Origin of the sequence: Stutzerimonas stutzeri (assembly GCF_019090095.1) — a bacterium.
GTDB classification, from domain to species: Bacteria; Pseudomonadota; Gammaproteobacteria; order Pseudomonadales; family Pseudomonadaceae; genus Stutzerimonas; species Stutzerimonas stutzeri_AN.
This window is the reverse complement of the sequence record NZ_JAGQFP010000001.1, coordinates 1,088,884-1,146,554: the sequence shown is the minus strand read 5'-3', so window position 1 is coordinate 1,146,554 and position 57,671 is coordinate 1,088,884. Positions and strand designations below refer to the sequence as shown.

Annotated in this window: 46 protein-coding genes and 1 tRNA gene (2 of these 47 only partly in view); 20 read left to right on the top strand and 27 right to left on the bottom strand. The window is 63.3% G+C overall.

Annotated elements, in window-relative coordinates:
• Together purF and KVO92_RS04875 are read left to right on the top strand one after the other, a co-directional pair.
• Positions 1-886, top strand: partial view of an amidophosphoribosyltransferase gene (gene purF, locus KVO92_RS04880; protein WP_217474515.1) — the 3' portion only. Its footprint begins 620 nt before the window's first position; 886 of the gene's 1,506 nt are visible here — the last part of the coding sequence; its start codon lies beyond the left edge, outside the window; its stop codon occupies positions 884-886.
• 49 nt (positions 887-935) lie between these two features.
• Positions 936-2,147 (top strand): O-succinylhomoserine sulfhydrylase, encoded by a 1,212-nt coding sequence (locus tag KVO92_RS04875; RefSeq protein ID WP_217474514.1) that lies wholly within the window; start codon positions 936-938, stop codon positions 2,145-2,147.
• Positions 2,148-2,310: 163 nt separating this feature from the next.
• Here the strand turns inward: KVO92_RS04875 and gspD are convergent, their stop codons facing one another.
• Positions 2,311-4,581 (bottom strand): type II secretion system secretin GspD, encoded by a 2,271-nt coding sequence (gspD, locus tag KVO92_RS04870; RefSeq protein ID WP_217474513.1) that lies wholly within the window; start codon positions 4,579-4,581, stop codon positions 2,311-2,313.
• Positions 4,582-4,584: 3 nt separating this feature from the next.
• Positions 4,585-5,256: a type II secretion system protein N gene (locus KVO92_RS04865; RefSeq protein ID WP_217474512.1), complete on the bottom strand. Its 672-nt coding sequence runs from the start codon at positions 5,254-5,256 to the stop codon at positions 4,585-4,587.
• A 319-nt stretch (positions 5,257-5,575) separates the two neighbouring features.
• Between KVO92_RS04865 and KVO92_RS04860 the strand changes: the two genes are divergently transcribed.
• The 4 genes from KVO92_RS04860 to KVO92_RS04845 all read left to right on the top strand — a co-directional run bounded on the left by KVO92_RS04860 (position 5,576) and on the right by KVO92_RS04845 (position 8,602).
• Positions 5,576-5,652, top strand: a tRNA-Asp gene (locus KVO92_RS04860).
• A gap of 317 nt (positions 5,653-5,969) precedes the next feature.
• Positions 5,970-7,409: a cytochrome ubiquinol oxidase subunit I gene (locus KVO92_RS04855; protein ID WP_217474511.1), complete on the top strand. Its 1,440-nt coding sequence runs from the start codon at positions 5,970-5,972 to the stop codon at positions 7,407-7,409.
• Positions 7,410-7,411: 2 nt separating this feature from the next.
• Positions 7,412-8,419 carry a cytochrome d ubiquinol oxidase subunit II gene (gene cydB, locus KVO92_RS04850; RefSeq protein WP_217474510.1) on the top strand — a complete coding sequence of 336 codons (1,008 nt, stop codon included), beginning with the start codon at positions 7,412-7,414 and terminating at the stop codon, positions 8,417-8,419.
• A gap of 24 nt (positions 8,420-8,443) precedes the next feature.
• On the top strand, positions 8,444-8,602 hold the full coding sequence (locus KVO92_RS04845; RefSeq protein ID WP_217474509.1) for a DUF2474 domain-containing protein: 159 nt from the start codon (positions 8,444-8,446) through the stop codon (positions 8,600-8,602).
• 364 nt (positions 8,603-8,966) lie between these two features.
• On the opposite strand, the gene KVO92_RS04840 is transcribed toward KVO92_RS04845, so the two are convergent.
• Positions 8,967-10,004: an AraC family transcriptional regulator gene (locus KVO92_RS04840; protein WP_217474508.1), complete on the bottom strand. Its 1,038-nt coding sequence runs from the start codon at positions 10,002-10,004 to the stop codon at positions 8,967-8,969.
• Positions 10,001-11,008: a carbon-nitrogen hydrolase gene (locus KVO92_RS04835; protein WP_217474507.1), complete on the bottom strand. Its 1,008-nt coding sequence runs from the start codon at positions 11,006-11,008 to the stop codon at positions 10,001-10,003. Before KVO92_RS04835 ends, KVO92_RS04840 begins: the two co-directional genes overlap by 4 nt.
• A gap of 219 nt (positions 11,009-11,227) precedes the next feature.
• Here KVO92_RS04835 and KVO92_RS04830 point away from each other — a divergent pair, with 219 nt between their 5' ends.
• From KVO92_RS04830 to KVO92_RS04810, 5 genes are all read left to right on the top strand, one after another.
• A complete protein-coding gene (locus KVO92_RS04830) occupies positions 11,228-13,258 on the top strand; it encodes an NADPH-dependent 2,4-dienoyl-CoA reductase (RefSeq protein ID WP_217474506.1) in 2,031 nt (676 codons plus the stop codon).
• Positions 13,259-13,417: 159 nt separating this feature from the next.
• Positions 13,418-13,849: a nuclear transport factor 2 family protein gene (locus KVO92_RS04825; RefSeq protein WP_217474505.1), complete on the top strand. Its 432-nt coding sequence runs from the start codon at positions 13,418-13,420 to the stop codon at positions 13,847-13,849.
• A gap of 173 nt (positions 13,850-14,022) precedes the next feature.
• Positions 14,023-15,384, top strand: coding sequence for a chromosome partitioning protein ParA (locus KVO92_RS04820; RefSeq protein WP_217474504.1), 1,362 nt, complete (start codon positions 14,023-14,025; stop codon positions 15,382-15,384).
• A 5-nt stretch (positions 15,385-15,389) separates the two neighbouring features.
• Positions 15,390-16,343, top strand: coding sequence for a 1-aminocyclopropane-1-carboxylate deaminase/D-cysteine desulfhydrase (locus KVO92_RS04815; RefSeq protein WP_254621283.1), 954 nt, complete (start codon positions 15,390-15,392; stop codon positions 16,341-16,343).
• A 21-nt stretch (positions 16,344-16,364) separates the two neighbouring features.
• Entirely contained in the window at positions 16,365-17,471 is a 1,107-nt protein-coding gene (locus KVO92_RS04810; RefSeq protein ID WP_217474502.1) for a cyclic nucleotide-binding domain-containing protein, read from the top strand.
• Between the two features lie 18 nt (positions 17,472-17,489).
• Here the strand turns inward: KVO92_RS04810 and chrA are convergent, their stop codons facing one another.
• Both chrA and KVO92_RS04800 read right to left on the bottom strand, forming a co-directional pair.
• A complete protein-coding gene (chrA, locus tag KVO92_RS04805) occupies positions 17,490-18,710 on the bottom strand; it encodes a chromate efflux transporter (RefSeq protein WP_217474501.1) in 1,221 nt (406 codons plus the stop codon).
• A gap of 91 nt (positions 18,711-18,801) precedes the next feature.
• Positions 18,802-19,731 carry a DUF1853 family protein gene (locus tag KVO92_RS04800; protein WP_217474500.1) on the bottom strand — a complete coding sequence of 310 codons (930 nt, stop codon included), beginning with the start codon at positions 19,729-19,731 and terminating at the stop codon, positions 18,802-18,804.
• Between the two features lie 203 nt (positions 19,732-19,934).
• Between KVO92_RS04800 and KVO92_RS04795 the strand changes: the two genes are divergently transcribed.
• The 8 genes from KVO92_RS04795 to KVO92_RS04760 all read left to right on the top strand — a co-directional run bounded on the left by KVO92_RS04795 (position 19,935) and on the right by KVO92_RS04760 (position 30,456).
• Positions 19,935-20,822 (top strand): NAD(+) kinase, encoded by an 888-nt coding sequence (locus KVO92_RS04795; protein WP_217474499.1) that lies wholly within the window; start codon positions 19,935-19,937, stop codon positions 20,820-20,822.
• Entirely contained in the window at positions 20,822-21,781 is a 960-nt protein-coding gene (locus KVO92_RS04790; protein WP_217474498.1) for a metallophosphoesterase, read from the top strand. The genes KVO92_RS04795 and KVO92_RS04790 overlap by 1 nt, the downstream gene beginning before the upstream one ends.
• Complete coding sequence (locus tag KVO92_RS04785) at positions 21,782-22,660, top strand: rhomboid family intramembrane serine protease (protein ID WP_217474497.1); 879 nt, start codon at positions 21,782-21,784, stop codon at positions 22,658-22,660.
• 67 nt (positions 22,661-22,727) lie between these two features.
• Positions 22,728-23,003, top strand: coding sequence for a YeaC family protein (locus KVO92_RS04780; RefSeq protein WP_217474496.1), 276 nt, complete (start codon positions 22,728-22,730; stop codon positions 23,001-23,003).
• Entirely contained in the window at positions 23,003-23,836 is an 834-nt protein-coding gene (locus KVO92_RS04775; protein WP_217474495.1) for a DUF2797 domain-containing protein, read from the top strand. The genes KVO92_RS04780 and KVO92_RS04775 overlap by 1 nt, the downstream gene beginning before the upstream one ends.
• Before the next feature lie 222 nt (positions 23,837-24,058).
• Positions 24,059-26,716 (top strand): aminopeptidase N, encoded by a 2,658-nt coding sequence (gene pepN / locus KVO92_RS04770; protein ID WP_217474494.1) that lies wholly within the window; start codon positions 24,059-24,061, stop codon positions 26,714-26,716.
• 278 nt (positions 26,717-26,994) lie between these two features.
• Positions 26,995-28,089 (top strand): YCF48-related protein, encoded by a 1,095-nt coding sequence (locus KVO92_RS04765; protein WP_217474493.1) that lies wholly within the window; start codon positions 26,995-26,997, stop codon positions 28,087-28,089.
• 12 nt (positions 28,090-28,101) lie between these two features.
• Positions 28,102-30,456 carry an efflux RND transporter permease subunit gene (locus tag KVO92_RS04760; protein ID WP_217474492.1) on the top strand — a complete coding sequence of 785 codons (2,355 nt, stop codon included), beginning with the start codon at positions 28,102-28,104 and terminating at the stop codon, positions 30,454-30,456.
• 438 nt (positions 30,457-30,894) lie between these two features.
• Here KVO92_RS04760 and nuoN read toward each other — a convergent pair whose 3' ends face one another.
• The 17 genes from nuoN to nirB form a co-directional block, all read right to left on the bottom strand.
• Positions 30,895-32,361 carry an NADH-quinone oxidoreductase subunit NuoN gene (gene nuoN / locus KVO92_RS04755; protein ID WP_217474491.1) on the bottom strand — a complete coding sequence of 489 codons (1,467 nt, stop codon included), beginning with the start codon at positions 32,359-32,361 and terminating at the stop codon, positions 30,895-30,897.
• 8 nt (positions 32,362-32,369) lie between these two features.
• Positions 32,370-33,899, bottom strand: coding sequence for an NADH-quinone oxidoreductase subunit M (gene nuoM / locus KVO92_RS04750; RefSeq protein ID WP_217474490.1), 1,530 nt, complete (start codon positions 33,897-33,899; stop codon positions 32,370-32,372).
• A gap of 22 nt (positions 33,900-33,921) precedes the next feature.
• Entirely contained in the window at positions 33,922-35,766 is a 1,845-nt protein-coding gene (gene nuoL / locus KVO92_RS04745) for an NADH-quinone oxidoreductase subunit L (protein ID WP_217474489.1), read from the bottom strand.
• Positions 35,763-36,071 carry an NADH-quinone oxidoreductase subunit NuoK gene (gene nuoK, locus KVO92_RS04740; RefSeq protein ID WP_217474488.1) on the bottom strand — a complete coding sequence of 103 codons (309 nt, stop codon included), beginning with the start codon at positions 36,069-36,071 and terminating at the stop codon, positions 35,763-35,765. The genes nuoL and nuoK overlap by 4 nt, the downstream gene beginning before the upstream one ends.
• Positions 36,072-36,075: 4 nt before the next feature.
• Complete coding sequence (gene nuoJ / locus KVO92_RS04735; RefSeq protein WP_217474487.1) at positions 36,076-36,576, bottom strand: NADH-quinone oxidoreductase subunit J; 501 nt, start codon at positions 36,574-36,576, stop codon at positions 36,076-36,078.
• Between the two features lie 169 nt (positions 36,577-36,745).
• Positions 36,746-37,294 carry an NADH-quinone oxidoreductase subunit NuoI gene (nuoI, locus tag KVO92_RS04730; protein ID WP_217474486.1) on the bottom strand — a complete coding sequence of 183 codons (549 nt, stop codon included), beginning with the start codon at positions 37,292-37,294 and terminating at the stop codon, positions 36,746-36,748.
• Between the two features lie 11 nt (positions 37,295-37,305).
• The gene (nuoH, locus tag KVO92_RS04725; protein WP_217474485.1) at positions 37,306-38,301 is read right to left on the bottom strand and encodes an NADH-quinone oxidoreductase subunit NuoH; all 996 of its coding nucleotides are present in this window, start codon (positions 38,299-38,301) and stop codon (positions 37,306-37,308) included.
• A complete protein-coding gene (nuoG, locus tag KVO92_RS04720; protein ID WP_217474484.1) occupies positions 38,298-41,003 on the bottom strand; it encodes an NADH-quinone oxidoreductase subunit NuoG in 2,706 nt (901 codons plus the stop codon). The genes nuoH and nuoG overlap by 4 nt, the downstream gene beginning before the upstream one ends.
• 123 nt (positions 41,004-41,126) lie before the next feature.
• Complete coding sequence (gene nuoF, locus KVO92_RS04715) at positions 41,127-42,473, bottom strand: NADH-quinone oxidoreductase subunit NuoF (RefSeq protein WP_336512621.1); 1,347 nt, start codon at positions 42,471-42,473, stop codon at positions 41,127-41,129.
• A gap of 5 nt (positions 42,474-42,478) precedes the next feature.
• Positions 42,479-42,973: an NADH-quinone oxidoreductase subunit NuoE gene (gene nuoE, locus KVO92_RS04710; protein ID WP_217474482.1), complete on the bottom strand. Its 495-nt coding sequence runs from the start codon at positions 42,971-42,973 to the stop codon at positions 42,479-42,481.
• A gap of 1 nt (position 42,974) precedes the next feature.
• Positions 42,975-44,756 carry an NADH-quinone oxidoreductase subunit C/D gene (nuoC, locus tag KVO92_RS04705; RefSeq protein ID WP_217474481.1) on the bottom strand — a complete coding sequence of 594 codons (1,782 nt, stop codon included), beginning with the start codon at positions 44,754-44,756 and terminating at the stop codon, positions 42,975-42,977.
• A 62-nt stretch (positions 44,757-44,818) separates the two neighbouring features.
• A complete protein-coding gene (locus KVO92_RS04700; protein ID WP_217474480.1) occupies positions 44,819-45,493 on the bottom strand; it encodes a NuoB/complex I 20 kDa subunit family protein in 675 nt (224 codons plus the stop codon).
• Positions 45,494-45,503: 10 nt separating this feature from the next.
• Entirely contained in the window at positions 45,504-45,911 is a 408-nt protein-coding gene (locus KVO92_RS04695; RefSeq protein WP_102846063.1) for an NADH-quinone oxidoreductase subunit A, read from the bottom strand.
• Between the two features lie 256 nt (positions 45,912-46,167).
• A complete protein-coding gene (cobA, locus tag KVO92_RS04690; RefSeq protein ID WP_217474479.1) occupies positions 46,168-46,926 on the bottom strand; it encodes a uroporphyrinogen-III C-methyltransferase in 759 nt (252 codons plus the stop codon).
• 74 nt (positions 46,927-47,000) lie between these two features.
• Positions 47,001-49,697, bottom strand: coding sequence for a nitrate reductase (locus tag KVO92_RS04685; RefSeq protein ID WP_217474478.1), 2,697 nt, complete (start codon positions 49,695-49,697; stop codon positions 47,001-47,003).
• A gap of 50 nt (positions 49,698-49,747) precedes the next feature.
• On the bottom strand, positions 49,748-50,074 hold the full coding sequence (nirD, locus tag KVO92_RS04680) for a nitrite reductase small subunit NirD (RefSeq protein WP_217474477.1): 327 nt from the start codon (positions 50,072-50,074) through the stop codon (positions 49,748-49,750).
• Positions 50,075-50,118: 44 nt separating this feature from the next.
• Positions 50,119-52,569, bottom strand: a complete 2,451-nt coding sequence (gene nirB, locus KVO92_RS04675; RefSeq protein ID WP_217474476.1) for a nitrite reductase large subunit NirB — start codon at positions 52,567-52,569, stop codon at positions 50,119-50,121.
• 484 nt (positions 52,570-53,053) lie between these two features.
• Between nirB and KVO92_RS04670 the strand changes: the two genes are divergently transcribed.
• On the top strand, positions 53,054-53,365 hold the full coding sequence (locus KVO92_RS04670; RefSeq protein WP_217474475.1) for a class I SAM-dependent methyltransferase: 312 nt from the start codon (positions 53,054-53,056) through the stop codon (positions 53,363-53,365).
• 25 nt (positions 53,366-53,390) lie between these two features.
• Here KVO92_RS04670 and KVO92_RS04665 read toward each other — a convergent pair whose 3' ends face one another.
• The 4 genes from KVO92_RS04665 to KVO92_RS04650 all read right to left on the bottom strand — a co-directional run.
• On the bottom strand, positions 53,391-55,064 hold the full coding sequence (locus tag KVO92_RS04665; RefSeq protein WP_217474474.1) for a bifunctional protein-serine/threonine kinase/phosphatase: 1,674 nt from the start codon (positions 55,062-55,064) through the stop codon (positions 53,391-53,393).
• An 85-nt stretch (positions 55,065-55,149) separates the two neighbouring features.
• Positions 55,150-56,361: a nitrate/nitrite transporter gene (locus tag KVO92_RS04660; RefSeq protein WP_217474473.1), complete on the bottom strand. Its 1,212-nt coding sequence runs from the start codon at positions 56,359-56,361 to the stop codon at positions 55,150-55,152.
• 351 nt (positions 56,362-56,712) lie between these two features.
• Positions 56,713-57,156: a thioesterase family protein gene (locus KVO92_RS04655; protein WP_102850898.1), complete on the bottom strand. Its 444-nt coding sequence runs from the start codon at positions 57,154-57,156 to the stop codon at positions 56,713-56,715.
• A 137-nt stretch (positions 57,157-57,293) separates the two neighbouring features.
• Positions 57,294-57,671: the 3' portion of a hypothetical protein gene (locus KVO92_RS04650; RefSeq protein WP_217474472.1), read on the bottom strand. 318 nt of this gene lie beyond the right edge of the window; 378 of the gene's 696 nt are visible here — the last part of the coding sequence; the start codon falls outside the window, past its right edge; the stop codon is at positions 57,294-57,296.

Here is a 57,671-nt window from a genome sequence, read left to right as displayed (position 1 = left end):
GGAAAGCGTGGCGCTGGACGTGCTGGGCTTTTCGCTGATCCGTGACCTTGCGCCAGGCGAGGCGGTGTACATCACAGCCGAGGGCAAGCTGCACACCCGTCAGTGCGCACCGAATCCCCACTATGCGCCTTGCATCTTCGAGCATGTCTATCTGGCGCGCTCCGATTCATTGATGGACGGTGTTTCGGTGTACAAGGCGCGCTTGCGCATGGGCGAGAAGCTCGCGGACAAGATTCTGCGCGAGCGTCCGGATCATGACATCGACGTCGTCATTCCGATTCCGGATACCAGCCGTACCGCGGCCCTGGAGCTGGCCAACCGCCTGGGCGTGAAGTTCCGCGAAGGTTTCGTCAAGAATCGCTACATCGGTCGGACATTCATCATGCCGGGGCAGGCCGCACGCAAGAAATCCGTGCGACAGAAGCTCAACGCCATCGACCTGGAGTTCCGCGGCAAGAACGTCATGCTGGTGGACGACTCCATCGTTCGCGGTACGACCTGCAAGCAGATTATCCAGATGGCCCGTGAAGCCGGTGCCAAGAATGTGTATTTCTGCTCCGCCGCGCCTGCTGTTCGGTACCCGAACGTCTATGGCATCGACATGCCCAGCGCCCACGAGCTCATCGCGCACAACCGCAGCACCGAAGAAGTCGCAGAGCTGATCGGGGCCGACTGGCTGATCTATCAGGATCTCCCTGATCTGATCGAAGCCGTCGGCGGTGGCAAGGTCAAGATAGAAAACTTCGACTGCGCGGTATTCGACGGCAAATACGTGACCGGCGATATCGACGATGCCTATCTGCACAAGATCGAGCAGGCGCGCAACGACGTGAGCAAGCACAAGAGCGTTGCTGGTAGCGCCATTATCGATTTGTATAACAACTGATCGCCCAATCCGGTGGCTTTGCCGCCTCGAACAAGGTGGAAAAACGACTATGACAACCGACTGGGATGCGGGGCGATTGGACAGCGACCTGACCGGCGCAAGCATGGACACGTTGGCGGTTCGTGCTGGCCAGCACCGCTCGCCAGAGGGTGAGCACGGCGAGCCGCTGTTCTTCACCTCCAGTTATGTGTTCCGCAGCGCGGCCGACGCCGCGGCGCGTTTCGCCGGGGAAGTGCCGGGCAACGTCTATTCGCGCTATACCAATCCTACGGTGCGTGCGTTCGAAGAGCGCATCGCCGCAATGGAGGGCGCCGAGCAGGCTGTTGCCACCGCCTCGGGAATGGCCGCCATCCTGGCGACGGTGATGAGTCTGTGCTCGGCTGGCGATCATGTGCTGGTGTCGCGTAGTGTCTTCGGTGCGACGGTTTCGTTGTTCGAGAAGTACCTCAAGCGATTCGGGCTCGAAGTCGATTACGTGCCGCTCACCAACGTGGACGACTGGGTCCCGGCATTCAAGCCCAACACCCGGCTCGTCTTCGTCGAGTCGCCGTCCAACCCCCTGGCCGAGCTGGTCGATATCGAAGCCCTGGCCTCGCTCTGCCATGCCAAGGGCGCGATGCTTGCGGTGGACAATTGTTTCTGCACGCCGGTGCTTCAGCAGCCGTTGGCGCTCGGCGCGGACATCGTCATTCATTCGGCGACCAAGTACATCGACGGGCAGGGCCGCTGTCTGGGCGGGGTGGTGGCCGGCCGAGCTGAGCAGATGAAGGAAGTGGTGGGCTTCCTGCGTACTGCAGGCCCCACGCTGAGCCCGTTCAACGCCTGGGTGTTCCTCAAGGGGCTTGAAACCTTGCGGCTGCGTATGCAGGCCCATTGCGCCAGCGCACAGGTGCTGGCCGAGTGGCTCGAGCAGCAGCCAGGCGTTGAGAAGGTGTATTACGCGGGGTTGGCCAGCCATCCGCAGCATGAGCTGGCCAAGCGTCAACAGCGCGGCTTTGGTGCTGTTCTCAGCTTCGAGGTGGCAGGCGGAAAAGAGGCTGCCTGGCGTTTCATCGATGCGACGCGCCTGATATCCATCACCGCTAACCTCGGCGACAGCAAGACGACCATTACCCATCCAGGGTCGACCACGCACGGCCGGCTTTCGCCGGAAGATCGGGCGACGGCCGGGATCCGCGACAGCTTGATCCGCGTGGCAGTGGGCCTGGAAGACGTGGCGGATATCAAGGCGGATCTGGCGCGTGGACTGGCTGCGCTATAAACCCGACCTAGCGGCGACTGCGATCCTCAACGAACCCCGCGATGTGCGGGGTTTCGTTTTTCAGCTCGGAGCGTTTGCCGGCAAGAAGCTCGACGGCATCGACCGGCGAATCCGATCGAGGCCAGCGGCGGAATTGTCGTTCGGCCGCCGGCAAGCGGTCTCGTCAGTCGCGACCGCTTTCAAATTTGACGACGAACCCGTCCAGGCGCTGTTCGTCGGAGAGCTGGTCGCGAAGCTGGCTGGCTTCCTGGCGCTCGCGCACCGGGCCGACGAACACACGGTGGGTGCGGCCTGTGGTTCTCAGGTAGGCATCGAATCCTTCGGCCTGCAATTTCTGTTGCAGTGCGGTGGCGCTTTCACGGTTCTGAAAGCTGCCTAGCTGGACGGCCCATCCTGACAGTAGCGAAGGCTGCGCTTGAGGCGGCCGTTGCGGCGTGAACGCCGCTGGCGCTCGTTGCGTGGCGGGTGCCTTGGGTATTGCCTGTCGTTGAGCTGGCTCATTGGAGCGCAAATCAATAGCCGGTGCCGGCTGGCCCTGTCCATCGAACAGCCGCTCCGGTGTGGCGGGGAGGATGCTCGGGCTATCCGACCCGGTTTCGATGACCCGGATATCGCTGTACTTCTTGCCCGAAAGCGCCGCCAGACCGGCACGGTCGCGAATCACGGTCGGTCGCAGAAAGACCATCAGGTTGCGCTTGACGTGCGTCTCCTGCGTGGAGCGGAACAGCGCGCCGAGCAGCGGGATATCGCCAAGCAACGGGACTTTGGAGTTGGTCTGGGTCACGTCATCCTGGATCAGGCCACCCAGGACGATGACCTGGCCGTCTTCGGCGAGGATGGTGCTCTTGATGGAGCGCTTGTTCGTCACCAGGTCGACTGCCTGTGCCGACAGGCTGGCAGACGGCGCGATCGACGAGATTTCTTGCTCGATTTCCAGGCGCAGCGTGGCGCCATCGTTGATGTGCGGCACGACCTTGAGCGTGACCCCGATATCCTGTCGCTCGATGGTGGTGAAGGGGTTGTTGGCGCCGGACGAGTCGGTGGTGTAGCTACCGGTCTGGAACGGGACGTTCTGGCCCACCAGAATTTCCGCTTCTTGGTTGTCCAGGGTGAGCAGGCTCGGTGTCGACAGCAGGTTGCTCTTGCTGTTGGCGGAGAGCGCCGTGATCAAGGCACCGAAGCTGCGGGTACCGACGCCGATGATGGCGCCGTCGGGCAGTTCACTAGGAATCTCGTCGTCACGGATCGCATTGAGCACGCTCCCCACCGAAATTCCCGTGTTGCCGAAGCTAACGCCGCCGGCCCCACCGGTGCCGCCCCGTGCGTCCACCGCCCACTGGACGCCGAGCGCATCGGTGATGTCGCCCGAAACCTCGACGATCGCAGCCTCGACCATCACTTGCGCGCGTGGAACATCCAGTTGGCGAACAATCGATTCGAGGGTGCTGATCAGCTCGGGTTCGGCGAGCATGACCAGCGCGTTGAGGCTCTCGTCGGCACGGATCAGGATGTTCTGTTGCCGCCCGCTCTGCACCTCGCCTTCCGCAGGCGCTGCAAGCTGCTCGGAGATATCGCCGAGGGTTTCGGCCAGCGACTTGGCATCGTTATGGCGTAGCCGGATGACCCGTGTATTGGCCGAGCGAGTGCCGGGGGTATCGAGCGTGTTGGCGAGGCTGGCAAGCTTCTGTCGAGCCTGCTCAGGGCCGGTAAAGATCAGTCGATTGGTGCGCGAGTCGGCGATGATCTGGGTGCCCGCGGTATCTTTGGCCTCCCCACGCGAGAGGGTGTTTCGCAGCACTTCGGCGATATCCACCGCCCAGCCATACTTGAGGTCCACCACACTGTAATCGCCGGTCTGGGCTCGATCCAGTTGACGCACCAGATCTTCGATGCGGGCGATGTTGGCGCTGCGATCGCTGATGATCAGGGCGTTGGCGGAGCCGACCGCGGCAAGATGGCCATATTGTGGGACCAGTGGCCTGATCAGCGGGATCAGCTCGGTGGCGGAGGTGTGCTGGACCTGGATGACGCGGGTTTCCAGCTGGTCGCCACCGGTTGGGCCTCCACCGGCCTCCGATTTGGCCTCGGCGTTGGGCAGGATACGCGCCACGTCGCCTTGGGTAAGCACGCTATAACCGTGGGTGGCCATGACCGACAGGAACAGCTGATAAACCTCGGAGAGCGACAGCGTAGTCGACGACACCACGCTCACCTGTCCCTTGACCCGTGGGTCGACGATGAAGGTCTGGCCGGTCAGCTGGCTGATCTGATCGATGAACGCGCGGATGTCGGCGTCCTTGAGATTGATCGTCCAGCCATCCTGCTGGGTTTCACTTGGCTCGATACCGGGGTCGGCCGCGATCGAGGGCAGCGGAGCGGCGAGCAGGCCTGCAGCGAGCAAGGCGATGAGCGGGCGTGAGGGAAAAAGCGGCATCGGTCAATTGTCTTCCGTGGGTTGTTCATCGGAGGGCAGGGCGTCGGGCGAATTATTGACTCCTTCCATCTGCTGGCGGAGCGCTTCCATTTGTTGTTGAAGCATCTCGGCCTGCGGGTCCGGCTGGTCCGTGGCCGCCGGTTCACTGTAGTCCGGCAGTGAATCGGGTATGGCGGTGGCGCTGCGAGTGCTTGGGAAATACAGGCTTTCGACACGCCCGTTGCGTGATATCTCGACGCGGTCAGGGTGGACGCTGTACAGCCGCACGCCAGGCTCAAGTTCCTGCTCGATCCCGTAGAGTTGGGGCGGCTGGCCGCTCATCTGGATGATGGCGCTAGACCGCGCCGGGTCGGCATGAACGAAGCTGCCAAGCAAGGTCAGGTCGGTGTTCGCCGTATTCGGGGCGTAGACCGGGTCGTTGGTGGTGGATGTGCCGAACAGGCGCTCCATTCGCTGCAGGTCTGGCGCGACGCCGGCAGGCTGGTCGGCTTCCACGGTATCTGCCGTGGGCGCCTGGGTGAGTTGCAGCCACGCTCTGATCTGGCCTGCCAGATAGAGGCCGAAGAGCACCACGATGAGTACGCTGACGATCAGAGGCGCGCGCTGATGGATATTTTGCAGTGCTGCGGGGGAAGCCAAGCTAGGCACTCCGTGAAGCCGAATGATGACGGGCATATTGCAAGGTCGTGACAGCGCGTTACCGATGACTGCGAGCGGCAGGGCGCGCTGGCAGCTTAGACCGGACCATGCAAAGAAGCACGTGAGTATGCCAGTCCAACTGACTGTTTTGCCGGCTAAAGGTGCCCGATAGCCGGTTATTCCCAGCGGTGATTGCAAGTGGCCGTCATTTTTGAAGAAAAAACGTAGCGCGCTGTTGACTTGGTTTCGGCGGATGCGTAAATTGCGCGCCTCGCAGGGCGATCAGCCGGTTGCTACTTCGGTAGAAGCTGCTTGAATCCAGGCCTTGCGAATCGGGCGAAAGTCCGGCCGACGCGCAGCGGTAGTTCAGTCGGTTAGAATACCGGCCTGTCACGCCGGGGGTCGCGGGTTCGAGTCCCGTCCGCTGCGCCATATCTGCTCCAAGCCAACTGAACGGCTGGAGCCTCGCTAAAAGCGGCCTTCGGGCCGCTTTTTTCGTTTCAGCGGCCGTCCAGGGCGACTGTTCAGGCCCACGTGCCGGCGGCTCGCTCGATCGCAACCGTCCCCGTCTGAACCCCCAAATACGCGGTATCCAGCCGCTGTCATTGACCGTTGTCAATCCTGCGCCTTGTTCCACTGTGACGTCTGGTCACGCCTATTGGAACGCACCCTTGGGCATTACCGATGTCATTATGCGAGATGACATGAACGGGCCAGGGGCAAGCGGCCAACTGACGAGGGGTTTGTAAATGTTCGGTTTGGAAGCGCTCGAGCTTGCGCGGATTCAGTTCGCGTTCACCATCTCCTTCCATATTATCTTTCCCGCAATCACCATCGGCCTGGCCAGTTTCCTGGCGGTCCTGGAAGGGTTGTGGCTGAAGACCAAGCGTCAGGTCTATCGCGATCTCTACCATTTCTGGCTGAAAATCTTTGCCGTCAATTTCGGTATGGGCGTGGTGTCGGGAATCGTCATGGCCTACCAGTTCGGCACCAACTGGAGTGCCTACTCCGAGTTCGCGGGTGGCGTGACGGGCCCCTTGCTCGCATATGAGGTTCTGACCGCGTTCTTCCTCGAGGCTGGGTTCCTCGGGGTGATGTTGTTCGGCTGGAACCGTGTCGGTGCCGGGCTGCACTTCTTCTCCACGCTGATGGTTGCGGTCGGCACGCTGATCTCGACGTTCTGGATCCTCGCCTCGAACAGCTGGATGCACACGCCGCAGGGGCACGAAATCATCGATGGCATCGTGGTGCCGGTCGATTGGCTCGCAATCATCTTCAACCCTTCCTTTCCCTACCGTCTGACGCACATGGCAATCGCTGCGTTCCTGGCGACGGCCTTCATGGTGGGGGCTTCCGCAGCCTGGCACCTGTTGCGTGGCAATGACAATCCGGCGATACGCAAGATGTTCTCCATGGCGATGTGGATGGCGCTGATCGTGGCGCCGATCCAGGCGGTGGTAGGGGATTTCCACGGCCTGAACACGCTGGAGCATCAACCGGCCAAGATTGCCGCGATGGAGGGGCACTGGGACAACTCATCGGGTGAACCGACCCCGCTGCTGATCTTCGGCTGGCCGGACATGGAGCGCGAAGAAACGCGCTACAAGCTCGAGATTCCCTATCTGGGCAGCCTGATTCTCAAGCACAGCCTTTCCGAACAGATTCCGGCACTCAAGGACTTCCCTCGTGAAGACCGGCCCAATTCGACCATCGTGTTCTGGACGTTCAGGATCATGGTCGCGCTGGGTGTGCTGATGATCGTCACCGGTGTCTGGAGCCTCTGGCTGCGACGGGACGGCAGGATGTTCCATACCAGACCCTTCCTGCGGCTGGCCTTGTGCATGGGCCCTTCGGGTGTTCTTGCCATCCTGGCAGGGTGGATCACCACCGAAGTGGGTCGCCAGCCCTGGGTGGTCTATGGCGTCATGCGCACCGCCGATGCGGTCTCGAACCATGGTGCCGATCAGCTGGGCTTGACCCTTGCGATGTTCGTAGTGATCTATTTCGCCGTGTTCGGCATCGGCCTGCTCTATGTGCTGCGGTTGATCGCCAAGGGACCGATCCTCAATGAAGGGGACGAAAAAGGGGCCGGCGGACCGGGCGAGAAACGTACGCCGATGCGGCCATTGTCGGCGGCCGACGAGGCGATCCCCCACGATCATGGCGACCAACTGGGCGAGAGGAATTGAATATGGGTGTCGATCTTTCGCTGATCTGGGCCATCATCATCATCTTCGGGATCATGATGTACGTCGTGATGGACGGCTTCGATCTGGGTATTGGAATTCTGTTTCCGTTCCTCAACGACAGCTCCGAGCGCGATGTGGCCATGAATACCGTCGCGCCTATCTGGGATGGTAACGAAACCTGGTTGGTGCTTGGCGGGGCCGGGCTTTTCGCCGCGTTTCCGCTGGCCTACTCGGTGATTCTCTCGGCGCTCTATCTGCCGATCATCTTTATGTTGATGGGGCTGATCTTCCGCGGTGTCGCCTTCGAGTTTCGCTTCAAGGCCAGCCCCGCGCGCCAGCACATCTGGGACAAGGCATTCGTGGGTGGCTCGTTGGCCGCGACCTTCTTTCAAGGGGTCGCGCTGGGCGCGTTCATTCACGGTTTTCCGGTGGAAGGCCGCGCCTATGCCGGTGGGGCGCTGGACTGGCTCAGTCCTTTTTCGGTCTTTTGTGGCCTGGCCCTGATCGTCGCTTATGCCTTGCTTGGTTGCACCTGGCTGATCATGAAGACCGCCGGCGAGCTGCAGCAACGCATGCATGACATCGGTATTCCGTTGGTGTGGGCGGTGTTGGCGGTCACCGGCGTCGTGAGCATCTGGACACCTCTGACCCATCCGGATATCGCCGAGCGCTGGTTCAGCATGCCGAACCTGATCCTGTTCATGCCGGTGCCTATCCTGGTGTTGCTGTGCACCTTCGGCCTGCTGCGGTCGATTGCCCGATACGCACACTATTCACCCTTCCTGTTCACCCTGGCGTTGATTTTCCTGGGTTACAGCGGCCTGGGTATCAGCCTCTGGCCGAACATCATTCCTCCCTCGGTCAGCATCTGGGAAGCGGCGGCGCCGCCGCAGAGCCAGGGCTTTACCCTGGTCGGGGCGTTGCTGATCATCCCGCTGATCCTCATGTATACCGCCTGGAGCTACTACGTATTCCGCGGCAAGGTCAGCGCCGAGGACGGCTATCACTGACGTAGCCTCACCAGGGAGCCCTTTATGCAGCACAAGCACGAAACTGGTGCATCAGAACCCAAGCCGCTCTGGAAGCGGATGACCTGGCTCGTGGTGATCTGGTCGGGCAGCGTCCTCGCGCTTGGCATAGTGGCCTGGCTGCTTCGGCAGTTCATGACCGCGGCTGGCCTGGTAACGCCCTGATCCGTTGGGTGCGACCTGGCCCTCTGCGGCGATTGGGCGCGTTGTGGTGGTCCCAGGCTTGGGTTATTCAGTCAAGCAATGGTTGCGTGACTGGGTTCATGTCTCTGACATGTTCCCGCGGTACGTTGCGTGGCATGAACATTGTTAGCACTGATGCAGGCTGACGAGCCGGTCGAGCAGGTTCTGTCGACACCGTTCGTTTCGCGCACTGCAGACTCAGCAAGAGGACCCTTGCTATGGACGAATATCAAGACGAAATTCTCGAATGGCATGCGGCGGAGCAGGACGGCCCTGAGCCCGCCGAGGACGCCTTCGAACTCTAGACCTTGGCGGCAGCTTCGTTGGGCTTGGTCGGTTTGGCCGGTCATTCGGTTCGGCGCTGTGCCCGCCGGTAATCGCCGGGTGTCTGCCCGCTCCAGCGTTTGAAGGCGCGTTGAAAGGCCTCCGGCGAAGCAAAGCCCAGCAGCCAGGCGATCTCACCGAAGGCGGACTCGGTGTCACGGATATAAGCCATCGCCAGGTCGCGTCGGGTGTCGTTGAGAATCCCGCGGTAGCTTGTGCCTTCTTCTTCCAGCTTGCGACGAAGCGTCCAGGGCGGCAGCTGCAGCCGGCTGGCGATCTGTTGCAAGCTCGGTTCCTGGCCTTTGAGCATCGGCCCCAGCAGTTGCGTGACGCGCTCGCGCAGGCTGCGGGTTCGAGTACGCTGCTCCAGCTCCGCCTCGCAGAGCTCGAGCAGGTGGCGCCAGGTGCCCGGGCAGTGCTCGGGGTTGCGTAGCGCAAGGCTGGTCTTGTCCAGGCGCAGCTGGTTATGTGCAGCGGCAAACTCCACGGGCTTGCCGAACAGCGCTTCGTAGCGCTCGACATAGGCCGGTTGAGGGAATTCGACCTGCACCGCCGAAGCCGTCAGCGGGCGTGCCGCCACCGTGCTGAGTTGAGTGATCCAGCTGGCCAATACCGTGTCGACGACGAACTGGTTGTAGCCGTTGTATGGGCTGATCGAATAGAAGCGTAACCAGGCGCCTTCGGCATCCTCATGGAAGCTGGAGGCGCCGCGGTAATTGGAGGCATACAGCGGTTCGTAGCGGATCAGCGCGCGCGCCGCTTCGCGAACGGTCGGTGCCTGCGTAGCCGTGACGCCGACCAGGCCAAGATGACCGGGTTTGCGCAGCCGTCCCATCTCGAGACCCAGCCCGGGATTTCCGGTCAGTTGAATGGCCGCGTGACCAAGCCGCATATAGCGTGGGATCGACAGGCGCGCACGTGGTTCGCTGAGCCGCGCCGAATCCAGTCCGTAGGCCTCGAGCAGGGGCTGAGGATCGATCTGTCGCTCCTGCAGCGCGCTGCTCAGACTGTGTACGAAGCCAACCGAGAGATCACCCAGGCGCACCCGCTGCCGATTCATGGCCGCTCCGGTAACCAGAGGTTGGTCAATTGCATGGGTTGGCTGCGGTGTTGCCGTGCGGGGCGATGGGGCGAGCCAACCAGGCTCCAGGGCAGACCGAAGGTATGCACCTCTGCGCGCGGCAGGGTTGTCTGCGGCATGGCTTCGACCGCGCAGGCAGTGGCCGGGTCATCGCGTGCGCCTGTCAGCGCAAGCAGTTCGGCGTCGGGAGGCGGCGTGCGGGTGTACGCATCGCAGCCTATCAGCACGGCGAGCCGGCCGGCGGGTGTCGCCAAAGTGGCAGGAGAGGCATCGCCTGGCTTGCTGTAACGGCGTTCGTAGCGGCTCAACGCGACCTTGTATTGCAATGGGCCTATGGGCTGGCCATCGGCCGCGAAGCTCAGACTGACCTGCCGAAGCGGCCCCCTGCCTGTCCGCAGGCGGCCGTCTTCGAGACGCGGCTCGGGCAGTACGATGGACCCGGCGACGAGCGTGACGCCATAGCGTTTCGCCAGACCACCGAAGATGCGCTGATAGTCCTCGGCCATCTGCTGCCCTTTGATCTTCAGTACGGCCTCGGTGCGGCGGTCCTTGCCCTCATGTCCCACCAGCGCCCGCAAATAGTCCCAGGGGTTGCTCAGCGCCATCCATTGCATGGCGTCGCGCAGCGTGCGCGCCTGCTGGACTTCAGGCTTTTCGCCAAGGGCAAACAAACCGGTGCCGACATGCTCGGGCAAGACCACCACGGTGCGTGGCCCCAGCAAGCCTGCAGCCTGCGCCTGGTCCAGGTATGTGGAGAACTTCAGTTGCAGGCGCTCCCTGCTCTGATAGTCGGCTGGCATCAGGCGGGTTTGCACCGCGAGCAGGTTGCCGGCGGCTGCGGGGTGTCCCTGGCTTTCGATGGGCAGCGTGCGTAAGTCGGACAGCAGCGGGCCGCTGCGCCGGTCCCCCGTCCAGTCCAGATAGATGATGAGCGAGGCCAGGGCGAGCGCCGCCAGCCCGATCAGTTTGCTGTAGGTGCGCATGAAGATGGCTGCTGGAGATTCGTGTGGAAAGACTAGGCATACGCGCGATGAATGCCAAGCGCTTTTGCGCGCCAGGATCAGGTAGTTGTAATTTTCGATCATTGAGCCGGTCGCAGCGGCTGTTTATCTTCGCTGCACAGCGACCACCGTCCCACGAGGCGTGGCGATTCTACCGTTGGCTACAGGGTGCCGCCTGTGCCGTCTGATCGAGGAATGAACATGACCGCTTTTCCGCACCTGCTGGCTCCGTTGGACCTGGGCTTCACCACGTTGCGCAATCGCACGCTGATGGGCTCGATGCACACTGGCCTTGAAGAGATGCCCAACGGCTTCGAGCGGATGGCGGCGTTTTTCGCCGAGCGTGCCCGGGGCGGCGTCGGCCTGATCGTGACCGGCGGGGTAGGCCCCAACGAGGAGGGTTGCGTGCGTGCGGGGGCGGCCAAACTGTCGACCCCCGAAGAAGCCGAAGAACACAAGATCGTCACCCAGGCCGTTCATGAGGCCGGGGGCAAGATCTGCATGCAGATCCTGCATGCCGGGCGTTATGCCTACAGCCCTCAACTGATCGCGCCGAGCGCCATCCAGGCCCCGATCAACCCGTTCACGCCGCGCGAGCTGGACGAGGAAGGCATCGAAAAGCAAATCCGTGATTTCGCGGCCTGCGCGAGCCTGGCGCAGCAGGCCAACTATGACGGCGTCGAGATCATGGGTTCGGAAGGCTACTTCATCAACCAGTTCCTGGTGGCGCACACCAATCAGCGTACCGACCGTTGGGGCGGCAGCTACGAAAATCGCATGCGCCTGCCCGTCGAGATCGTGCGCCGCGTGCGCGAAGCGGTCGGTCCCGATTTCATCATCATCTATCGGTTGTCGATGCTGGACCTGATCGAGGGCGGCAGCACCTGGGACGAAGTGGTGATGCTGGCCAAGGCCATCGAACAGGCCGGTGCCACCCTGATCAACACCGGCATCGGCTGGCACGAGGCGCGCATTCCGACCATCGCCACCAAGGTGCCCCGCGCGGCCTTCACCAAGGTCACCGCCAAGCTGCGTGGTCAGGTCGGCATTCCGCTGGTGACCACGAACCGCATCAACACCCCCGAAGTAGCCGAGCAGGTATTGGCCGAGGGCGACGCCGATATGGTTTCGATGGCGCGGCCGTTCCTGGCCGATCCTGACTTCGTCAACAAGGCGGCGGCTGACCGCAGCGATACCATCAATACCTGCATCGGCTGCAACCAGGCCTGCCTGGACCACACGTTCAGCGGCAAGCTCACGACCTGTCTGGTCAACCCGCGCGCCTGCTACGAAACCGAGCTCAATTACATCCCGACCGCAACGGTGAAGAAGGTCGCGGTCGTCGGTGCGGGTCCGGCCGGGCTGTCTGCGGCCACGGTTGCAGCGGAGCGAGGCCATCAGGTCACGCTGTTCGATTCCGCTGGCGAGATTGGCGGCCAGTTCAATGTCGCCAAGCGGGTGCCCGGCAAGGAAGAGTTCTACGAAACCCTGCGCTATTTCGGCAGCAAACTCGCGAGCACTGGCGTCGACGTGCGGCTCAATACCCGTGTCACTGCCAAGGACCTGTTGGCTGGCGGCTACGATGAAATCATTCTGGCAACCGGCATCGTGCCGCGAACGCCGGACATTCCTGGCATCGACCATCCCATGGTGATCAGCTATCTCGATGCGATCCTGCAGCGCAAGCCGGTCGGCCAGCGTGTCGCGGTGATCGGCGCCGGCGGTATCGGCTTCGACGTGTCGGAGTTCATCACGCATCAGGGCGAGTCGACCAGCCTCGACCGCGAGGCCTTCTGGAAGGAATGGGGCATCGATCTCGGGCTCGAGGCGCGTGGCGGCATCGCCGGCATCCAGCCGGCACCGCACGCGCCGGCACGCCAGGTGTATCTGCTGCAGCGCAAGAAGAGCAAGGTTGGCAACGGGTTGGGCAAGACCACCGGCTGGATTCACCGCACCGGGCTGAAGAACAAGCGGGTGCAGATGATCAGCGCGGTGGACTATCTGAAGGTGGATGATCAGGGCCTGCATATCCGCGTTGCCGAGGGCGAGCCGCAGGTGTTGCCGGTCGATACGGTGATCGTCTGCGCCGGTCAGTATCCGCTACGTGAGCTGCAGGCCGAGCTCGAGACGGCGGGTGCCCGGGTGCACCTGATCGGCGGTGCCGATGTCGCCGCGGAGCTGGATGCCAAGCGCGCCATCAACCAGGGCTCTCGCCTCGCTGCCGAGTTGTGAGTGGCAGGCGAGCCGGGCCTTATTGACGGTCCGGGTCGAGTCGTTGCGGCTGGCTTGCTTCGATGCGCTCCGACGGACGCGTAGCGAGTCAGGCCCAATGCCCTTCCTCACACCATTCGCTTGAACCGTCTTTCCGAAACATCCCGCTAGGAGTCGCGCATGAACGTCGATTGCTCGTTACAGCAGCCTGCTGCCGCCACCCTGCAACGCTGGCATCGGATGATCCAGTCCCGAGACCTCAGCCAGTTGCCGGAGCTGCTGCAGCCACACGCCGTCTTCCGCTCGCCGATGGCCTTCAAGCCCTATGAGGGCGCCATGGCCGTCAATCTCATCCTCAACACCGTGCTGACGGTATTCGAGGACTTCGCCTACCACCGCCAGCTTGCCAGCGCCGATGGGCTGAACGTGGTGCTGGAGTTCAGCGCACGGGTTGGCGATCGCCAGCTCAAGGGGATCGACATGATTCGCTTCGATGAGGCCGGCTCGATCGTCGACTTCGAAGTCATGGTACGGCCTATGAGCGGGCTGCAAGCGCTCGGAGGGGAAATGGGCAGACGTCTGGCGCCTCAGCTCGCCGCGCTGAAGGTCTGACCGCCTCTGGCGCCGCTGCTCGGACGCGCGAGCAGGGCGCCGATTTCGCTGCCAACCCAGTCACAACGCCCGCTGCGATTTTTCCCCTAAACTGTGCCCGCAACACGTAGCAACGCCGGAGAGGGCGTTCCTGGAACTAGTCGCGGGTCGTTCAGGCCGCTGAGGGTGAAAGCATGCAGATCAAACCGCAGACGGTCGAGGCCGTGCTGTTCTTCAATGACGGCGGTGTCTGCAAAGAAATGCTCTATCCCGAATTCGAGGCCGTGCTTGACGGCTTGGTGAGCATGCCCGAGTTCGCCGATCAGCAAATGCGCGTCGCGTACGTCCTGATCAATACCCGCCTGCAGATTCGGGCGGCGGTGTTCTTCTTTCTCGACTTCGATGAAGACGGTTCAGCGGACAGCGGTTGGAACATCCCGCTGCGCAACCTGGCCGAGCGTACCGGGCGTGGTCCCGACCTGGGAGCGGGGCCAATTCGTCTGGCCTGCCGCAGCCAGTGCCCGGTGTCCTGGTACCAGATGCACCTCTGGGATCCGGAGATGACCCAAGGTAATAACCACCTGGTCATGCTGCGGGATCGCATCAAGCGCAACCAGCTTGGTTTGCTCGTCGAGGAGGACACGCCCCAGGCAGTGCCGGCCGAGCGTTTGCACATGGTGGCCGAAGATGCCTGGTATGCCGCCGACACAGCCTCGCAAACCAGTGCTCGTCGGGCGGAAAAGCTGGAGCAGGAACAGCGGCTGAAGGCCGCCCAACTGATCAAACAGCAAAGGCTGCGCATATCCAGCCTCGAACAGCAGCGTGAAGCGGACATAAAACGGCTGCGCGAGCTGGCAGCACAGCAACAGACCAAGCTGCTGGAGGAGATCGCCCAGCTGCGCCAGGATCTGCTGCAACAAGAGGCGCTGGTCGAGCAACTACGCGCGCAATTGCACGAGCAGGCCGAAGGGTTCCAGAAAAATCGCGAAGAGCTGAGTCGCCAGCTGCGGGCACTGGAGCACAATGGTCGCGCCGAGGTGGACGCCGCGCGCGCGGAGTTCGATGACGAATTGCGCCGGCAAATCGCAGCGGCGGTAGCCGAATACAAGGAGCAGGTGTCGATTCGTGATGTCGAGTTGGCCTATCGCAACGAACTGGATAGCCAACTGCAGGACGAGATCGAGCAATTGCAGGCACGCTGCGAGGCCCTGTCCGAGCAGAGCGGCGAGCATGTACTCGAGCGGCTTTCCGCGCTGGGTGTGGCGTTCATGGCGTATCACCCCGGCGCGGGGCACCTGACCATTCCGCTGGCGGACATTGCCCGTTATCGACAGAACCCGCTCGCCTATGCGGCGACCAAATGCGCTGTTTCCGAACAGCAGTACCAGCAGTGGGTCGAGCATTATCAGCAGCCAACCTGCATCGCTACGCTATCGACTGGCGAGCGATGCAACATGCCGCTGGACAAGGTAGAGGCGCCTGCACGCTTTATCGTCGGCGAGTCCAATTGCTGCGCACGGCATCGTTCGCAGGAGCGGCTGCGTACAGGGAGCTGAGGCGCTTGCCTGAGTTTGCAGAGCTGGTATCCGCGTTGCGCCCGGCGCCGCTTCATCCGATCGAGCTCCCCTGGCTGCACCAGGCAGGTGTACAGCTTGCTGTGCTGCGCCTGGACCTGGTCGACCCCGAGTTGTCCGGAAACAAGTGGTTCAAACTCGCCCTGCACGTGCGCGAAGCCCAGGCGCGCAGAGCGCCAGGACTGATCAGTCTCGGCGGCCCGCATTCGAATCACCTTCACGCGTTGGCGGCTGCCGCGCGGCGCTTCGGGCTGGCGAGTGTCGGCCTGCTGCGCGGCCATCCACAGCGAACCGAGACGGTGGACGATTTGCAGGCTTGGGGCATGCAGCTTCACTGGCTCGGTTACGGTGGCTACCGGGAGCGATACCGACCGGATTTCTTCGAGCATTGGCGCGAGTGCTATCCAGGCTACTACTGCATTCCTGAAGGCGGCGGCGGCCTGGCGGGTGCCATGGGATGCGCGCCGCTGGTCTCACAGGTGCGCAGCCAACTCGACACGCTTGGCTGGGACGACCACGACGGCTGGTGGCTGGCAGCGGGGACGGGTACCACCCTGGCTGGCTTGGTCATTGGCGAAGCGGACCAGGGTGGGCGTCGGGTATTCGGTGCGCTGGCCGGACCGTCTTCCCACGGCGTCGCCGAGCAGGTGGACAGTTTGCTGACCGAAGCCGAGGTCGCCAGCGGCAACTACCAACTGGTCGATGCGAGCCGGGATGGCTTTGGCCGTTTCGACAGCGCTCTGGCTCGTTTCATGTTCGATACCGAGCGTGCAACCAGTATGCCGCTGGAGCCGGTCTATACCGCGAAAGCGATGATGGCATTGCGCCTTCATGTCGAGCGCGGTTATGTTGCCGCCGGCACGCGGCTCATCTTCGTGCATACCGGTGGATTACAAGGCCGGCGGGCTGCTCAAAAGCAGCTGGACGAGCTGCTGCGCTGACCCTTGTATTGGAAAAACCGGATGACCAAGCCGCTGTTCCCCGATCAGTTGCGTAGCCTGATCCCCCTCAATTCGCTGTCGCCGCGGCAACTGCGTTCCCTTCGTGAGCAACTGGTTCCGCGGCCGCTGCTGGCCGGCGATTTGCTGTTCGACAGTGAAGTCGCGACCGGATCCAGCTATTTTCTGCTCGCCGGTGCGTTGTCGATGCGCAGCGCCGACGGTGATCTGCAGCAGCTGGTCGCCGGTTCCCCCGAGAGCTGTCACGCGTTTGGCACAGGCGGTCGCTTGTCGCAAGTCCGGGCGCTGACCGACTCCAGCGTGCTGATGATCGACAGTGCCCAGCTCAATCGCCTGTTGGCGTGGCATCAGGCTCATGCCGATCTCCTGCTGGTGTTGTCGAGCTCCGGCGAGTTGAGCGACTGGCTGGAAGAGCTGCTGGAAAATCCACTGTTCGCCAGGGTGCCGTCGGAAAACGTGCGGGACATGCTGGCCAAGCTCGAGCCGATCGAATTGCCTGCCGGTCACGTATTGCTGCGTGAAGGGGACCCCGGTGACTGCTGCTATTTCGTTCAGCGAGGCGGCGTGCAGGTCATGGTCGGCCTGGGTAGCGATCGACAAATGGTGGCCGAGCTGGGCGTCGGTGCCTGTTTCGGTGAAGAGGCCTTGCTTACCGACCGTCCGCGCAACGCCACCGTCACGCTGCTCGAGGACACCTGTGTACTGCGTCTGGCACGACAAGACTTCATCGACCTGTTGAAAGCCCCTGTGGTCGCGGAGTTGGACTTCGAACAGGCGAGCGAGCTGAACGCCGGGGGTGCTCAGTGGCTCGACGTGCGCTTGCTGGAGGAGTATCAGCGCGGGCATGCGCTGCAAGCGCTGAACATGCCGCTGCACCTGCTCCGCCTGAAATCGCGGTTGCTGGATCGTGATCGGGTTTACCTGTGCTACTGCGATAGCGGCAAGCGCAGCGCCAATGCGGTATTCATACTGACGCAGCTGGGGTTCACCGCCTGTTCTCTGCGCCATGGTGTCGATGGGTTATCGGCGCAGGATTACGCCGCCTTGCTCTGCGAGCAAGGCAATGGCTACCTGGCACGCTCGGGTGGCCGTACCGAGCGCAGTGGCTGACGTCTCCTGGCGCGACTGTCAGATGGGCGTCGTGAGCGCCCAGCCTGCCGCGCCGCCGGCCAGTACGACCAGCCAGGGTGGACATTTCCAGACTGTCAGCGCGACCAGCGCGATCAAGGCCAGCGCGAAATCGATCGGGCCGGATATGGCACTGGTCCACACCGGGTCGTACATCGCCGCCAGCAGCAGGCCAACTACCGCAGCGTTCACCCCCGCCAGTGCTGCCTGCATGCGCACGTTCGTTCGTAGCCGATCCCAGAAGGGCATGACGCCGAACACCAGCAAGAAAGACGGAGTGAACACCGATACGAGGCAGACGGCTGCACTCAGCAACCGGGCGCTTCCGTCATACATCGACCCACCGAGGAATGCGGAAAAGGTGAACAGCGGACCGGGTACGGCTTGGGCGGCACCGTAGCCGGCAAGGAAGGTGTCATTGCTGACCCAACCGTTCGGTACGACCTCCGCCTGGAGCAACGGCAGCACGACATGGCCACCGCCGAACACCAGCGCCCCGGCGCGGTAGAACGTATCGATCAGCGCCAGCCAATGATTGGTCGAGGCCGCGGCCAAGGTCGGCAACACGATCAGCAGGGTGACGAACAGGCTCAGAAACAGGATGGCGATCGAGCGGCGGCGGGTCGCTAGGAAGGGGACTGGCGCTGTTTTGACGGAAGGGCGGAACACCAGCAGTCCGACTGCACCCGCCAGGGCGATAACGCCGAGTTGCACCCACGGACCGGAGAGGAGCAACAAGGTGCACGCGGCAAGCAGGGCAATCGACTTGCGTATGCCGTCGGTACACAGGTTCTGCGCCATGCCCCATACCGCCTGCGCCACGACCGCAACCGCAACGATTTTCAGGCCATGCAGGAATCCGGCCGGTACAGCGTCGCCCCAGCGGGCAATACCCAACGCGAACAACGTCAGCGCGATCGCCGAGGGCAATGTGAAGCCGGCCCAGGCGCATAGCGAACCGCGGTAGCCACCGCGCAGCAGGCCAACGGCTATCCCGACCTGGCTGCTGGCCGGGCCGGGCAGGAACTGGCAGAGCGCGACCAGATCGGCGTAGTGGGCTTCGTCCAGCCAGCGGCGGCGATGAACGAACTCGTCACGGAAGTAACCGAGGTGGGCCACTGGCCCGCCGAAGGAGGTCAAACCCAGGCGCAAGAACACCAGGAAGAGGGTCCATGCGCTGACAGGTCGTTGAGGATCCGATTCGACTGCTGGAGAGGGCATTGACGGGTCGCTTGGGTTATTCGACTGGGCGCTGCTCACGCGACAGTGTGTAGCGGTTGGATGACAGTTTGGCGAACAGGCCGTGATGATCTCACGCAGGCCAGGCATCGGGCACGACGAATAAGCGCTCGCACTCGACCCAGCGGCCATGGTGACCGCGCTCGAGCCGGGCCAGGAGTCTCGCCTGTCCGGTACCTGCTTCGTCTATCCAGCGCACCACGTCTTGCTCAGGCCAGCGTTGGCTATCGTCCAGTTGCGCCGGTGCCAGCCAGGCGTGTCTGTGGAGCGGGTGCCAATGCGCGGCGCCATGCACTTTAGTGGCGCCCAGCCACTCGCCATACCGCAGCCAGTGCCCGCCGAGGTGCAGCGGGTTTGCACCGGCCGGCAGCTCGCAGCCCTTCGGCCATGGTTGAAACAGGTAGCCGCCAAGCCACAGGGCACTGTCGATTTCCAGACAGGTCAGCTCACAGAGCACTGCCTTCGCCGGCGCGCTGGTCGGCAGATGCAGCTGGTGTTCGCAGAGACGCTGCAATTTGATGTCCAGCCGGTCATGGCTGCCAGGCCCGAGCCAGCAGTCGTGCTGCCGGCAATCCCCGGTCTCGAGGCCCAGATAGAATTTCACCGCCAGCTCGATGTGATGCACACCGTCGGCGTCGTGCAGGATCAGATCCAGCTCCCCGAGCGTGCTGCCCTCGCGACGGATCGCCAGGTTGGCGGCCACGAGCTCGACGTCCGGCGCTTGGCCTAGCGCGAATTGCCAGAGCCGCTCGTAATACAAACCCAACCGGCGGGTGCTGTAGTGCGCCAGCCAGGCTTGGAGAACGCTGGGCTGGCTGTCATGCCAGAGCAGCCAGTCGGCCAGTTCGTCGGGACGAGATAGCCAGCGGCTGGCCGCCAAGGGATGCCGTTGCGGCGCAGGCGCATCGCTCAACAGGGGCGGCGAGAGCAACACCCAGGCGAGATCCCGCACCTGGGGGTGCTGCAGTCGGGGCATCAATTCGGCAAGGCTAGGCAGATTCATGCCACAAGCATAGCCGGGATGGTTTGCTGCCACTTCCGGCTTTCCTCCATAATTCCCGCGCCGCATCGCAACGGGGCTCAGTCTGGAGCCGGCGTTGAACTCAGACGCGCCCGCGCGACACCAATTTAGTGCCTGTTACGCTTCGGCGGCCCTTGAACCAGCCGCACGCCGTTCGTTTCCAGCCACGTTATCAGGGAGCTTCAATGGATCAGTTCCGCAATATCGGCATCATTGGTCGCCTGGGAAGCTCTCAGGTGCTGGATACCATCCGCCGACTGAAGCGATTTCTCGTGGCGCGTCACCTTCACGTGATCCTCGAAGAGAACATCGCCGAGGTACTGCCCGGCCATGGCATGCAGACGTCGTCGCGGCAACGGCTGGGTGACTCGTGCGACCTGGTGATCGTGGTCGGCGGCGATGGCAGCATGCTTGGCGCGGCAAGGGCGCTGGCCAAGCATCGTGTGCCGGTGCTCGGGATCAACCGCGGGAGCTTGGGCTTTCTCACCGATATCCGCCCCGATGAGCTGGAGGAGAAAGTTGCCGAAGTGCTCAGCGGGCAGTACACGCTGGAGAATCGCTTCCTGCTCGAGGCGCAGGTGCGTCGCTTCGAGGAATCCATCGGTGCCGGCGATGCGCTCAATGACGTAGTGCTGCACCCGGGCAAATCCACGCGAATGATCGAATTCGAGCTGTATATCGATGGCCAGTTCGTCTGCAGCCAGAAGGCCGACGGCCTGATCATCGCCACGCCCACGGGCTCGACCGCCTATTCGCTTTCGGCCGGTGGACCGATCATGCATCCACGCCTGGATGCCATCGTCGTCGTGCCGATGTACCCGCATACCTTGTCCAGCCGCCCCATCGTGGTGGATGGCAATAGCGAATTGAAGATCGTGGTCTCGCCGAACATGCAGATCTATCCGCAGGTTTCCTGTGACGGCCAGAACCATTTCACCTGTGCGCCGGGCGACACCGTCACGGTGCGCAAGAAGCCGCAGAAGCTGCACCTGATTCATCCGCTTGACCATAACTATTACGAGGTCTGCCGTACCAAGCTTGGCTGGGGCAGTCGCCTCGGTGGAGGCGAATAGTGATCGTCGACCCGGAGCGCAGCTACGACCTCATCGGGGACGTGCACGGCTGCGCCCATACGCTGACGCATTTGCTGGAGCAGCTCGGCTATCGCCGCCATGCCGGCGTGTGGACCCATGCTCGGCGGCAGGTCATCTTTCTCGGCGACATCATCGATCGTGGGCCGCGCATCCGCGAGGCGCTGCATCTGGTGCACGACATGGTCGAGGCGGGGCAGGCCCACTGCATCATGGGTAACCACGAATTCAACGCGCTGGGCTGGTTTACCCCGGCGCCGCCGGAAAGCGGCAAGTCGTTCGTGCGCGATCACACGCCGCGCTACGAGATGCTGCTGCGGCAGACCTTCGAGCAGTTCGAGCACCATGCCGATGACTGGCAGGCGTTTCTCGCCTGGTTCATGGAGCTGCCGCTGTTCCTGGAGAACGAGCGCTTCCGTGTGGTGCATGCTTGCTGGGACAACAATGTCATCGATCGGCTGCGCGAGCGCCTGAGCGAGGGACGGCTCGATGCGGCGTTTCTGCGCGAGGCGGCCTTCGCCGATGCCTTTGCCGCCAAGGCTCTGGATCGCTTGCTGCGTGGCACCGACATGCCGCTGCCCGCCGGGCTGACGCTGACCAGCGCCGAAGGATTCACACGTAACTTCTTCCGGACCAAGTTCTGGGAAGAAAATCCCAGTACCTATGGCGACGTGGTGTTCCAGCCCGACGGGCTGCCCGAGCAGGCGGCACGGCTACCGCTCAGCGAAAGCCAGAAGAGCCGGCTATTCCTGTACGGTCCTGATGATCCACTCTTGTTCGTCGGGCATTACTGGCGCAGCGGAGTACCCGCGCCGATTCGCCACAACCTGGCGTGTCTGGACTACAGCGCGGTGAAATACGGCAAGCTGGTGGCGTATCGACTCGACCGGGAAGTCAGACTCGACCCGGCCAAATTCGTCTGGGTGAACGTGGAGCGTTGAATGGCTGTAGTCGAGGCGTTTCGCCTGCCATTGTCCGAAGACCTGAGTGGCTTCATCGCCTTGCTGCGGCGGCTGCGGGTGCCCTGCAGGGTGTCTGAGGAGGCGGGTGAACAGGTGCTGCGCGTGCCGGCGGAAACCGTCGAGCAGGTCCGCGAGCTCTACCAGCGCTATCCACAAGGCGACGGGATGCTCGAGACCGAGCAGCCGGCGCGACGCGGCGCGGGTTTTGTCGCAAGCCTGCGGCGCAGTCCGTTGACTGCTGCGGTGTTGCTGCTGACCCTCATCGTCGCGGCCATTACGCTGCTCGGCGGACACTTCGAGACCATCCGCTGGTTCAGCTTTACCGACTTCCGTATCGACGGCGACTACGCCTATTTTGCGACGCTCGAACAAAGCGTGAGCGAAGGCCAGTGGTGGCGGTTGATCACGCCGATCTTCGTGCATTTCGGCTTGCTGCACCTGGCCATGAACTCGATGTGGTACTGGGAACTCGGTCGGCGCATCGAGCAACGCCAGGGGGCGTCGATGTTGCTGGGCCTGACGCTGTTGTTCGGCGTGGTCTCGAACGTCTCGCAGTACGCGTTCGGCGGCCCGGGTATCTTCGGCGGCTTGTCCGGCGTGCTTTTCGGTCTGCTGGGCCACTGTTGGCTGTTCCAGAAGCTCGCGCCCAGCGAGGCCTACCGCCTGCCGCCGGGCGTGGTGGTGCTGATGCTGGTCTGGCTGGTCGTCTGTCTGACCGGCATCGTCGAAGTGGTGAGCTTCGGCACGCTGGCCATCGCCAACGCGGCCCATGTCGGTGGGTTGATCGCGGGCTGTCTGACGGGCGTGCTCGGTGGGCTGGCCGCACGTCGCACAGCGCGCAGCAGAGGCAGTCTATAAGCCGATCGGATTTCCCCTAACGCGACGCCGCTCGGTAGAATGCGCGCTCGTTTCCCGGGAGCCGGCCATGTCGTCCTTTATCGAAGCCATCGAAAACATCACCCCCGAAATTTATGAAAGCCTGAAGACCGCCGTCGAGCTGGGCAAGTGGAGCGACGGCCGCAAGCTGACGCCCGAACAGAAGGAAACCTGCCTTGGCGCAATGATCGCCTGGGAAATGAAGTACCTTCCCGAGGAGCAGCGCACTGGCTACATGGGTGGCCAGGAATGCGCCTCCAAGAGCAAGAACCAGGCGCCCATCGACACCAGCCTGTTCGCCCCGGCTTCAGGAACACGGCACTGATGCTTGAACTCGGACGCGGCGCCCTGAGCAAGATGTCGATTCAGCTGGGGCCGCAAGCTCAGTACGCGTTTTGTCTGAATGACCAGCGTGTGCCGGTCAATCCCCTGATCGGCAAATCCCTGCGACTGGAATACCTGGGCGCCATCAATTGCACCCATTGTGGCCGCAAGACCAACAAGAGTTTCAGCCAGGGCTATTGTTACCCCTGCTTCAAGAAGCTGCCGCAGTGCGACGTCTGCATCATGAGCCCGGAAAAATGCCACCACGATTTCGGCACCTGCCGCGATCCCCAGTGGGGCCTGGATTTCTGCATGACCGACCACGTGGTGTATCTGGCCAATTCGTCCGGCATCAAGGTCGGCATCACCCGCGCCACGCAGCTACCGACGCGCTGGCTCGACCAGGGCGCCAGCCAGGCGTTGCCGATCATGCGGGTTGCCACCCGTCAGCAGTCCGGCATGGTCGAAGACCTGCTGCGCAGCCAGGTGGCCGATCGTACCAATTGGCGTGCGCTGCTCAAGGGCGATGCCGAGCCCATCGATCTCATCGAGATTCGCGAGCGGATTTTCGATGCCTGTGCCGATGGCCTGCATGAGCTTCAGAAGCGCTATGGGCTGCAGGCGATCCAGCCGGTGGCCGATGCCGAGGTGCTGGAGATTCGCTATCCGGTCGAGGCCTATCCAACCAAGATCGTCAGCCTGGATCTGGAAAAGACGCCGGTCGTGGAGGGCACCCTGCGCGGCATCAAGGGTCAATACCTGATCCTGGACACCGGGGTGATCAACATTCGCAAGTTCACGGCGTATCAGGTCGCCGCCAGCGCTGCGGCCTAGGGTGGATAACGCTTCGCTTATCCACCGATTGGCCCCGCCCACAGGCTCAAGTTGAGCGGCCTGGACCATCGAGTGGAATAAGGCTGAGCCGTTTCCGCCCTACAAGTCCGTCGCGACAGACGCTAAGCTCGAACTCATCCGCGGCCCGCTGGCCGGGCTGGCATTCATCGTTCAATTCCCTGCTTGAAGCTTGCCGCTTGAAGCTCAGTCGACGAGGTTTCCATGCGCACCGAACAACCGAAAGTCATTCATCTCAAGGATTATCAGGTTCCGGACTACCTGATCGATGAAACTCACCTGACCTTCGAGCTGTACGAGGATCGCACCCTGGTGCATGCGCAGCTGGTGATGCGGCGCAACCCGGAGGCGGGCGCCGGCCTGCCGCGCCTGCAGCTGCACGGGCAGGACCTGGAGCTGATCTCGCTGGCGCTGAACGACCGCCAGCTCGGCCTCGGTGACTATGAAGTTGCGGAAGAGAGCCTGACGCTGCAGCCCGATGCAGCGAACTTCACCCTCGACAGCACGGTCGTCATCCACCCCGAGAGCAACACCGCGCTAGAAGGCCTGTACAAGTCGGGCAGCATGTTCTGCACCCAATGCGAAGCCGAGGGCTTCCGCAAGATCACCTATTACCTCGATCGCCCGGATGTGATGAGCAAGTTCACCACCACGGTCAGCGCCGAGAAACAGGCCTATCCCATCCTGCTATCCAACGGTAACCCCATCGCCAGCGGCGAAGAGGACGATGGCCGCCACTGGGCAACCTGGGAAGACCCGTTCAAGAAGCCCGCCTACCTGTTTGCCCTGGTGGCGGGCGACCTCTGGTGTGTCGAGGACAGCTTCACCACCATGAGCGGGCGCGACGTGGCGCTGCGCATCTATGTCGAGCCGGAAAATATCGACAAATGCCAGCACGCCATGGACAGCCTGAAGAAGTCGATGAAGTGGGACGAAGAGGTCTACGGCCGCGAATACGATCTGGATATCTTCATGATCGTCGCGGTCAACGACTTCAACATGGGCGCCATGGAAAACAAGGGCCTCAACATCTTTAACTCCAGTGCCGTGCTGGCACGTGCCGAAACGGCCACTGACGCGGCGCACCAGCGAGTCGAAGCGATCGTGGCTCACGAATACTTCCATAACTGGTCGGGCAACCGCGTGACCTGTCGCGACTGGTTCCAGCTGTCGCTGAAGGAAGGCTTCACCGTCTTCCGCGACTCGCAGTTCTCCGCCGACATGAACTCGCCAACGGTCAAGCGCGTCGAAGACGTTTCTTACCTGCGCACCCACCAGTTCGCCGAAGATGCCGGCCCCATGGCCCACTCGGTGCGCCCGGAATCCTTCATCGAGATCTCCAACTTCTACACCCTGACCGTCTATGAGAAGGGCGCCGAGGTGGTGCGGATGATCCAGACGCTGCTGGGCGAGGAGGGCTTCCGCAAGGGCAGCGACCTGTATTTCGAGCGGCATGACGGCCAGGCGGTGACGGTCGATGACTTCGTCAAAGCGATGGAAGATGCCAACGGTGCCGATCTGACCCAGTTCAAGCGCTGGTACAGCCAGGCCGGTACACCGCGGCTGGCTGCCAGTGAGCAATATGACGCTGCTGCAAATACCTACAGCCTGACGTTCCGCCAGAGCTGCCCGCCGACACCCGGGCAGAGCGAGAAGCTGGCCTTCGTGATCCCGGTTTCGCTGGGTCTGCTGGACGGGCAGGGCAACGAAATCCCGCTGCGCCTGCAAGGTGAAGAGGCGGCGGTGGGTACGACTCGCGTGCTGGCGGTCGATCAGCCCGAGCAGACGTTCACCTTCGTCGACGTCCCAGAGCAGCCGCTGCCGTCGCTGCTACGCGGATTCTCCGCACCGGTGAAGCTGGACTTCCCGTACAGCCGCGATCAGCTGATGTTCCTGATGCAACACGATTCCGACGGCTTCAACCGCTGGGAAGCGGGCCAGCAACTGTCGGTTCAGGTGCTGCAGGACATGATTGGCCAGCATCAGCGTGGCGAGGCACTGCAGCTCGATCAGCGTCTGGTCGCGGCGCTGCGCAGCCTGCTGGAGGACGACAGCCTGGATCAGGCGATGGTCGCCGAGATGCTGTCTCTTCCCAGCGAGGCCTACCTCACCGAGATCAGCGACGTGGCGGACGTAGACGCCATCCATGCAGCGCGCGACTTCGCTCGGCATGGCATTGCCACCGCCTTGTTCGATCAACTCTGGGCGCGCTATCAGGCCAACCGCGACGTGTCGCGACGGACGCCTTATGTCGCCGAAGCCAGCCATTTTGCCCGCCGCGCGTTGCAGAACATCGCGCTGTCCTACCTGATGCTCAGCGGCAAGCCCGACGTGTTGGCGGCGTGTGTCGAGCAGTTCGATCAGGCCGACAACATGACCGAGCGCCTGACGGCATTGGCCGTGCTGGTCAATTCCGAGTTCGAAGCCGAGCGCAAGCAGGCGCTCGAGGCGTTCGCCGAGCACTTCAAGGACAATCCGCTGGTCATGGATCAGTGGTTCAGCGTCCAGGCCGGCAACACGCAACCGGGAGGCCTGGAGCGGGTCCAGCACCTGATGCAGCATCCGGCGTTCACGTTGAAGAACCCGAACAAGGTCCGTGCCTTGATCGGTGCCTTCGCCAACCAGAACCTGGTCAACTTCCACCGGGCCGATGGCGCCGGCTATCGCTTCCTTGCCGACCAGGTCATCGTGCTGAACAAGCTCAACCCGCAGATCGCTTCGCGCCTGCTGGCGCCGCTGACCCGCTGGCGCAAATACGATGCTGGCCGTCAGGGCCTGATGAAAACCGAACTTGAGCGGATCCTGGCATCCGGCGAGCTCTCCAGCGACGTCTATGAGGTGGTCAGCAAAAGCCTCGCCTGATGGATACGTTCGCCAGACGCGACTGACGCAATACCCCGAAATCCCGCGCGCCGCCGCGGGATTTTGCTTTCCTGCGATGGCTGCATGCGCCGTGGCGACGGCCTGAATAATCGCGCCGAGCCCCCGTGCCATAAGGCTCGCCTATCATGCAATATCAATCAGCCATGCTTAACAAAACATAACGTCCAGGCAATTGCCCGCAGTTTCGAAAGCCCTATAGCATGGCTTCGCCTGTCTCCATGCGCAGGCCCTACCTAATAAGAATAAAGGGGGTATGTATGAGTGAGCCCGTCACGTGGCGCACACCAGTTGGTCGCGCGGAAAAGACGACCCGCACGTCAATGTTCAGCAGTCGATCGCCGCTGGCCAGAACGCTCTCGCTCTGCAGTGTTCTCTCCATTCTGTTTCTTGCAAACGCTCAGGCGCAGGCGCAAAACGCTTCCGAGGCTGGGGTGCGTTATGCGATCGAGTCGCAAAAAGCGGCTTCGACGTTGCTTCTCGATGTCGCCTACGCCGGCGAGCGGCTGGTTGCGGTAGGTGACCGCGGCCACATCCTGTATTCCGACGACGGCGGTGCCAGCTGGGTTCAGGCCAAGGTGCCGACTCGGCAGATGCTCACCGCCGTGTCCTTTGCTGATGAAAAGCACGGTTGGGCGGTTGGCCATGACGCGCTGATCCTCGCCACCAGCGACGGCGGCCAGACCTGGACGCAGCAGTACGAAAACCGTGAAGGCGAAGTGCCGCTGCTCGACGTCTGGTTCGAAAATGCCCAGCACGGCTTTGCAACCGGCGCCTATGGCGTACTGCTGGAAACGACCGATGGCGGCCAGCACTGGGAAGACGTGGCCGATCGGCTCGACAACGAAGACGGCACCCACCTTAACGCCATCGCTGAGATCCCCGGCTCGGGCGTGTTCATCGTCGGAGAAATGGGCGGCATGTTCCGCTCCGCGGACATGGGCGAAACCTGGGAGCGCGTCGAGTCGCCTTATCAGGGGTCGTTCTTCGGTGTCGTTGGCGGTGGAGCGTCCGGCGTCGTCGTGGCGTTTGGTCTGCGTGGCCACCTGTTCCGCTCGACTGATTTCGGTGACAGCTGGCAAGCCATTGAATTGCTCGATGACGGCCACCCGATCGAATCGGGTCTGGCTGACGGCAATTTGCTACCCGATGGCCGCATTGTCGTGGTCGGCCACGGCGGCACGGTGCTCAGCAGCGACGACCAAGGGCAAACCTTCAAGCTGTTCAGCAGGCCTGACCGGCGCTCCTTGTCGGGTGTGGTCGCCAACCCGGACGGCAATCTGGTCCTCGTCGGGCAGAGCGGTGTCAGGGTCGTTTCACCGACAGGCGCCAATCTGCCCGTACAACAACAATAAGCCGGAGCCAACATGACCAAGCATCAGCAGAAGCCGGCGTCCTTTCTAGAGCGCCTGATCTTCAACAATCGTCCGGCGGTCATCCTGATCTGCCTGTTGATCAGCATCTTTCTGTTCTACCAGGCTGCGCAGGTTCGTCCTTCGACCAGCTTCGAAAAGATGATCCCGCTGGGCCATCCCTATATTCAGAACATGCTCCAACACCGGGATGATCTGGCCAACCTGGGCAATACGGTGCGCATTTCCGTGGCGGCCAAGGATGGCGACATCTTCTCGAAGGAGTACATGGAAACGCTGCGTCAGATCCACGACGAAGTGTTCTATATCCAGGGCGTCGACCGCTCCAACATGAAATCGCTGTGGAGCCCCAGCGTGCGCTGGACCGAGGTCACCGAGCAGGGCTTCGCCGGTGGTGAGGTCATTCCGCAGACCTATGACGGCTCCCCGGAAAGTCTCGAGGACCTGCGCGGCAACATTCTCAAGTCGGGGCAGATCGGACGGTTGGTGGCAAACGACTTCAAGTCCAGCATCATCGACGTGCCACTGATGGAGTCCTACTCGGACCCGGATGATCGCAGCAAGCTGATCAAGCTCGACTACCAGAAGTTCTCGCACGAGCTGGAAGAGAAGATTCGCGACAAGTACGAGGCGCAGAACCCGAATGTGGAGATCCACATCATCGGCTTCGCCAAGAAGGTCGGCGACTTGATCGACGGTCTGGTCGGCGTCGCGCTCTTCTTCTTCGTCGCCATCGGTATCACCCTGGCGCTGTTGCTGTGGTTCACCCGCTGCTTCAAGAGCACCATCGCGGTGGTGGTGACCACGCTGATCGCGGTCGCCTGGCAGCTGGGCTTGCTGCATACGCTGGGTTTCGGTCTCGACCCCTATTCGATGCTGGTGCCGTTCCTGGTCTTCGCCATCGGTATTTCCCACGGCGTGCAGAAAATCAACGGCATCGCCATGGCCTCGGGGGAGACCAGTGACCCGCTATCGGCTGCACGCCTGGCGTTCCGTCAGCTGTTCATCCCCGGTATGGTCGCGCTGGCGTCGGACGCGGTGGGCTTCGTCACCCTCCTGCTGATCGACATCGGCGTCATCCGCGAGCTGGCCATCGGTGCGTCCCTCGGCGTGGCCGTGATCATCCTCACCAACCTGATCCTGCTGCCGGTAGCGATTTCCTACCTGGGAATCAGTCAGCGCGCGGTCAAGCAGGCGCGCGAAGAGGCGGCGCGCAACCATCCGTTCTGGCGTGCCCTGGCCAACTTCGCCAGCCCGACAGTCGCGTCGGTCTCGATCGTCATCGCGCTGTTGGCGGTCGGTGGCGGGCTCTGGTATGGCCAGAACCTGAAAATCGGCGACCTCGATCAGGGCGCCCCGGAGCTGCATCCGGACTCACGCTACAACCTCGATAACGATTTCGTGATCCGCAACTACTCGACCAGTTCCGACGTGCTGGTGGTGATGGTCAAGACAGCGCCCGAAGGCTGTGCTCATTACGACACGCTGGCAGCGATGGACGAGCTGATGTGGCGGATGGAAAACACCGAGGGCGTGCAGTCGACCGTCTCGATGGTGACCGTCGCGCGGCAGAGCATCAAAGGCATGAACGAGGGCAGCCTGAAATGGGAAACACTGTCGCGTAACCAGTTCGTGCTCAACAGCTCTATCGCCCGTGCCGAAGGCATGTACAACAGCGATTGCTCGCTGGCGCCGGTGCTGGTGTTCCTCAACGACCACAAGGCAGAGACGCTGGAACACGTGGTGGCCGTGGCGCGCGATTTCGCCGAGGAAAACAACCGCGAGGGGCTGGAGTTCGTCCTGGCGGCCGGTAACGCCGGTATCGAGGCGGCCACCAACGAAGTCATCGCCGCGTCCGAAACGACCATGCTGATCGCGGTCTATGCCGCCGTGAGCTTCATGTGCCTGCTGACCTTCCGCTCAGTAGCCGCCACGCTCTGCGTGATCCTGCCGCTGGTGCTGACATCGATCCTCGGCAACGCGCTGATGGCGTTCATGGGAATCGGCGTGAAAGTCGCGACGCTGCCAGTAATCGCCTTGGGTGTGGGTATCGGCGTCGACTACGGTATCTACATCTATAGCCGTCTGGAGTCCTACCTGCGTCAGGGCCTGACGCTGCAGGAAGCCTACTACCAGACCCTGAAGACCACCGGTAAGGCGGTCATCTTCACCGGTATCTGCCTCGCCATCGGCGTGTTTACCTGGGTCTTCTCGGCGATCAAATTCCAGGCGGACATGGGACTGATGCTGACCTTCATGTTCCTCTGGAACATGGTCGGGGCGATCTGGCTGCTGCCGGCACTGGCACGCTTCCTGATCAAGCCGGAGAAGCTGCGGCAAAAGGCGTGATGCTCCCGTAGCGACTAAAACCGCGGCCTCAGGGTCGCGGTTTTTTATGTGGGAAGGAAAGAGGCAGTTGGCGCGGCGTTGCGTACTGGCTGGCACCTGGTAGAGCACAGAAGTGCCTCATGGGGGAGGGGCCTCTGTTGGCGCCGTGGGCCTTTCGAGCGATGCGTCGTCCATCGAATCGATGAGGACAAAAACCTTTGAGCGCGCGGCTATGGCCGTGTCTAGCGAGAGGAGCATCGAATCCGAAACAGCTAAAAGCCGTGCCGTTTCGATGGCGGTGGTCTGGCTGGTCGGTTTGCAGTGGTCGGGCCCATGAGTCGCCATTGTGTCGCGCTGGCAACGCATGGGCGCCTTTCGTTGCTTCACGACCTCACCGGTTGCGCAACTGCAGCCTTGCGCAACCTATTCATCGCCTCAGGCCGTCATCCCATACTCAACCTATACCGCTGCCAGCCCGGCATGCTGTACCAGTTCCAGCAACGGCTGCGGGTAGACGCCGAGGAAGAAGGCCAACACGGCAATTGCCAGCAGCATGACCCCGCCGGCCAGTTGCCCCCAGTTCGACGGGGCATCGTGACGGCGCAGGCCCGGCTCGACCAGATAGAGTGTCACCACGACCCGCAGGTAGTAGAACAGGCCCACAGCGCTGCCGATGATCAGGGCGCCCAGCAGCCACCACAGCTGCGACTCGACGCCGGATGCAATGACGTAGAACTTGCCAACGAAGCCCGCCGTCAGCGGGATGCCGGCGAGCGACAGCATCATCACGGTCAGCACGGCAGTGAGGTAAGGGCGGCGCCAGAACAGCCCGCGGTATTCATACAGCGCGTCCGCATCGCGTCCCTTGTAGGGGCTGGACATCAGGCTGACCACGCCGAATGCACCGAGGGTGGTGAGCAGATAGGTCACCAGATAGACGCCAATGGCTTCGACGGCCAATCCCTTGCTGGCGATGAACGCCACCAGCAAATAGCCGAAGTGGGCGATGGACGAATAACCCAGCAGGCGTTTGATATTGCTCTGGTTCAGCGCCAACAGGTTGCCGATCAGGATCGACGCGATGGCGATCAGGCTTAGCGCATCGTTCAGCCAGCCCCCGCTGGTGGCGGGCGACAGCTGATACAGGCGCAGCAGTACCGCGAACACCGCGACCTTGCTGGCTGTCGCCAGAAAGGCCGCGACCGGTGCCGGCGCGCCCTCGTAGACATCGGGCGTCCAGAGATGGAACGGCGCAAGCGACAGCTTGAAGCCCAGGCCAACCAGCAGCATGCCGATCCCGGCGTGGACCAGAAGCGATGACCCCTGTGCCGCCAGGCTGGCGCCGATACCGGTGAAATCGAGGCTGCCTGACTCGGCATAGAGCAGCGCCATGCCGAACAGCATGAAGGCGCTGCCGGCGCCGGACAGCACCATGTACTTGATCCCGGCTTCCAGCGAGCGCTTGTTGAAGAAGGCGTAGGCCACCAGCCCGTAGACCGGTACCGAGAGCAACTCCAGGCCGATGAAGAGCCCCGCCAGGTGCTGCGTACTGACCAGCACCAATCCGCCGGCGGCGGCCAGCGACATCAGCAGGAACAGCTCCTCGCGGTTGCCCGGAAAGCCGTCCGAATCGGCTTCGCCGAGGTAGGCGTGCGCCAGCGTCACGCAGGCCAGGGTGGCGACCAGTACGAGTGCCGAATAGAAGTAGGCGAAGGCATCCAGCCGCAACATTGGCGTTACGTTCAGTGGGGCCACGTGCAGGGCGGGCAGGATCGACAGCAACGCAAGCGTCAGGCCGGCGGAGGTGACGACGAAGGTGAGGCCGTAGTGGCGCCGCCAGGCAATCGTCAGCATGACCGCAATGGCGGTGGCACCGGTGATCAGCAGAGGTAGCAGGGCGATGATGTATTGCTGAGTCAATTGCATAACAGTTACTACCGGGCCGAAACGGTTGGGGAGAAAGCAGCATCGAGCCACTGCTGCACGCCGCTGATGGTCGCGTGCGAGGTGTCGAATACGCGCTGCGGGAACACACCGAGCAGCACCAGCAGCAACGCCAGCACCAGCACCATGGACACCTCGCGCCCATCCAGGCCCGGTAGCATCCCTTCGCCACGGGACGGGCCGAAATAGGCCCGGTGGATCATCGCCAACGAATAAACCGAAGAGAGCACCAGGCCGAAGGTCGCGATCACCACGACCCAGGGCGACTCGGCAAAGGCGCCGAACAGCACCACGAACTCACCGATGAAGTTGCCGGTACCGGGCAGGCCCAGCGAGGCGGCGGCGAAGAACAGGCTTAGCGGCGGGAGCCACGGCAGGCGCGACCAGAGCCCGCCCATTTCGCGCATGTCGCGGGTATGCAGGCGTTCATAGAGTTGACCGCTGAGAATGAACAGAGCAGCCGCCGAGAGGCCATGGGCGATCATCAGCACCACCGCGCCCTGCAAGGCGAGCTGGCTACCCGAGTAGATCCCGATCAGCACGAAGCCCATGTGCGAGACGCTGGAATAGGCGATCAGCCGCTTGATGTCGGTCTGCCCGAACGACAGCAGGGCGCCGTAGAAGATGCCCAGCAAACCCAGTCCCATGGCGATCGGTGCGAAGTCCATCGATGCTTCAGGAAACAGCGGGAGGGCGAAGCGAATCATGCCGTAGGCGGCCGTCTTCAGCAGGATGCCCGCCAGGTCGACGGAGCCCGCGGTCGGCGCCTGGGCATGGGCGTCGGGTAACCAGGAATGGAACGGTACGATGGGAAACTTCACGGCAAAGGCGATGAAGAAGCCCAGCATCAGCAGGTACTCGAGGCCCGGCGCCAGCTCGGCCTTGAGCAGCAGCTCGTAGTCGAAGGTCAGGGTGCCGGTGTTGTGGTAATTGACCAGGACCAGACCAAGGATCGCCACCAGCATGATCAGGCCGCTGGCCTGGGTGTAGATGAAGAACTTGGTCGCGGCATTGATCCGCGAACGCTTGCCTTCGGCACTGTGACCCCAGAGCGCGATGAGGAAATACATCGGCACCAGCATCATTTCCCAGAAAAAGAAGAACAGGAACAGGTCGAGCGCGAGGAAGACCCCGACCACGCCGCCGAGGATCCACATCAGGTTGAGGTGGAAGAAGCCGACGTGGCGCTGGATCTCTTTCCAGGAACAGAGGACCGAAAGCACGCCGAGCAGTCCGGTCAGTATGACCATCAGCAGCGACAGGCCATCGAGCGCGAGGTGCAGGTTGATGCCGAAGCGCTCGATCCAGACGTGCTTGAATTGCAGGGCCCAATTAGCCTCGGCGCCAGGGGCTGGCGCCAGCTGGTAGTCGCCGGTCGCCCATAGCCAGAGGCCGATGGCGAGCAGCAGGCCCATGGTGAGCAGGGCGATCCAGCGCGGCAGGCTTTTGTCGAACTGTTCGACGAGCCAGCAGAGCAGGCCGCCGATGAAGGGAATCAGGATTAACCAGGGCAGAATCACGGGTTGGAGTCCTTGCGCAGATTCAGAGCAGAACGACGCCGAGCAACAGCACGGCTCCGCCAACGATGGACAGGGCGTACCAGCGCAACTGGCCGGTTTCGCTGCGGCTCAACAGGGCATGGCTGCCACGGGCGGTACGCGGGATCACGCCGATGGTGGCATCGACAGGATCGCGCGCGAGCAGGCGCGTCAGCCACAGATAGGGCTGCACGAAGAGCTTGTCGTAGAGCCAGTCGAAGCCCCAGGCGGCATACCACCAAGCCGTCAGGAAGCGACCGGGTGCGCTCTGCGCCAGGCTGGTGACCAGGCCACGCTTGCCGAGGAACAGCATGGCGGCAAGGAGGATGCCGGCCAGGGCAATGGCGCCCGAAGCGATCTCCAGGCTGTGCTTGGCTTCTCCGCCGGCATGGCCGACGCTTTCTGGCAGGACACCGGCCAGCGGCGGCACAATCAACGCGCCGACGAACGTCGACAACAGGATCAGCACCATCAGCGGCAGGCTGTGGGCGATGCCCCGTCCGGCATGGGCCTCGGTTTTAGCCTCGCCGTGGAAGGCGATGAAGATCAGGCGGAAGGTGTACAGCGAGGTCAGGAAGGCGCCCGCCAGACCGGCGTAGAGCAACCCGCTGTGCCCGCTGGCGAAGGCCTCCCAGAGGATCTCGTCCTTGGAATAGAAACCGGCCGTGATCAGTGGCAACGCCGCCAGGGCCGAGCCGCCAACGATGAAGCTCGCGTAGGCCAGCGGCAGCCTCCGCCACAGACCACCCATCTTGAAAATATTTTGCTCGTGATGGCAGGCATGGATGACCGAGCCGGCGGCGAGGAACAGCAGCGCCTTGAAGAAAGCGTGGGTCATCAGGTGGAAAATCGCCGCATCCCAGGCGCCAACGCCGAGCGCCAGGAACATGTAGCCGATCTGGCTCATCGTCGAATAGGCGAGGATGCGCTTGATGTCGGTCTGCACCAGCGCGGCGAAGCCCGCCAGTAGTAGCGTCACACCGCCGACGATGCCGACTAGTTCGTGCACATCCGGCGCGAGCAGGAACAGTCCGTGGGTACGGGCGATCAGGTAGACACCCGCGGTGACCATGGTCGCCGCGTGGATCAGTGCGGATACCGGTGTCGGGCCGGCCATGGCGTCGGCCAGCCAGGTCTGCAATGGCAGTTGCGCCGATTTGCCCACCGCCCCGCCCAGCAGCGCCAAGGTCGCCAAGGTGATCCAGAGGTCGCCGCTGGCAAATTGCTGCGGCGCGAGCACCAGCAGCTGCTGGATATCCAGCGTCCCGAGCTGAACGAAGAGGATGAACAGACCGAAGGCCATCAGCACGTCACCGACGCGGGTCACGATGAAGGCCTTGAGTGCGGCATTGCCGTTCTTGCGCTCCTTGAAATAGAAGCCGATCAGCAGGTAGGAGCACAGCCCGACGCCTTCCCAGCCGAAGTACAGCAGCAGCAGGTTGTCGCCCAGCACCAGCAGCAACATGCTGAAGATGAACAGGTTGGTGTAGGCGAAAAAGCGCGAATAGCCTTCCTCACCCCGCAGGTACCAGCTGGCGAACAGGTGGATGAGAAAGCCCACCCCGGTGACCACGCCGAGCATCGTCAGCGACAGGCCATCCAGGTGCAGGCCGAAGGCGACGCTGAAGCCCGCGACGTCCAGCCACTGCCAGAGGTGCTGGGTAAAGACGCCACCGGCGGGCGGTGCGGTGTTGAACTGCCAGATACACAGGGCCGCAATCAGCGCGGACAGGCCGACCGAGCCAACACCGATTATCGCGGCGAGCGTTTCGGACATCCGTCCACGAGTAAAGGCCAGCAGGAAGTAGCCAAGCAGCGGAAAAACGAAGGTCAGGAATAGTAGGTTCATCCGCGCATCTCGCTTGCAGCGTCGACATCGAGGGTGTTGAAGCGGCGGTACAGCTGCAGCAGGATCGCCAGGCCGATCGCGGCCTCGGCGGCAGCCAGGGTGATCACCAGGATGAACATGATCTGACCGTCGGGTTGCCCCCAGCGGCTGCCGGCCACGACGAACGCCAGACCGGTGGCGTTCATCATCACCTCCAGGCTCATCAGCATGAACAGGATGTTGCGCCGTACCATCAGGCCAACCAGTCCCAGGCAGAACAGCACGGCGGCAACGGCCAGGCCGTGTTCCATCGGAATCGAATGCATGGCGTTACTCCTTCGCCTCGTGGCGGCCGAGGTGGAAAGCCGCGACCAGCGCCGCCAGCAGCAGCATGGAAGCCAGCTCGACGGCCAACAGGTAAGGTCCGAAGAGGGCGATGCCGACTTCCTTGGGCCCCACGGTGGTGAGCCCGGCCGGCGAGTACTCGGAGGCTGAAAAGAGCGCCCAGAGCAGCTGAGCCAGCAGGATGGCGGCCAACAGCGACGGGCCGAGCCAGACGCGGGGCGCCATCCAGCCGCGTTCCTGGCTGACGGTGTTGCGACCCAGGTTGAGCATCATCACCACGAACACGAAGAGCACCATGATGGCGCCGGCATAGACGATCACTTCGAGTGCGCCAGCAAAGGGCGCGCCGAGGCTGAAGAAGCACATCGACACCGCCAGCAGCGAGGTGATCAGGTAGAGCAGGGCGTGCACCGGATTGCTACCGGTGATGACCCTCAGCGTGGCGACCACCGCCACGCCGGCGGAAAAGTAGAAGGCGAATTCCATCAGAAGCTCCTGGAACGCTGGAAGGCTGCTGGCTGGAGGCTGAACGAAACAGCCGTGCCCAGACCCTGTGGGCGCGGTCTCGACCGCGAGCTTTCAGGACGCGTTTCGCAGTCAGGACCGCTGCCACGGATGCCTAATGCCATTGGCCAGCGCTTTTCATCGAAAGCCGTCATGGCAACAACCCCTTGACGTTGATCGGCTCCGCCTCGTTCTGCGCGGCGCCCTTGGGCTTACCGGCGATGGCCAGACCAGAGACGCGATAGAAGTTGTAATCGGGATACTTGCCGGGGCCGGAAATCAGCAGGTCTTCCTTCTCGTACACCAGGTCCTGACGCTTGTACTCGCCCATCTCGAAATCCGGGGTGAGCTGGATCGCGTTGGTCGGGCAGGCTTCTTCGCACAGGCCGCAGAAGATGCAGCGCGAGAAGTTGATGCGGAAGAATTCCGGGTACCAGCGGCCTTCGTCGGTCTCGGCCTTCTGCAGCGAAATGCAGGCTACCGGGCAAGCGACCGCGCAGAGGTTGCAGGCCACGCAGCGTTCCTCGCCATCGGGGTCGCGCGTCAGCACGATGCGCCCGCGATAGCGCGGCGGCAGGTAGACCTGCTCTTCCGGATATTGCAGGGTGTCGCGCTTGCGAAAGCCGTGGCTGAAGACCATCACCAGGCTGCGTAACTGGGTGTAGGTGCCGTGGAGCACCGCGCCAATGTACTTGAACATGAATTCTCTCCTTACTGGGCCGCGGCCAGCACGAATGCGCCGGTCACCAGCAGGTTGATCAGGGTCAGCGGCAGGCAGAACTTCCAGCCGAACGCCATCACCTGGTCGTAGCGCGGGCGCGGCAGCGAGGCGCGCAGCAGCACGAACAGCATGATGAAGAACCCGGTTTTGATGGCGAACCAGAAGAAGGACAGCCAGGGCAGGGCGTCGAGGAACGGGCCGTGCCAGCCGCCGAAGAACAGGGTGGTCAGCAGCGCCGAGATGGTCACGATGCCGATGTACTCACCGACGAAGAACATGCCCCACTTCATGCCCGCATACTCGACGTGGTAACCGTCGGCCAGCTCCTGCTCGGCTTCCGGCTGGTCGAATGGATGGCGGTGAGTGACCGCGACGCCAGCGATGAAGAAGGTACAGAAACCGAGGAACTGCGGAATGATGAACCACAGGTGCTGCTGCTGATACTCGACGATGTCGCGCATGTTGAACGAGCCGACCTGGGCAACGATGCCCATCAGCGAGAGTCCCAGAAACACCTCGTAGGACACCGTTTGTGCCGAAGCGCGCAGGGCGCCGAGCAGGGCGAACTTGTTGTTGCTTGCCCAACCGGCGAAGAGCACGGCATAAACGGTGAGGCCGGCCATGGCGAAGAAGAACAGGAGCCCGATGTTCAGGTCCGCCACGCCCCAGGTCGGCGTTATCGGCACGATGGCGAAGGCGATCAGCAGCGAACTCATCGCCACCACCGGCGCCAGGGTAAAGATCAGACGGTCGGAAAACGGCGGGTTCCAGTCTTCCTTGAAGAACATCTTCAGCATGTCCGCGGCGAGCTGGAACATGCCGAAAGGCCCGACGCGGTTGGGGCCGTAGCGGTCCTGCCACCAGCCCAGCAGGCGCCGTTCGACGAAGCTGAGCAGCGCACCGCAAACCACCACCGCGAGCATGATCACCAGCGCCTTGACCACGGCGATGATCACGTCGATCACCTCAGGAGTCAGCCAGCTCATCGGGCGCCCTCCAGTTCTGTGGCCAGGTCGCCGGCGCTGAACACAGGCACGCCGGCCAGCCCGACCGGCAGCCCTACGAGGCCGAGGGCCAAGGACTCATCGATACGGACCGGCAGACGCAGTTGCCGATCAGCGACACGCAGACTCACCAGTTCACCGTCGGCCACGCCGACACGGTTGGCTTCGGCGGCGGCCAGGGCGACATAGGCATGCGGGATGCGGGTCTGGATCGGAGCGGCGAGTGACGAGGTCTCCTCGCTACCGAACAGGTGGTGCAGCGGCACGACCTGCCAGCTGCCGAGTGCCGGAGCGAAGGCGTGCGGCGCGGTTGTCCAGGCCAGGTCCTGACGTGCGCCGTCCAGCAAGCGAACGCCTGGGTCGCCGGCGCGCAGGTGGCCACCCACTTCATCCTGGAATTTGTTCCAGGCCTGTGGCGAGTTCCAGCCCGGCGACCAGGCAAACGGAATCTGTTGACGGTCCTCAGCGCTACCCGAATAGCCCTCCATCGAGTAGGCGAACGGCGAGTCCGGGTCTTGCGGCTGACGCGGCTCGTGCACGCTGATGTTGGCGCGCATGGCGGTGCGTCCGCTGTAGCGCAGCGGTTCACGCGCCATTTTCAGGCCCTTGATGCGGAAGGAGGAGAGCGGTGCGGCATGGAGAATGCCGGCCAGCTGGGGATTGCTGGCGGCGCAGGCTGCGGTGACCTGGTCCAGGTTGGTCCAGTCCACGGCCTTGCTCTGAAGCGTGCAGTGCAGTGCATGCATCCAGCGCCAGCCTTCACGCACCAGCACCTTGCTGTCGTAGTAGCTGGGTTCGAAGACCTGGAAGAAGCGCTGCGCGCGGCCCTCCTGGCTGACCAGCGTGCCATCGGCCTCGGCAAAACTGGCGGCCGAGAGCATCAGGTGAGCCTTGGCCGTGGTCGCTGTCTGCTGGTGATCGGCGACGATGATGGCCTTGGCGGCGGCAAGGGCGGCATCGACCTTGGCCTGGCTGGCACGGCGATACAGATCGTTCTCGAGCACGATCACGGCGTCGGCACTGCCTGCAATCAAGGCGTCCAGCGCGGCATCGGCGGACTCGCCGCCGAGCAGCGCGACGCCGAGGCTGTTGGCTTCCGGCACGACGAGGCTGATCGAGGCGTTCTTCTCACGATTCCTCAGTGCCTGGGCGATATTGCCCGCCGCCTCGATCAGGCTTTTCTCGCCCAGCGAGGCGCCGCTGATCAGCAGTGGGCGTTTGGCCGCGAGCAATGCGTCGGCAATCTGCTGCGCCAGTTTTCGACCCTCGGCCTCCAACCCCTCGACCGCTGGCGCGCTCGGGTCAATGGCATGCGCCACGGCGAAACCGAGGCGGGCGAGATCGGCCGGCGCGGCGTGTACGCTCTGCTCGGCAATGTCATCGAGGCGGGTCTCGGCGACACTGGCGATGAATACCGGATGCAGCGCGCCTTGCGCGACGTTCTGTACCGCGGCGATGTGCCAGTCCTGAATCTTCATCGAGGCGGCGATCTCGGTGGCCTTGCCCTTGGCGGCCTGGCGCACGGCCAGAGCCAGGCGCGCGGCGGTCTGGGTCAGGTCTTCGCCGAGGATGAACACCGCATCGTGGCTTTCGATCTCGCGCATCGATGGCACCGGTAACGGGCCCTGTTCCATCAGTTGGCGGATCAGCCGGATGTTGTCCAGTTCAGTGGCGGCCATGCCGCTGTAGAACTGCTCCGCACCGACCAGCTCACGCAGTGCATGGTTGCTCTCCAGGCTGGCGCGCGGCGAGCCGATGCCGATCACGCGCTTGCCTTTCAGCAGCCCGGCAGCCGCGTCGAGCGCGGCGTCGACGCCGAGCTTGTCGGTACCCAGCAGGGGTTGGCGGGGGCGGTCGGAGCGGTTGACGAAGCCATAGCCGAAACGGCCACGATCGCAAAGGAAGTAGTGGTTCACCTCGCCGTTGAAGCGGTTCTCGATACGACGCAGCTCGCCGTAGCGCTCGCCGGGGCTGATGTTGCAGCCGGCCGCGCAGCCATGGCAGATGCTCGGCGCGAACTGCATGTCCCACTTGCGGTTGTAGCGCTCGGAATGGGTCTTGTCGGTGAACACGCCCGTCGGGCAGACCTCGGTGAGGTTGCCGGAGAACTCGCTTTCCAGCACGCCGTCCTCGACGCGTCCGAAATAAAGGTTGTCGTGGGCACCGAATACGCCCAGGTCGGTGCCGCCGGCGTAGTCCTTGTAGTAGCGGGTGCAGCGGTAGCAGGCGATGCAGCGGTTCATCTCGTGGGCGATGAACGGGCCGAGCTCCTGGTTCTGGTGGGTGCGTTTGGAGAAGCGATAACGGCGCTGGTTGTGGCCGGTCATCACCGTCATGTCCTGCAGGTGGCAGTGACCGCCTTCTTCGCACACCGGGCAGTCGTGCGGGTGGTTGATCATCAGCCATTCGACGACGCTGGCACGGAACGCCTTGGCTTCCTCGTCCTTGATGGAGATCCAGCTGTTGTCGGTGGCGGGTGTCATGCACGACATGACCAGCCGGCCGCGGGTATCGTTTTCATCGCTGTACTGCTTTACCGCACACTGGCGGCAGGCACCGACGCTGCCCAGCGCCGGATGCCAGCAGAAGTAGGGGACATCGAGGCCGAGCGACAGACACGCCTGCAACAGGTTGTCCGCCCCATCGACTTCGTAGTCTTTGCCGTCTACGTGGATAGTGGCCATTTCTAGGTCTTCTCATCCCGCTTGCGCGGGTCTGGCTAATAGGATTCTTTCGCTAGCAACTGGAGGCGCTGGGCTGGACGAGCATCGAGTCGCTGTTCGTCCGGCTTCTCGCCTCCAGCGTCTTCAATTCGTTAGCGCCGGCTGCGCGGGCGCGACCGTGGTCTTGGCAACGCCTGCCTCGAACTCATGTCGGAAATACTTGATCGCGGCGCCCAAGGGCTCTACCGCGCCGGGTGCATGCGCGCAGAAGGTCTTGCCCGGGCCGAGGAAATCCACCAGCCGCAGCAGAATGTCGAGATCCTGCGAGGTGCCCTGGCCGCGCTCCAGCGCACGCAGGGTCTTCACGCTCCAGGGCAGGCCGTCACGACAGGGCGTGCACCAGCCGCAGGATTCGCGGGCGAAGAACTCCTCCATGTTGCGCAGCAGCGAAACCATGCTGACGGTGTGGTCGACGGCCAGCGCCAGGCCGGTACCCATGCGGGTGCCGAATTTGGCGACGCCGCCGGCGAACATCTGCGCCTCCAGGTGCTCAGGCAGTAGAAAGCCGGTACCGGCCCCGCCGGGCTGCCAGCACTTGAGCTGGTAGCCGTCTTTCATACCGCCGGCGTAGTCCTCGAGCAGCTCGCGGGCGGTGATGCCGAAGGGCAATTCCCAGATCCCGGGGTTCTTTACCTTGCCGGAGAAGCCCATCAGCTTGCTGCCCATGTCTTCACTGCCGGGGCGAGCCAGGGATTTGTACCAGTCCACCCCATGGCCGATGATCGCCGGCACGTTGCACAGGGTTTCGACGTTGTTGACGCAGGTCGGCTTGCCCCATACACCGACGGCGGCGGGGAAGGGCGGTTTGGCGCGAGGGTTGGCGCGACGGCCTTCCAGCGAGTTGATCAGCGCGGTTTCTTCGCCACAGATGTAGCGGCCGGCGCCGGTGTGCACGAACAGCTCGAAGTCGAAGCCGCTGCCGAGGATGTTCTTGCCCAGCAGGCCGGCGGCCTTGGCTTCCTCAACAGCACGATTGAGGTTGCGCGCTGCATCGACATACTCGCCACGCAGGAAGATGTAACCGCGATAGGCCTTGAGCGCGCGGGCACTGATGATCATGCCTTCGATCAGCAGGTGCGGCAGCTGCTCCATGAGCAGGCGGTCTTTCCAGGTGTTGGGCTCCATCTCGTCCGCGTTGCACAGCAGGTAGCGGATGTTCAGCGATTCGTCCGCCGGCATCAGGCCCCACTTCACCCCGGTGGGGAAGCCGGCGCCGCCGCGGCCCTTGAGTCCGGAATCCTTCACGGTTTGCACGATGTCGGCACCGGCCATGTCGCTCAGCGCTTTTTGCAGCGCGGCGTAGCCGTTGGTCTTACGGTATTCGTCGAGCCATACCGGTTGCCCGTCGTCGCGCAGACGCCAGGTCAGCGGATGGGTTTCTTCGCGACGAGCAATGCGGTTGGCCGGGCCGAACGACGCCAGTTGCTTGATGATGCTCATGGGTAGGCCTCCAGCAGGGCCGCGACACCGCCGGGCTGAACGTCGCCGTAAGTGTCGTCGTCGATCATCAGTGCCGGCGCCTTGTCGCAATTGCCCAGGCAGCACACCGGGATCAGCGTGAAGCGGTTGTCCGCCGTGGTCTGGCCTGGCGCAATGCCGATCGCGTTGCGGATGCTGTCCAGCACGCTTTCATGGCCGCCGATGTAGCAGGTCATGCTGTCGCAGACGCGGATGATGTGGCGACCCACCGGCACACGAAAAATCTGACTATAGAAGGTGGCAACGCCCTCGACGTCGCTGGCCGGGATGCCAAGGATCTCGCCGATGGCGTCGCAGGCGCCGTCCGGCACCCAGCCGCGGGCCTTCTGCACGATCTTCAGCGCTTCGATCGAGGCCGCGCGTGGATCTTCGTAATGGTGCAGCTCGTGCTCGATGGCCGAGCGTTCGGTTTCGCTGAGAACGAAACGGTCTGTCTTGATCAGCGTGCTCATATCAGCGGTCCACGTCGGCCATAACGAAATCGATGCTGCCCAGGTAGGCGATCAGGTCCGGGATCATGCTGCCGCGAATCACCGAGGGGATCTGCTGCAGATGCGGGAAGCTGGGCGTGCGGATGCGCGTGCGGTAGCTCATGGTGCTGCCGTCGCTGGTCAGGTAATAGCTGTTGATGCCCTTGGTAGCCTCGATCATCTGGAAGCTCTCGTTGGCCGGCATCACCGGACCCCAGGACACCTGCAGGAAGTGCGTGATCAGGGTTTCGATGTGCTGCAGCGTGCGCTCTTTCGGCGGCGGCGTGGTCAGCGGGTGGTCGGCCTTGTAGGGACCCTCGGGCATATGCTTGAGACACTGTTCGATGATCTTCAGGCTCTCGCGCATCTCGCCCATCTTGACCATGCAACGGTCATAGGCATCGCCATTGACGGCCAGCGGGACTTCGAAATCGAAATGCTGGTAGCCGGAGTAGGGGCGCGCCTTGCGGATGTCGAAGTCGAGGCCGGTGGCGCGCAGGCCAGCGCCGGTGACACCCCATTCCAGCGCTTGTTTGGTGTTGTAGGACGCGACGCCCTTGGTCCGGCCGATCAGGATGCTGTTCTTCAGCGCCGCCTTTTCGTATTCCTTCAGGCGCTTGGGCATCCAGTCGAGGAACTCACGCACCAGCTTGTCCCAGCCGCGCGGCAGGTCGTGCGCGACGCCCCCGATGCGATACCAGGCCGGGTGCATGCGGAAACCGGTGATGGCCTCGATGATCTTGTAGGCGCGTTGACGGTCGGTGAAGGTGAAGAACACCGGCGTCATCGCACCGACATCCTGGATGTAGGTGCCGAGATAAAGCAGATGGTTCTGGATGCGGAAGAACTCGGCCATCATCACGCGGATGAAGTCGACGCGGTCCGGCACGGTGATCCCGGCGAGTTTCTCCACCGCCAGCACATAGGGCAGGTTGTTCATCACCCCACCGAGGTAGTCGATGCGGTCGGTATAAGGGATGAAACTGTGCCAGCTCTGGCGCTCGGCCATCTTCTCGGCGCCGCGGTGGTGGTAGCCGATCTCTGGCACGCAATCGAGGATTTCCTCGCCGTCGAGCTGCAGGATGATGCGAAAGGCGCCGTGGGCCGAAGGGTGGTTGGGGCCGAGGTTGAGGAACATGTAGTCCTCGTGCTCGCCGTGGCGCTGCATGCCCCAGTCTTCCGGCTTGAAGCGCAGGGCTTCCTGTTCCAGGTCCTGTTTGGCGGCGTTCAGGCTATAGGGGTCGAACTCGGTGGCCCGCGCGGGGTAGTCCTTGCGCAGGGGATGACCTTCCCAGGTCGGCGGCATCAGCATGCGGGTGAGGAACGGATGGCCGTCGAAGGTGACGCCGAACATGTCCCAGACTTCACGCTCGTACCAGTTGGCGTTGGGCCAGATGGAGACGGCAGTGGGCAGGCTGAGGTCGCCTTCCTTGAGCGCCACCTTGATCATCACATCGCTGTTTCGCTCAAGCGACATCAGGTGATAGAACACGCTGAAGTCGGCAGGCGGCAGGCCACGACGGTTGGTGCGCAGGCGCTCGTCGGTGGCGCTCAGGTCGTAGAGCATCACGTAGGGCTTGCTGACCTGGCGCAGGAAACCCAGCACCTCGATGAGTCGCTCGCGTGGCACCCAGAGCACCGGCATGCCGGTCAGGCTGGGTTGCAGCGTGAAGGTTTCGGCGCCGAAGCGCGCGTTCAGCTCGACCACGATGTCCTGGTCGTCAGCCTTGTAAGGCGGGATGTACAGCGCTTTGCCTGCAGTCATGATCTCGGTCGCTTTCGGTCAACGGTTGGGTGTGCGGAAACTTTCCAGGCGGAAAGCCGGGCTCACACGTCGTCGGGGCTGCGCAGGTTGGTGACCTGGATACGCTGTTCGCGTCGCTGTTCCTTCTGCGACGGCATCTCGGCGCGATAGACGCCTTGATCGCCGACGACCCAGGAAAGCGGGCGGCGCTCCTTGCCGATGGATTCCTGCAACAGTTGCAATCCTTGCAGGAACGCCTCGGGGCGGGGCGGGCAGCCGGGTATGTACACGTCCACGGGGAGGAACTTGTCGACCCCCTGAACGACCGAGTAAATGTCGTACATACCACCGGAGTTGGCGCACGAACCCATGGAAATGACCCACTTGGGTTCGAGCATTTGTTCGTAGAGGCGCTGGATGACGGGTGCCATCTTGATGAAGCAGGTACCGGCAATGACCATGAAATCGGCCTGGCGCGGCGAGGCACGGATGACCTCGGCTCCGAAGCGGGCGATGTCATGAGGCGCGGTGAAGGCCGTGGTCATCTCCACATAGCAGCACGACAGGCCAAAGTTGTACGGCCACAGGGAGTTCTTGCGCCCCCAGTTGACCGCGCCACTCAGCACGTCTTCCAGCTTGCCCATGTAGATGTTGCGATGAACCTGGTCCTCTAATGGATCGGTAACAGTCTCCTGCTGGCCGATCGGATAGCGGTCACTGACCGCATCCGGATCGATCCGGGTAAGTTTGTATTGCATGCGAAGAGCCTCATTGTTTTAGCTTCGCCTGTCGCTCGCGACGGCTGGATGGCGCCCAATCGAGCGCACCCACCCGCCAAAGGTAGACAAGACCCGCCAACAGAATTGCTATGAATACGGTAGCTTCAATGAGGCCCGCCCAGCCGCTTTCGCGTACCGAGACAGCCCAGGCAAAGAGGTATAGGGCTTCGACGTCGAAGATCACGAAGAGCATCGCGACCAGATAGAATTTTGCGGAAAAACGCAGCCGTGCATTGCCGGTGGGCAGAATGCCGGACTCGAAGGGTTCGTTCTTGGCGCGCCCCCAGGCCTTGCTGCCGAGCAGGCTGGACGCACCGAGCATGAACGCACACAGCGCGATCACGCCGAGAAGAAATACTGCGAAGCCCCAGTTGTGGGACAGAGTGACATCAGGCATGCCGGACTCCTTAGCGGAACGGCTTTATTGCAGCTGCGGCCAAGCGTCGCAACCTTGTGATGGGTGCACATACTATGCCCATAAAGCGTGCACGTACATGTCTGTGGTGAAACTTATTGAAATATTTTTGTGCGTACGGCCCTCTCCGCCGGAGCCGAGCCCGGAGTCGGGAGAGGCTCTAGACCGCTCCATGCGGCGGTGCCAGGTGTCTGCGCTCGGCTGAGGATCATCGCTTGCCGCCGGTCGCTCAGCCGGTTCAGGCCACGCTGCCGTTGGCTTGCTTCAGCAGATCGCCGGCACGCATGCCCTGAGTGGCCGCTACCTCCCCAATGACCAGGACTGACGGGCTCTTGAGTTGGAAGCGTGCTGCATCGGCGCACAAGGTGGCGAGGTGGGAGCGGCATTCGCGCTGCTGCGGCAGGGAGGCGTTCTCGATCATCGCCACCGGGGTGCTCGCCGGCAGGCCGCCGTCGATCAGGCCGCACTGCACCTGCTGCAAGTTGCTCACGCCCATGTAGACGACCAGTGTCGTGCCCGTCTTCGCCAACGCATGCCACTCGGGGCTGCTGCCGTCGAGCGTATGCGCGGTAACCAGGGTCACGCCGCGGGCGATGCCACGCTGGGTCAGGGAGATTCCGCACCGGGTAGCGCCTGCCAGACCTGCGGTGATGCCATTGACCATTTCAACCTCGATGCCGCGCTCGGCCAGCCACTCGGCTTCCTCGCCGCCGCGGCCGAAGATGCACGGATCGCCGCCTTTCAGGCGTACGACGCATTTTCCCTGACGGGCGTAGCGCAGCATCAGGCGATGGATGAAAGCCTGGGGCGTCGAGCGGCAGCCGCCGCGCTTGCCCACCGGAATCACCCGTGCGGTCGGGCAGTGTTCGAGCACGGCCGGATTGACCAGATCGTCGATCAGGACTACCTGCGCCTCGCTTATGGCACGCACGGCCTTGAGCGTCAGCAGTTCCGGATCACCGGGACCTGCACCAACCAACCAGACTTTTGCGCTCATGTGTTCACCTCTCGTGCTGCTGTGATCCTGTGTCGGTAATGCGTCGTGCATCACCGGTTCTGTTCCCGTTCCGTTCAAGCCACCGCTGGTTGTTTCACCAGCAGCCGCTTGATTTCCGGTACGCAGGAGCCGCAGCTGGTGCCGCAGCCCAGCTCCCTCTTCAAGCCATTGAGGTCCAGCCCTCGGCCGATGCCGGCACAGATCGCCTCCTGGCTGACGTTCAGGCAATTGCACAGCGTCTTGCCGGCCTTGAGTTCGCCGCCGGGTGGCGCACTCAGCGGTGCGAGCATCCAGCGGCGCAGGGCGGCGTCGGCCTTGCCGTCCTGCCAGAGTGCCTTCAGCCAATGCCGCGCCGCGGTCTCGCCAGACAGGCTCAGGGCGACGATGCGGCCGTCTTCGAGTCGCACCCGCTTGCCAACGGCGCGCCGTGGATCGTCGTAGGCCACGATCGGACCGTCGTCGAGCCCGAGCAGTTGATCGAGTCGAGCCAGCTGCGCGGCGCTGGGGGCCTTGGTGCAGGCGGCTCGAATCACCAACGCGGGCCGGTCTCGTCCGGCCAGGCTGAAGCTGGCGTAGGCGAAGCCCTCGAACAGTGGGCGCAGGGCCTCGAAGCGCTGTTGCACCTGGCCCTCCACCAGGGCGAAGAACTGCCAGGGCAGATCGACGGCCTCCACTTCGATTCCGGCGTGCTTGAGTTCAGGCTGTTTCGACAGCGGGTCGAAGGCGGGCAGGGTGAGCGCATTCACGCCCAGTCCCTTGAGAAAACGGTTGCCCCAGTGCATGGGCACGAACGCCTGGCCGACTCGCAGGTTGTCGTCCTTTTGCACCGGCAGCACCAGGCTGCCGCGCCGGCTGCGGACGCTGACCAACTGGCCGTCGAGCAGCCGGCGGCGGCGCATGTCGTCGGCGTTCATGCCAACAACCGCCTCTTCCACATGGCCGAACAACCGCGCCGCAGTGCCGGTGCGGCTCATGCCGTGCCAGTGGTCGCGCAGGCGGCCGGTGTTGAGCGTGAGCGGAAAGCGCGCCTCGCGCTTCTCCTGCGGCGCCTGGTAGTGCTCGGCGAAAAAGCGTGCTCGGCCATTGTCGGTCGGGAACACACCATCGCCGTAGAGCCGCGGCGTGCCCTGCTGGCTGCCGGCAGGGAAAGGCCACTGCTGCGGGCCGAGCTGGTCGATCAGCGCGTGGCTGAGCCCGGACAGATCGAGATCGCGGCCTTGAGTGAGCAGCTTGTATTCCTCGAACAGCGCTGCGGCCGTATCGAACGCGAACAGGCTGGCCTGACCGGGACGCAGCAGGCCCTCCAGCCGGCGGGCGAAATCGCAGGTGATCGACCAATCGGCGCGAGCCTCGCCAGGCGCGGGGACGGCTGCACGGACGTGGCTGACCCGGCGTTCGGAGTTGGTCACCGTGCCTTCCTTCTCGCCCCAGCTGGCGGCGGGCAATAGCAGGTCCGCGTAGCGACAGGTCTCGGTGGTGAAGAAGGCTTCCTGAACCACGACGAAGGGGCAGGCGGCCAATGCTTCGTGAATCTTCTGCTGATCCGGCATGGACTGCGCAGGGTTGGTACAGGCGATCCACAGTGCCTTGATCCGCCCGCTGTGCACCGCGTCGAACAGTTCGATGGCGGAAAGGCCGGTGGTGTCCGGCAGCCTGTCGACCCCCCAATACGCCGCCACTTCGGCACGATGGGCGGGGTTGCCGGCCTCGCGATGGCCGGGTAGCAGGTTGGACAGGCTGCCGGTTTCGCGGCCGCCCATGGCATTGGGCTGGCCGGTGAGGGAGAAGGGCCCGGCGCCGGTGCGGCCGATCTGCCCGGTGGCCAGGTGCAGGTTGATCAAGGCGCTGTTCTTGGCGCTACCGGCGGTGGACTGGTTGACGCCCATGCACCAGAGCGACAGGAAGCTGGGGGCGTCGCCGATCATTCGTGCGCAGCTTTGCAGCTCGTTAACGCTGATGCCGCAGAGGTCCGCGACCATCGACGGGTTGTAGTCACGCGCGAGGTTCTTCAGCTCATCGAAGCCGTCGGTGTGCGCATCGATGAAGTCCCGGTCGATCCAGCCTTCCCACAGCAGCAGGTGCAGGATGCCGTGGAACAGGGCGACATCCGTCCCCGGCAGGATGCCGAGGTGCAGATCGGCCAGCTCGCAGGTGTCGGTGCGGCGCGGATCGACGACGATGACCTTCATGTCCGGCCGCTTCGCCTTGGCTTCTTCCAGGCGGCGGAACAATACCGGGTGGGCGTAGGCCATGTTGCTGCCGACGATCAGCACGCAGTCGCTCTGCTCGATGTCCTCGTAGCTGCAGGGTGGCGTGTCGGCCCCGAGGCTGCGCTTGTAGCCGACCACCGCCGAAGACATGCACAGGCGGGAATTCGAGTCGATGTTGTGGGTGCCGACCAGCGCGCGGGCGAGCTTGTTGAACGCGTAATAGTCCTCGGTCAGCAACTGGCCGGAAATGTAGAAGGCGACGCTGTCCGGGCCGTGCTCGGCAATGGTGTCGGCGAACACCTGGGCGGCGTGATCCAGGGCGCTGTCCCAGTCTGTGCGGGCACGCGCCAGCCCTTTACCCAGGCGCAGTTCGGGATAGAGCGCGCGGGCGTCGAGGTCGCCGGTCAGGTGCAGGGTTGAGCCCTTGCTGCACAGCTTGCCGAAGTTGGCCGGATGGCTCGGATCGCCGGCGACATCGAGGATGCGCTGGCCGTCGTGCTCGATCAGCACGCCGCAGCCCACGCCGCAGTAGCAGCAGGTCGAAGCGGTTGTCTGGCGCATGGCGTCGTCTCCTGGCAAAGGGTTCATGGATGGGCTCGCAGGCTCTGCAGTCAGAAGCACGCGGTTGCGCTATTCAGCGAAAGCAGTACGCGACCGTTCTCGACGCGGGCTTCATGTCTGTGCACGCAGCCGACGTCGGGTGCGACGGCTTCGCCGCTGTCGAGGTTGATCTGCCAGTTGTGCAGCGGGCAGGCGACCTGCTTGCCGAAGACGATGCCCTGCGACAGCGGGCCGCCCTTGTGCGGGCAGCGGTCGTCCAGGGCGAAGACTTGGTCATCGGCGGTGCGGAACACCGCGATGTCGCCCTTGGGCCCGGCGACGATGCGCGCACCGAGTGGGTTGATCTCGTCCAGGGAGCAGATGTCGAACCAGGTCATGGTGGATTCCTCGAATGTCAGGCGGTGGCGGTCGAGCACGGCGCTCAGGCGGGCTCAATCGATTTGAGCTGGATCGTTTCGTATTCCTTTTTCAGCGATCGCTCGGTGATGGCCTTCTTCCAGCCGTCGCCTTCGAAGCTCAGCGAATACATCAGCCGTTGCGCCAGCGCCTTGCGCCGGGCTTCGTCTTCCAGAACGATCTTCTTGATGTAGTCCAGCCCTACGCGCTGCATGTAGTGCACGGTGCGTTCGAGGTAGAAGCCTTCCTCGCGGTAGAGCTGGAGAAAGGCGAAGCTGTACTCGGCGACCTCTGCCGCCGTCTTCAGCTTGACGAAGAACTCCCCGGCCTCGGTCTTGATGCCGCCGTTGCCGCCGATGTACAGCTCCCAGCCGGAATCCACGCCGATGATGCCGACGTCCTTGATGCCGGATTCGGCGCAGTTGCGCGGGCAGGCGGAGACGGCGAGCTTGACCTTGTGCGGCGAGTACATGCCGAACAGCGCCTTTTCCAGCTCGATGCCCAGCTGCGTGGAATTTTGCGTACCGAAGCGGCAGAACTCTTGGCCGACGCAGGTCTTCACGGTGCGGATGGATTTGCCGTAGGCGTGGCCGTCGGGCATGTCCAGATCCTTCCAGACGTTCGGCAAATCGTCTTTCCTGATGCCCAACAGGTCGATGCGCTGGCCGCCGGTGACCTTGACCATCGGCACCTGGTATTTGTCGGCGACATCAGCGATGCGGCGCAGCTCGGCGGCCGTGGTCACGCCTCCCCACATCCGTGGTACCACGGAGTAGGTGCCGTCCTTCTGGATATTGGCGTGGGCGCGCTCGTTGATGAAGCGCGACTGTGGGTCATCCTGGGCCTCGCCCGGCCAGGTGGAGATCAGGTAATAGTTCAGCGCGGGCCGGCAGGTGGCGCAGCCGTTGGGCGTGTGCCAGTCCATGAAGGCCATGGCGTCCGCCACCGTCAGCAGGTGATGGTCGCGGATGGCCTTGCGTACCTGACCGTGGTTGAGGTCGCTGCAGCCACAGATGGCCTTCTCGCTTTTCGGTTTGACGTCCGCGGCGCCGCCCACGGTGTTCATCAGGATCTGCTCGACCAGCCCCGCGCAGGAGCCACAGGAGCTGGCGGCCTTGGTGTGCTTCTTCACGTCGTCGACGGAAAACAGGCCGTGCTCCTGGATCGCCTTGACGATGGTGCCCTTGCAGACACCGTTGCAGCCGCAGACTTCCATGCTGTCGGGCATCGCCATGGCCTTGTTCTGGCCCTGGTGGCCGGTGTCGCCGATCGCGCCTTCTCCGAACATCAGCCGGTCGCGTATCTGGCTGACATCGTGGCCTTCGCGAACCTGGCGGAAGTACCAGCCGCCGTCGGCCGTGTCGCCGTACAGGCAGGCGCCGACCAGGATGTCGTCCTTGATCACCAGCTTCTTGTATACGCCGCTGATGGGGTCGGACAGGGTGATGGTTTCCGTGCCTTCGCCGCCAATGAAGTCGCCAGCGGAAAACAGATCGATGCCCGTGACCTTGAGCTTGGTCGAGGTCACCGAGCCGAGATAGCGGGAGAAGCCGAGCATCGCCAGGTGGTTGGCGCAAACCTTGGCCTGCTCGAACAGCGGGGCGACCAGCCCGTAGGCGGTGCCGCGATGGCTGGCGCATTCGCCGACGGCATAAACCCGCGGGTCATAGGTTTGCAGGGTGTCGTTGACGAGGATCCCGCGGTCGCAGGGAATGCCGGCTTTTTCCGCCAGCTCGCTGTTGGGGCGGATACCCGCGGCCATCACCACCAGATCGGCGTCGATGACCTCGCCATCGGCGAAGCGCACCGCGCGTACGCGGCCCTGGTCGTTGCCGATCAGCTCGGCGGTCTGCTTTTGCATCTTGAAGCTCAGGCCACGGCTTTCGAGCGCCTGTTGCAACAGGCTGCCGGCGGTCTTGTCGAGCTGACGTTCCATCGGCCATTCGCCGATATGCACCACCGTCACGTCCATGCCCCGCAACTTCAGGCCATTGGCCGCTTCCAGGCCCAGCAGGCCGCCACCGATGACCACGGCATGCTTGTGAGTCTTGGCGGCGTTCATCATCGCCTCGGTGTCGGCGATGTCGCGGTAGCCGATTACGCCGTCCAGGTCGTTGCCCGGGATCGGCAGGATGAAGGGATTGGAGCCGGTCGCGATGAGCAGGCGATCGTATTCGGCCTCGCTGCCGTCCTCGGCGATGACGCGGCGCTTGTTGCGGTCGATCTGGACCACCTTGCGGTTGAGCAGCAAACGGATGTTGTGTTCGGCGTACCAATCGAGGTCGTTGAGCACGATCTCCTCGAAGGTCTGCTCACCGGCCAGCACCGGTGAAAGCAGGATGCGGTTGTAGTTGGGGTGGGGCTCGGCACCGAACACGGTGATGTCGTAAAGGTCGGGGGCGAGCTTGAGCAGTTCTTCCAGGGTGCGAACCCCGGCCATGCCGTTTCCGATCATCACCAGTCTGAGTTTTTTCATGCCGTTCTCCGCGCCGGGCCGGCGGCTGATCGCCGTCAGGCCATGCCGTTGAAAGTCCAACAACGAAAAAAGGCGTCCCACTGGTTAACCAGTGAGGACGCCTTTGTCCTTGTCTTCCGTATTCGGAGCCCGGCCCTCCACGTTGAAGGCCAGGCTTGCTGTTGACTCCAGCAATGCAGAGCCTGTGCCAATCCGGTAATGCCCCGATTATCAGGCGTTTGGCCGAGGTATCCGCACCGATCCGGTGGTTTCCTGCACCCATATGAGGCGCACCGCGCAGCGCTGGTGCAGCTGAACCCGTCGAGCAGCGTAATCGGCCGTTGACAGCAGCCGTGTCGCTTTTCTATTGTTTCGCCTCATGCGCCGATTTAGTCAGCTACTTGCGGGGCGCCTGGAGCCGAAGGCTTCGAAATACCGCTAAAGCGCTGGTTCGGTGTCGCCTCCCACCGCTGCCCAGCGGAATCCTCGAGGCGGGATCTCTCTCATGAATGCATTACAACGCGCTCCTCTACGCCTGGCCCCGATCACCAGTGGGCTAGGCCGCAGCAATCCGAAAATCCTCCTTGGCGGCAGCCACCAGCCCTCGCTGTTGCGATACCTGGACGGCTGGCCCAAGCGCTGGGGCAAGCCGCGTGCGTTTCGCGTGCAGTTCACCGGTAGCGATGAGTCGCTGGCGCATTTTGCCGCGGACAGTTTCGATCTGGCGGTGATCCAGGCACCCAGCCGCGAGCGCCTCGATGAATGCGTGCGCGAGCTGACCCGTGTCGCGCGGCAAGGTTTGATCGTGCGCCGCTGATCGGACCTGCCAAGCGGCTTGCCTGCTAACCGCCTTTGCCCAGCCAGGCCAGCAAGATCAGGTTGAGCAGCAGCGAGAGCAGGGCGAGGCCGCGCCAGACCTTCAGGGGCTCCCGCTCGAGCAATGGCAACACAGCCGCGCTGCCGGTCAGCCGCTCGCCCTGTTCCAGGGTCAGCAGCCATTCCTCCGCCGTTTCGTAGCGCTGCGCGGGCTCTGCGGCAACGGCGCGCTTGAGCATGTCATCCAGCCACTGCGGCAGGTCGGGGCGATAACGGCTGGCCGGGACCGGGTTACCGAAGCGCGGGCGCTGGAAGGCTTCCACCTCGCCGTAGGGGTAGTGGCCGGTGAGCAGGAAGTAGAGTGTGACGCCCGCCGCATAGAGATCCTGTTCTCGGCTCGGCCCCGCGCCGGCGAATGCCTCCGGGGCGATATAGCTCGGTGTGCCCGGCAGGTGGTGCGGCAGATCCCGAGAAAGCCCCGGGCAATAGGCCAGGCCGAAATCCAGCAGGCGCAGCTCGCCGGCATCGTCCAGATGCAGGTTTTCCGGCTTGATATCGCGGTGCAGGATGTTGCGCCGGTGCAGCATGCCCAGCGCGCGGATCAGGCGTGGCGCCACCTGCAACCAGTCGGGCAGTGCCATCGGGCCCTGTTGGGCGAACTGCTGGGCGAGCGTCTGGCCACGGTATTCGCGCTGCACATAGTAAAGATGCTGGCGCTGCGGCAGACCGTGGACTTCCGGAAAGTGCCGGCCGGCGACGCGGCGCAGAAACCATTCTTCCTGAAGCAGCGCCGCGCCGGCGTCCGGTTCGTCAGCGCGGCTGGGTGGCAGCGTCTTGAGAATCCAGGGGTGACCCTGCTGGTCGCTGACCCGGTAGACCAGCGACTGTCGCGACTCGGCCAGCAACCCCTCGACCGTCCAGCCCTCGAACCGCTGGCCCGGTCGCAGTGCGGGTGGCAACGGCCAGTCCACCAGGTGCGCGAGCGAGTCGGCCAGCGCCGCTTCAGGCAGTTCGTCCACCCGTAGCAGCAGGGCGCTGGCATTGTCCTGGCTGCCGCTTTGGTGAGCGAGGTTGACCAGTGCCTTGGCGGCGTTGGCTAGATCAGGCTCGGCACGGAGGACGTTTCGAATATCGCCCTCGGCAATGCTGGCCCAGATGCCGTCAGTGACCAGCACAAAGGTCTCGCCGAGCCGCAGTTCGCCGTCGAGGTAGTCCACCACCAGGTGCTGGTCCAGACCCATGGCACGCTTGAGCACGTGCTGCATGTTCGGCTGCTCCCAGACATGGTCCTCGCTCAGCCGTTGCAGCTCGCCGTCCAGCCAGCGGTAGGCGCGACAATCACCAACATGGGCGAGGGTGAAACGACGACCGCGTAGCACCAGCGCGGTCAGGGTGGTCAGCAGCGGCTGCCCGCCGCCATTGGCTTGCAGCCAGCGATTGTGCGCCACCAGCAACCGATCCAGCGATTGCGCGACGGTCCAGGTTTCCGGCGTAGCGTAGTAGTCGGTTGCCAGCGCCTGCAGTGTGGCGCGTGCCGCCAGACCGCCATCGGCACATTGGCTAACACCGTCGGCGATGGCGAACAGCGCGCCCTTGCTCGCGGCCAGGCCCGGTGTCGGCGTGACGATGCGCAGCGCGTCCTGGTTTTCTTCGCGCGGTCCGGTGGCGGTGGCTTCGCCGAAGGAAAACTGCAAGGGCATGAAGCATCACTCCGGATGACGCATGGACAGGTGAATAGTCGAAAGGGCGGGTCCGTAGAGCCCGCCCGCTGTCGCCAGTCTGAACTCAGACCCGGGCGGCGGTCATCGCGGCGGAGCCCCAGGTGGTCCTCCAGCGCCGCTTGACGCCATAGAGGCCGAACCAGGCCAGCGCACCCAGGCTGGCAAACAGCCAGAGGCCCATCTGATAGTCCCCGGTGGCCTGTTTGACGGCGCCCAACCCCGCGGTGAGCAGGAAGCCACCGATGCCGCCTGCCATGCCGACCAGCCCGGTCATGACGCCGATCTCCTTGTTGAAGCGCTGCGGCACCAGCTGAAACACCGCACCGTTGCCCGCGCCGAGGCTGAGCATCGCGACCACGAACAGCGCCAGGGCAGCGGTCGAGCTCGGCAGGTTGAAGCCCACGACGAACAGACAGGCCGCCGCAACCGTATACATGACCAGCAGCGAGCGGATCCCGCCGATACGGTCGGCCAGCGCACCCCCCAGCGGGCGCAGCAGGCTGCCGGCGAATACGCAGGCGGCGGTGTAATAGCCGGCCTTGACCGGATCGAAGGCGTACTGGTCGTGGAAGTAGCCGGGCAGGGTGCTGGCCAGACCGAGGAAGCCGCCGAAGGTCACGCTGTAGAAGAACATGAACCACCAGCTGTCACGGTCGCCAAGGGCCTTCATGTAGTCGGCGAAGGATTTCGGCGCGGGACGATTCGGCGCGTTCTTGGCCTGAGTGGCGAAGATGATCAGCACCAGGACCAGTGGAATCAGGGCCAGGCCGAATACGTTGCTCCAGCCAACCATCGTCGCCAGCACCGGCGCGAACAGCGCCGCGAGCACGGTACCGGAGTTGCCCGCCCCGGCGATGCCCATGGCCTTGCCCTGGTGCTGCGGCGGATACCACTGCGAGGCCAGTGGCAGCGCGACGGCGAAGGAGGCGCCGGCCATGCCCAGGAACAGTCCTAGCAGCAGTGCCTGCTCGTAGCTGTGGATGCCATTGAGCCAGGCCACGAACAAGGCGGCGATCACCACCACCTGGCCGAACAGCCCGGCCGTCTTCGGCGAGGTGCGGTCGGCCAGCATGCCCAGCACGAGGCGCAATACCGCGCCGGAGAGGATCGGTGTGGCGACCATGAAGGCGCGCTGCTGCGTCGTCAGTCCGAGATCGGCCGCAATCTGCACACCCAGCGGACCGAGCACGTACCAGACCATGAAACTCAGATCGAAGTAGAGGAAGGCGGAGAACAACGTCGGCGTATGGCCGGACTTCCAGAAACTCGTATTCATCGAACACCTCACTAGACAAGGGCAACCGACGCCGAACGGGCGACGGGGAATTGCGATGGCGGCCGCCCATGTGGCGCCGCCTGAAGTCGTGCGGGCCGCTGGGCATTGCGGCTCGCGCCCCGGTCCTTGGGGCAAAAAAAAGCGCCGCGATACCGCCGTCTGTTTCGACGGGGCAACGCGACGCCTTTGTCATGTCTGTGAGTAACCGCCGTTGGCTACCTGAGTTGCGATAAGCAGAAGCTGTGCCAACCACCGAGGGCGTTGATTGGCGTGCGCTTGACGAGGGACGGTAGGCTGGAATCGATCAGCCAGCGCGCAGTGGTGGTGCGCGGTGCATCGAAGTAGGGCGCGTCAGGCGATGCGGTTGACCTTGGGAAACTTGGCCTCGAACTCGGCTGGCATGCGCACCACCCGCGATTCGAGGTAGTTGTAGAAAACGAAACCGGACTTGGCCATGGCGATCAGGGTGCCATCGGCGGGACGGGTAATGCGAAAGGTGATGTCCCCGCCGTAGGGGTTGAAGTCCATCACGCCGACTTCGAATAACAGGGCGTCCCGCGCATGGGCCTCGGCTTTGTAGGTGGTGGCCAGGTCGGTAACGATGATGCCGCTACCGTCCTTGCTGGTCTCGGCGATGCCGTAGGCAAACAGGAACCGTGCGCGGGCTTCGGAAATCATCGAGATCATCGAGTCGTTGGCCAAGTGGTTGCCGGCATTGATGTCAGTGATGCGAACGGTCAGCTGGGTGGAAAAGCAGAACTGGTCTTCGGGAAATTGCAGGGTCAGGCGGGCCATGGTGCTCTCGTACTGAAGGCTTGGTGCGGGGCGTTGGCCGAATGCCGGCCCGACGCGGGCGCTGATTCTACGCGTGCTCCGGGCCGGCCCAAGCATGATTCAACGAGTTGATGGTCCGTAAGATGTTCTTCGGTGCCTCAGGCGATGCTATGGCGAATGCCTTGCAGGCGCTCGTCGATGATTGGCGTGATCAGCGCGTAGCATTCGGCTGGCGCCAGGCTGACCCGCGGTGCATCGATCAGGTTGCTCTCCAGGTGTTCGATGAGGTTGTGCAGGCTGTCGCCGCTGACCGGGTCGGTGAGGCGCAGGCAGAGATAGCGCATCTGGATCTGCATATCCAACGGGCACTTTTCGAAGTTGGCTGCCCGCACCGCCAGGCCGCGCAGGCGGCCGAGGTCTTCCAGCGCGCGACAGGCCTCGCACAGGCCGGACACCTGCCGATTGCCCTGGAAGACGAGGCGCAGCTCCAGCACATGAATGCTTTCGAGCAGTTGCTCGATCAGGATGCAGTGCGG

What these genes read in the sequence shown, in the direction of transcription:
- KVO92_RS04695 (WP_102846063.1), bottom strand. Translation starts at nt 45,911, where the DNA reads ATGCCTGATGTCACTCTGTCCCACAACTGGGGCTTCGCAGTATTTCTT.
- KVO92_RS04825 (WP_217474505.1), top strand. Translation starts at nt 13,418, where the DNA reads ATGAACGTCGATTGCTCGTTACAGCAGCCTGCTGCCGCCACCCTGCAA.
- KVO92_RS04655 (WP_102850898.1), bottom strand. Translation starts at nt 57,156, where the DNA reads ATGGCCCGCCTGACCCTGCAATTTCCCGAAGACCAGTTCTGCTTTTCC.
- KVO92_RS04670 (WP_217474475.1), top strand. Translation starts at nt 53,054, where the DNA reads ATGAATGCATTACAACGCGCTCCTCTACGCCTGGCCCCGATCACCAGT.
- KVO92_RS04785 (WP_217474497.1), top strand. Translation starts at nt 21,782, where the DNA reads ATGGCTGTAGTCGAGGCGTTTCGCCTGCCATTGTCCGAAGACCTGAGT.
- KVO92_RS04840 (WP_217474508.1), bottom strand. Translation starts at nt 10,004, where the DNA reads ATGAATCGGCAGCGGGTGCGCCTGGGTGATCTCTCGGTTGGCTTCGTA.
- KVO92_RS04855 (WP_217474511.1), top strand. Translation starts at nt 5,970, where the DNA reads ATGTTCGGTTTGGAAGCGCTCGAGCTTGCGCGGATTCAGTTCGCGTTC.
- nuoG (WP_217474484.1), bottom strand. Translation starts at nt 41,003, where the DNA reads ATGGCCACTATCCACGTAGACGGCAAAGACTACGAAGTCGATGGGGCG.
- KVO92_RS04810 (WP_217474502.1), top strand. Translation starts at nt 16,365, where the DNA reads ATGACCAAGCCGCTGTTCCCCGATCAGTTGCGTAGCCTGATCCCCCTC.
- cobA (WP_217474479.1), bottom strand. Translation starts at nt 46,926, where the DNA reads ATGAGCGCAAAAGTCTGGTTGGTTGGTGCAGGTCCCGGTGATCCGGAA.
- pepN (WP_217474494.1), top strand. Translation starts at nt 24,059, where the DNA reads ATGCGCACCGAACAACCGAAAGTCATTCATCTCAAGGATTATCAGGTT.
- chrA (WP_217474501.1), bottom strand. Translation starts at nt 18,710, where the DNA reads ATGCCCTCTCCAGCAGTCGAATCGGATCCTCAACGACCTGTCAGCGCA.
- nuoE (WP_217474482.1), bottom strand. Translation starts at nt 42,973, where the DNA reads ATGAGCACGCTGATCAAGACAGACCGTTTCGTTCTCAGCGAAACCGAA.
- KVO92_RS04835 (WP_217474507.1), bottom strand. Translation starts at nt 11,008, where the DNA reads ATGCGCACCTACAGCAAACTGATCGGGCTGGCGGCGCTCGCCCTGGCC.
- nirD (WP_217474477.1), bottom strand. Translation starts at nt 50,074, where the DNA reads ATGACCTGGTTCGACATCTGCTCCCTGGACGAGATCAACCCACTCGGT.
- nirB (WP_217474476.1), bottom strand. Translation starts at nt 52,569, where the DNA reads ATGAAAAAACTCAGACTGGTGATGATCGGAAACGGCATGGCCGGGGTT.
- cydB (WP_217474510.1), top strand. Translation starts at nt 7,412, where the DNA reads ATGGGTGTCGATCTTTCGCTGATCTGGGCCATCATCATCATCTTCGGG.
- KVO92_RS04820 (WP_217474504.1), top strand. Translation starts at nt 14,023, where the DNA reads ATGCAGATCAAACCGCAGACGGTCGAGGCCGTGCTGTTCTTCAATGAC.
- nuoI (WP_217474486.1), bottom strand. Translation starts at nt 37,294, where the DNA reads ATGTTCAAGTACATTGGCGCGGTGCTCCACGGCACCTACACCCAGTTA.
- nuoK (WP_217474488.1), bottom strand. Translation starts at nt 36,071, where the DNA reads ATGCATTCGATTCCGATGGAACACGGCCTGGCCGTTGCCGCCGTGCTG.
- KVO92_RS04665 (WP_217474474.1), bottom strand. Translation starts at nt 55,064, where the DNA reads ATGCCCTTGCAGTTTTCCTTCGGCGAAGCCACCGCCACCGGACCGCGC.
- KVO92_RS04700 (WP_217474480.1), bottom strand. Translation starts at nt 45,493, where the DNA reads ATGCAATACAAACTTACCCGGATCGATCCGGATGCGGTCAGTGACCGC.
- gspD (WP_217474513.1), bottom strand. Translation starts at nt 4,581, where the DNA reads ATGCCGCTTTTTCCCTCACGCCCGCTCATCGCCTTGCTCGCTGCAGGC.
- nuoH (WP_217474485.1), bottom strand. Translation starts at nt 38,301, where the DNA reads ATGAGCTGGCTGACTCCTGAGGTGATCGACGTGATCATCGCCGTGGTC.
- KVO92_RS04775 (WP_217474495.1), top strand. Translation starts at nt 23,003, where the DNA reads ATGCTTGAACTCGGACGCGGCGCCCTGAGCAAGATGTCGATTCAGCTG.
- KVO92_RS04685 (WP_217474478.1), bottom strand. Translation starts at nt 49,697, where the DNA reads ATGCGCCAGACAACCGCTTCGACCTGCTGCTACTGCGGCGTGGGCTGC.
- KVO92_RS04660 (WP_217474473.1), bottom strand. Translation starts at nt 56,361, where the DNA reads ATGAATACGAGTTTCTGGAAGTCCGGCCATACGCCGACGTTGTTCTCC.
- KVO92_RS04765 (WP_217474493.1), top strand. Translation starts at nt 26,995, where the DNA reads ATGAGTGAGCCCGTCACGTGGCGCACACCAGTTGGTCGCGCGGAAAAG.
- KVO92_RS04830 (WP_217474506.1), top strand. Translation starts at nt 11,228, where the DNA reads ATGACCGCTTTTCCGCACCTGCTGGCTCCGTTGGACCTGGGCTTCACC.
- nuoJ (WP_217474487.1), bottom strand. Translation starts at nt 36,576, where the DNA reads ATGGAATTCGCCTTCTACTTTTCCGCCGGCGTGGCGGTGGTCGCCACG.
- nuoC (WP_217474481.1), bottom strand. Translation starts at nt 44,756, where the DNA reads ATGACTGCAGGCAAAGCGCTGTACATCCCGCCTTACAAGGCTGACGAC.
- KVO92_RS04865 (WP_217474512.1), bottom strand. Translation starts at nt 5,256, where the DNA reads ATGCCCGTCATCATTCGGCTTCACGGAGTGCCTAGCTTGGCTTCCCCC.
- nuoL (WP_217474489.1), bottom strand. Translation starts at nt 35,766, where the DNA reads ATGAACCTACTATTCCTGACCTTCGTTTTTCCGCTGCTTGGCTACTTC.
- KVO92_RS04760 (WP_217474492.1), top strand. Translation starts at nt 28,102, where the DNA reads ATGACCAAGCATCAGCAGAAGCCGGCGTCCTTTCTAGAGCGCCTGATC.
- KVO92_RS04845 (WP_217474509.1), top strand. Translation starts at nt 8,444, where the DNA reads ATGCAGCACAAGCACGAAACTGGTGCATCAGAACCCAAGCCGCTCTGG.
- KVO92_RS04875 (WP_217474514.1), top strand. Translation starts at nt 936, where the DNA reads ATGACAACCGACTGGGATGCGGGGCGATTGGACAGCGACCTGACCGGC.
- KVO92_RS04800 (WP_217474500.1), bottom strand. Translation starts at nt 19,731, where the DNA reads ATGAATCTGCCTAGCCTTGCCGAATTGATGCCCCGACTGCAGCACCCC.
- nuoN (WP_217474491.1), bottom strand. Translation starts at nt 32,361, where the DNA reads ATGCAATTGACTCAGCAATACATCATCGCCCTGCTACCTCTGCTGATC.
- KVO92_RS04780 (WP_217474496.1), top strand. Translation starts at nt 22,728, where the DNA reads ATGTCGTCCTTTATCGAAGCCATCGAAAACATCACCCCCGAAATTTAT.
- KVO92_RS04795 (WP_217474499.1), top strand. Translation starts at nt 19,935, where the DNA reads ATGGATCAGTTCCGCAATATCGGCATCATTGGTCGCCTGGGAAGCTCT.